General features: G+C 62.4%; 50 protein-coding genes and 1 tRNA gene (2 of these 51 running past the window's edge). 21 read left to right on the top strand and 30 right to left on the bottom strand.

Going from position 1 to position 56,447, the window contains the following annotated elements; all coding sequences use genetic code 11:
• The 4 genes from ACSFDB_RS07390 to ACSFDB_RS07375 form a co-directional block, all read right to left on the bottom strand.
• On the bottom strand, nt 1–640 hold the 5' portion of the coding sequence (locus tag ACSFDB_RS07390) for a hypothetical protein (protein WP_440771089.1). It extends 65 nt beyond the left edge of the window; 640 of the gene's 705 nt are visible here — the first part of the coding sequence; it begins with the start codon at nt 638–640; the stop codon falls past the left edge of the window.
• A 181-nt stretch (nt 641–821) separates the two neighbouring features.
• Entirely contained in the window at nt 822–1,634 is an 813-nt protein-coding gene (gene dph5, locus ACSFDB_RS07385) for a diphthine synthase (protein ID WP_440770375.1), read from the bottom strand.
• Nucleotides 1,635–1,868: 234 nt separating this feature from the next.
• On the bottom strand, nt 1,869–2,264 hold the full coding sequence (locus ACSFDB_RS07380; protein WP_440770374.1) for a RidA family protein: 396 nt from the start codon (nt 2,262–2,264) through the stop codon (nt 1,869–1,871).
• 50 nt (nt 2,265–2,314) lie between these two features.
• Entirely contained in the window at nt 2,315–2,719 is a 405-nt protein-coding gene (locus ACSFDB_RS07375) for a Rieske (2Fe-2S) protein (RefSeq protein ID WP_440770373.1), read from the bottom strand.
• Nucleotides 2,720–2,810: 91 nt separating this feature from the next.
• Here ACSFDB_RS07375 and ACSFDB_RS07370 point away from each other — a divergent pair, with 91 nt between their 5' ends.
• Together ACSFDB_RS07370 and ACSFDB_RS07365 are read left to right on the top strand one after the other, a co-directional pair.
• Nucleotides 2,811–3,791, top strand: coding sequence for a class I SAM-dependent methyltransferase (locus ACSFDB_RS07370; RefSeq protein ID WP_440770372.1), 981 nt, complete (start codon nt 2,811–2,813; stop codon nt 3,789–3,791).
• Nucleotides 3,792–3,935: 144 nt separating this feature from the next.
• A tRNA-Thr gene (locus ACSFDB_RS07365) sits at nt 3,936–4,009 on the top strand.
• A gap of 508 nt (nt 4,010–4,517) precedes the next feature.
• Here ACSFDB_RS07365 and ACSFDB_RS07360 read toward each other — a convergent pair.
• The 3 genes from ACSFDB_RS07360 to ACSFDB_RS07350 all read right to left on the bottom strand — a co-directional run bounded on the left by ACSFDB_RS07360 (nt 4,518) and on the right by ACSFDB_RS07350 (nt 9,398).
• Nucleotides 4,518–5,165, bottom strand: a complete 648-nt coding sequence (locus tag ACSFDB_RS07360) for a helix-turn-helix domain-containing protein (protein WP_440770371.1) — start codon at nt 5,163–5,165, stop codon at nt 4,518–4,520.
• 273 nt (nt 5,166–5,438) lie between these two features.
• The gene (locus ACSFDB_RS07355; protein ID WP_440770370.1) at nt 5,439–8,336 is read right to left on the bottom strand and encodes a DUF1508 domain-containing protein; all 2,898 of its coding nucleotides are present in this window, start codon (nt 8,334–8,336) and stop codon (nt 5,439–5,441) included.
• A gap of 228 nt (nt 8,337–8,564) precedes the next feature.
• Nucleotides 8,565–9,398, bottom strand: coding sequence for a pantoate kinase (locus tag ACSFDB_RS07350; protein ID WP_440770369.1), 834 nt, complete (start codon nt 9,396–9,398; stop codon nt 8,565–8,567).
• Nucleotides 9,399–9,769: 371 nt separating this feature from the next.
• Here ACSFDB_RS07350 and ACSFDB_RS07345 point away from each other — a divergent pair, with 371 nt between their 5' ends.
• Both ACSFDB_RS07345 and ACSFDB_RS07340 read left to right on the top strand, forming a co-directional pair.
• A complete protein-coding gene (locus ACSFDB_RS07345; RefSeq protein ID WP_440770368.1) occupies nt 9,770–10,636 on the top strand; it encodes a lipase family protein in 867 nt (288 codons plus the stop codon).
• A gap of 292 nt (nt 10,637–10,928) precedes the next feature.
• A complete protein-coding gene (locus ACSFDB_RS07340; RefSeq protein ID WP_440770367.1) occupies nt 10,929–11,807 on the top strand; it encodes a lipase/acyltransferase domain-containing protein in 879 nt (292 codons plus the stop codon).
• Between the two features lie 281 nt (nt 11,808–12,088).
• Here ACSFDB_RS07340 and aspS read toward each other — a convergent pair whose 3' ends face one another.
• Both aspS and ACSFDB_RS07330 read right to left on the bottom strand, forming a co-directional pair.
• Complete coding sequence (gene aspS, locus ACSFDB_RS07335; protein WP_440770366.1) at nt 12,089–13,393, bottom strand: aspartate--tRNA(Asn) ligase; 1,305 nt, start codon at nt 13,391–13,393, stop codon at nt 12,089–12,091.
• A gap of 116 nt (nt 13,394–13,509) precedes the next feature.
• Nucleotides 13,510–13,647 (bottom strand): hypothetical protein, encoded by a 138-nt coding sequence (locus tag ACSFDB_RS07330; protein WP_440770365.1) that lies wholly within the window; start codon nt 13,645–13,647, stop codon nt 13,510–13,512.
• 88 nt (nt 13,648–13,735) lie between these two features.
• On the opposite strand from ACSFDB_RS07330, the gene ACSFDB_RS07325 reads away from it, so the two are divergent.
• The gene (locus ACSFDB_RS07325) at nt 13,736–14,521 is read left to right on the top strand and encodes an SIR2 family NAD-dependent protein deacylase (RefSeq protein ID WP_440770364.1); all 786 of its coding nucleotides are present in this window, start codon (nt 13,736–13,738) and stop codon (nt 14,519–14,521) included.
• Between the two features lie 9 nt (nt 14,522–14,530).
• Here ACSFDB_RS07325 and ACSFDB_RS07320 read toward each other — a convergent pair whose 3' ends face one another.
• Both ACSFDB_RS07320 and ACSFDB_RS07315 read right to left on the bottom strand, forming a co-directional pair.
• Nucleotides 14,531–15,235 (bottom strand): phosphoglycerol geranylgeranyltransferase, encoded by a 705-nt coding sequence (locus ACSFDB_RS07320; RefSeq protein WP_440770363.1) that lies wholly within the window; start codon nt 15,233–15,235, stop codon nt 14,531–14,533.
• Between the two features lie 435 nt (nt 15,236–15,670).
• Entirely contained in the window at nt 15,671–16,600 is a 930-nt protein-coding gene (locus tag ACSFDB_RS07315) for a branched-chain amino acid transaminase (protein ID WP_090303191.1), read from the bottom strand.
• A gap of 232 nt (nt 16,601–16,832) precedes the next feature.
• On the opposite strand from ACSFDB_RS07315, the gene ACSFDB_RS07310 reads away from it, so the two are divergent.
• Together ACSFDB_RS07310 and ACSFDB_RS07305 are read left to right on the top strand one after the other, a co-directional pair.
• Nucleotides 16,833–18,065 carry a beta-propeller fold lactonase family protein gene (locus ACSFDB_RS07310; RefSeq protein WP_440770362.1) on the top strand — a complete coding sequence of 411 codons (1,233 nt, stop codon included), beginning with the start codon at nt 16,833–16,835 and terminating at the stop codon, nt 18,063–18,065.
• 3 nt (nt 18,066–18,068) lie between these two features.
• On the top strand, nt 18,069–20,162 hold the full coding sequence (locus tag ACSFDB_RS07305) for a copper resistance CopC/CopD family protein (RefSeq protein WP_440770361.1): 2,094 nt from the start codon (nt 18,069–18,071) through the stop codon (nt 20,160–20,162).
• Nucleotides 20,163–20,268: 106 nt separating this feature from the next.
• Here the strand turns inward: ACSFDB_RS07305 and ACSFDB_RS07300 are convergent, their stop codons facing one another.
• Nucleotides 20,269–20,802, bottom strand: a complete 534-nt coding sequence (locus ACSFDB_RS07300) for a winged helix-turn-helix transcriptional regulator (RefSeq protein WP_440770360.1) — start codon at nt 20,800–20,802, stop codon at nt 20,269–20,271.
• Nucleotides 20,803–21,003: 201 nt separating this feature from the next.
• Between ACSFDB_RS07300 and ACSFDB_RS07295 the strand changes: the two genes are divergently transcribed.
• Nucleotides 21,004–21,372: a DUF7471 family protein gene (locus ACSFDB_RS07295; RefSeq protein ID WP_440770359.1), complete on the top strand. Its 369-nt coding sequence runs from the start codon at nt 21,004–21,006 to the stop codon at nt 21,370–21,372.
• 32 nt (nt 21,373–21,404) lie between these two features.
• Here the strand turns inward: ACSFDB_RS07295 and ribB are convergent, their stop codons facing one another.
• From ribB to ACSFDB_RS07250, 9 genes are all read right to left on the bottom strand, one after another.
• Nucleotides 21,405–22,118: a 3,4-dihydroxy-2-butanone-4-phosphate synthase gene (gene ribB / locus ACSFDB_RS07290; protein ID WP_440770358.1), complete on the bottom strand. Its 714-nt coding sequence runs from the start codon at nt 22,116–22,118 to the stop codon at nt 21,405–21,407.
• Complete coding sequence (locus ACSFDB_RS07285) at nt 22,115–22,822, bottom strand: DUF120 domain-containing protein (RefSeq protein WP_440770357.1); 708 nt, start codon at nt 22,820–22,822, stop codon at nt 22,115–22,117. The genes ribB and ACSFDB_RS07285 overlap by 4 nt, the downstream gene beginning before the upstream one ends.
• 192 nt (nt 22,823–23,014) lie before the next feature.
• On the bottom strand, nt 23,015–24,046 hold the full coding sequence (gene twy1 / locus ACSFDB_RS07280; protein ID WP_440770356.1) for a 4-demethylwyosine synthase TYW1: 1,032 nt from the start codon (nt 24,044–24,046) through the stop codon (nt 23,015–23,017).
• A 94-nt stretch (nt 24,047–24,140) separates the two neighbouring features.
• On the bottom strand, nt 24,141–25,370 hold the full coding sequence (locus ACSFDB_RS07275) for an RNA-guided endonuclease InsQ/TnpB family protein (RefSeq protein WP_440770355.1): 1,230 nt from the start codon (nt 25,368–25,370) through the stop codon (nt 24,141–24,143).
• Between the two features lie 288 nt (nt 25,371–25,658).
• A complete protein-coding gene (locus tag ACSFDB_RS07270) occupies nt 25,659–26,882 on the bottom strand; it encodes an outer membrane protein assembly factor BamB family protein (protein WP_440770354.1) in 1,224 nt (407 codons plus the stop codon).
• Nucleotides 26,883–27,018: 136 nt separating this feature from the next.
• Nucleotides 27,019–27,306 carry a hypothetical protein gene (locus tag ACSFDB_RS07265; protein ID WP_440770353.1) on the bottom strand — a complete coding sequence of 96 codons (288 nt, stop codon included), beginning with the start codon at nt 27,304–27,306 and terminating at the stop codon, nt 27,019–27,021.
• 101 nt (nt 27,307–27,407) lie between these two features.
• Nucleotides 27,408–28,088, bottom strand: coding sequence for an HAD-IIB family hydrolase (locus ACSFDB_RS07260; RefSeq protein WP_440770352.1), 681 nt, complete (start codon nt 28,086–28,088; stop codon nt 27,408–27,410).
• Nucleotides 28,089–28,207: 119 nt separating this feature from the next.
• Nucleotides 28,208–28,408, bottom strand: a complete 201-nt coding sequence (locus tag ACSFDB_RS07255) for a hypothetical protein (protein ID WP_440770351.1) — start codon at nt 28,406–28,408, stop codon at nt 28,208–28,210.
• 176 nt (nt 28,409–28,584) lie between these two features.
• Nucleotides 28,585–29,010: a hypothetical protein gene (locus tag ACSFDB_RS07250; protein ID WP_440770350.1), complete on the bottom strand. Its 426-nt coding sequence runs from the start codon at nt 29,008–29,010 to the stop codon at nt 28,585–28,587.
• Between the two features lie 179 nt (nt 29,011–29,189).
• Here ACSFDB_RS07250 and ACSFDB_RS07245 point away from each other — a divergent pair, with 179 nt between their 5' ends.
• Nucleotides 29,190–29,750 (top strand): universal stress protein, encoded by a 561-nt coding sequence (locus ACSFDB_RS07245; RefSeq protein WP_440770349.1) that lies wholly within the window; start codon nt 29,190–29,192, stop codon nt 29,748–29,750.
• 128 nt (nt 29,751–29,878) lie between these two features.
• On the opposite strand, the gene ACSFDB_RS07240 is transcribed toward ACSFDB_RS07245, so the two are convergent.
• Nucleotides 29,879–30,841 carry a DUF7973 family transport facilitator gene (locus ACSFDB_RS07240; protein ID WP_440770348.1) on the bottom strand — a complete coding sequence of 321 codons (963 nt, stop codon included), beginning with the start codon at nt 30,839–30,841 and terminating at the stop codon, nt 29,879–29,881.
• Complete coding sequence (gene glpK / locus ACSFDB_RS07235) at nt 30,842–32,386, bottom strand: glycerol kinase GlpK (protein ID WP_440770347.1); 1,545 nt, start codon at nt 32,384–32,386, stop codon at nt 30,842–30,844.
• 306 nt (nt 32,387–32,692) lie between these two features.
• Here glpK and glpA point away from each other — a divergent pair, with 306 nt between their 5' ends.
• The 4 genes from glpA (at nt 32,693) to ACSFDB_RS07215 (ending at nt 38,435) form a co-directional block, all read left to right on the top strand.
• On the top strand, nt 32,693–34,441 hold the full coding sequence (gene glpA / locus ACSFDB_RS07230; RefSeq protein WP_440770346.1) for an anaerobic glycerol-3-phosphate dehydrogenase subunit GlpA: 1,749 nt from the start codon (nt 32,693–32,695) through the stop codon (nt 34,439–34,441).
• 1 nt (nt 34,442) lies between these two features.
• On the top strand, nt 34,443–35,741 hold the full coding sequence (gene glpB / locus ACSFDB_RS07225; RefSeq protein ID WP_440770345.1) for a glycerol-3-phosphate dehydrogenase subunit GlpB: 1,299 nt from the start codon (nt 34,443–34,445) through the stop codon (nt 35,739–35,741).
• 136 nt (nt 35,742–35,877) lie between these two features.
• Nucleotides 35,878–37,218, top strand: a complete 1,341-nt coding sequence (locus tag ACSFDB_RS07220; RefSeq protein ID WP_440770344.1) for an anaerobic glycerol-3-phosphate dehydrogenase subunit C — start codon at nt 35,878–35,880, stop codon at nt 37,216–37,218.
• Between the two features lie 2 nt (nt 37,219–37,220).
• Nucleotides 37,221–38,435 carry a Cdc6/Cdc18 family protein gene (locus ACSFDB_RS07215; protein ID WP_440770343.1) on the top strand — a complete coding sequence of 405 codons (1,215 nt, stop codon included), beginning with the start codon at nt 37,221–37,223 and terminating at the stop codon, nt 38,433–38,435.
• Between the two features lie 457 nt (nt 38,436–38,892).
• On the opposite strand, the gene ACSFDB_RS07210 is transcribed toward ACSFDB_RS07215, so the two are convergent.
• On the bottom strand, nt 38,893–41,907 hold the full coding sequence (locus ACSFDB_RS07210) for an oligosaccharyl transferase, archaeosortase A system-associated (protein WP_440770342.1): 3,015 nt from the start codon (nt 41,905–41,907) through the stop codon (nt 38,893–38,895).
• Between the two features lie 183 nt (nt 41,908–42,090).
• Between ACSFDB_RS07210 and aglG the strand changes: the two genes are divergently transcribed.
• Entirely contained in the window at nt 42,091–43,032 is a 942-nt protein-coding gene (gene aglG, locus ACSFDB_RS07205) for a glucosyl-dolichyl phosphate glucuronosyltransferase (RefSeq protein ID WP_440770341.1), read from the top strand.
• A gap of 5 nt (nt 43,033–43,037) precedes the next feature.
• On the top strand, nt 43,038–43,985 hold the full coding sequence (locus ACSFDB_RS07200) for a glycosyltransferase (RefSeq protein ID WP_440770340.1): 948 nt from the start codon (nt 43,038–43,040) through the stop codon (nt 43,983–43,985).
• An 11-nt stretch (nt 43,986–43,996) separates the two neighbouring features.
• Here ACSFDB_RS07200 and ACSFDB_RS07195 read toward each other — a convergent pair whose 3' ends face one another.
• The 3 genes from ACSFDB_RS07195 to ACSFDB_RS07185 form a co-directional block, all read right to left on the bottom strand.
• Nucleotides 43,997–45,115 carry a glycosyltransferase family 4 protein gene (locus tag ACSFDB_RS07195; RefSeq protein ID WP_440770339.1) on the bottom strand — a complete coding sequence of 373 codons (1,119 nt, stop codon included), beginning with the start codon at nt 45,113–45,115 and terminating at the stop codon, nt 43,997–43,999.
• A 45-nt stretch (nt 45,116–45,160) separates the two neighbouring features.
• Nucleotides 45,161–46,090 carry a hypothetical protein gene (locus tag ACSFDB_RS07190; protein WP_440770338.1) on the bottom strand — a complete coding sequence of 310 codons (930 nt, stop codon included), beginning with the start codon at nt 46,088–46,090 and terminating at the stop codon, nt 45,161–45,163.
• A gap of 321 nt (nt 46,091–46,411) precedes the next feature.
• Nucleotides 46,412–47,167, bottom strand: a complete 756-nt coding sequence (locus ACSFDB_RS07185) for a hypothetical protein (RefSeq protein WP_440770337.1) — start codon at nt 47,165–47,167, stop codon at nt 46,412–46,414.
• Nucleotides 47,168–47,507: 340 nt separating this feature from the next.
• Here ACSFDB_RS07185 and ACSFDB_RS07180 point away from each other — a divergent pair, with 340 nt between their 5' ends.
• The 4 genes from ACSFDB_RS07180 to ACSFDB_RS07165 all read left to right on the top strand — a co-directional run bounded on the left by ACSFDB_RS07180 (nt 47,508) and on the right by ACSFDB_RS07165 (nt 52,041).
• On the top strand, nt 47,508–48,635 hold the full coding sequence (locus tag ACSFDB_RS07180; RefSeq protein WP_440770336.1) for an alkaline phosphatase family protein: 1,128 nt from the start codon (nt 47,508–47,510) through the stop codon (nt 48,633–48,635).
• Between the two features lie 116 nt (nt 48,636–48,751).
• A complete protein-coding gene (locus ACSFDB_RS07175) occupies nt 48,752–50,194 on the top strand; it encodes a flippase (RefSeq protein WP_440770335.1) in 1,443 nt (480 codons plus the stop codon).
• Between the two features lie 67 nt (nt 50,195–50,261).
• On the top strand, nt 50,262–50,996 hold the full coding sequence (gene aglF / locus ACSFDB_RS07170; RefSeq protein WP_440770334.1) for a UTP--glucose-1-phosphate uridylyltransferase AglF: 735 nt from the start codon (nt 50,262–50,264) through the stop codon (nt 50,994–50,996).
• Nucleotides 50,997–51,057: 61 nt separating this feature from the next.
• A complete protein-coding gene (locus ACSFDB_RS07165) occupies nt 51,058–52,041 on the top strand; it encodes a GDP-mannose 4,6-dehydratase (RefSeq protein ID WP_440770333.1) in 984 nt (327 codons plus the stop codon).
• A gap of 42 nt (nt 52,042–52,083) precedes the next feature.
• On the opposite strand, the gene ACSFDB_RS07160 is transcribed toward ACSFDB_RS07165, so the two are convergent.
• On the bottom strand, nt 52,084–52,629 hold the full coding sequence (locus ACSFDB_RS07160; protein WP_440770332.1) for a CDP-2,3-bis-(O-geranylgeranyl)-sn-glycerol synthase: 546 nt from the start codon (nt 52,627–52,629) through the stop codon (nt 52,084–52,086).
• Between the two features lie 270 nt (nt 52,630–52,899).
• Here ACSFDB_RS07160 and ACSFDB_RS07155 point away from each other — a divergent pair, with 270 nt between their 5' ends.
• Both ACSFDB_RS07155 and gdhB read left to right on the top strand, forming a co-directional pair.
• Nucleotides 52,900–54,078: a M24 family metallopeptidase gene (locus ACSFDB_RS07155; RefSeq protein WP_440770331.1), complete on the top strand. Its 1,179-nt coding sequence runs from the start codon at nt 52,900–52,902 to the stop codon at nt 54,076–54,078.
• A gap of 29 nt (nt 54,079–54,107) precedes the next feature.
• Nucleotides 54,108–55,394: a glutamate dehydrogenase GdhB gene (gene gdhB, locus ACSFDB_RS07150; protein WP_440770330.1), complete on the top strand. Its 1,287-nt coding sequence runs from the start codon at nt 54,108–54,110 to the stop codon at nt 55,392–55,394.
• A 54-nt stretch (nt 55,395–55,448) separates the two neighbouring features.
• Here gdhB and ACSFDB_RS07145 read toward each other — a convergent pair whose 3' ends face one another.
• Nucleotides 55,449–55,802 (bottom strand): TrmB family transcriptional regulator, encoded by a 354-nt coding sequence (locus ACSFDB_RS07145; RefSeq protein ID WP_440770329.1) that lies wholly within the window; start codon nt 55,800–55,802, stop codon nt 55,449–55,451.
• A gap of 551 nt (nt 55,803–56,353) precedes the next feature.
• Nucleotides 56,354–56,447 carry the end of an FAD-binding and (Fe-S)-binding domain-containing protein gene (locus ACSFDB_RS07140; RefSeq protein ID WP_440770328.1) on the bottom strand. It continues 3,143 nt past the right edge of the window, so 94 of the gene's 3,237 nt are visible here — the last part of the coding sequence; its start codon lies off the right edge, out of view; it ends in the stop codon at nt 56,354–56,356.

The following is a 56,447-nucleotide window of genomic DNA, read 5'->3' as shown; positions in this document are numbered from 1 at the left end:
GCTTTCGGGTCACTCCCTTCGAAATTCTGACGCCGTCGAACGTTCCCGTTCCGTAGGCGACGCTCGCACCGAGGTGATCCATGAAGTAGGCGAAGCTCGCGAGCCACAGCAGTATCCCCGTGAGGGCGACGAAGGCGAGTCCCGTGACGAGCAACGACGGGCCGAGCGCGCCCGCCGCGATCCCGGCGACGACGTAGACGAACGCGACGATCACCATGAGGACGGTAATCGTCGCGAACATGTCGTTGACGGCCGTCACCCGCGCGTTGTACTCGATCCACCGGCCGTAGCTCCGGAGGAGTCTGACCTCGAACCGGTCTCCCTCGCGGTCCGAACCGCCTCGAGTCGACTCGAGTGCGACCTCGACGGCGTCGGCGTCGATACCGCCCCGAAGGTTCGACGCCGTGTACGTCACCCCAGCGAGCCCCGTCGAGACCAGTAAGAGCAGCCCGCCGGCGATCGTAAAGAGATTGACGAACGGCACGATATTCAGATCGGTCTGGACGATGATCGAGCCGCCGGTGACGACGAGCCCGATCAACAGCAGGTTCGCTTTCAGGATCTCGATGGCCTTGGCGTCGATCTCCTGGAGTCGTTCGACCTGGTAGTCGAACGTCATCCGAAGCTCGTCGCGGAGCATCTCGAACCGCTCCTCGTCCAGTTCGATCTCCCCGGTCGCCGCGTCGGTCTCGAGCGCCACGTCCGCATCGACCGGTTCGTCGCTCCGGTTCCGCCTCATGTGTCCGCCTCCCGCCCGGACCGTAAATAGGCAGGCGGTCTCGAGCGCCGGGCTCGAGAGTCGCGGACGGCTGCCGTCGTCGTCAGCTGATATCGAGGTCGTCCCGGTCCGCGCCCGCGAGTTCGACCAGCGCGTCGGCCTCGAGCAGGTGACAGTCGCCGGGGACGACGAGCAGGTGGAGTGGGTCGCCGAACTCCCGCTCCGCGAGGTCGGTCATCGTTCCGGCCTCGACAAGCGGGTCGGGACTCCCCGCACGGGCGACGACGACGCCCACGAGGTCGGGATACGCCTCGGCGAGGAGTTCGGCCCCGACGTCCGCGGTCATGTACTCCTCGAACGTCTCGTCCGTCTCGAGGCGGTTCGTCGCGGCCTCGTTGTCCACCTTGATGTCGAGGTAGACGACCGTGTGGAGCCCGTCCGCGCGATTGTCGTCGATCGTTCTCGTCACGCTCTCGGGGAGTCCCTCCGCGCCGTGAGCGTAGGGAAACGGGAGCGTCGTCGCCTTGCCGAACCGGTAGTTCTGGAGTCCGGTGAGCGCGCTCGTAGCCGTCTGGGCCGTCACCCCGTGGATAACCCGCGTTTCGATGTCGCGCTCGTGGGCTCGCAGACGGAGGTCGACGTGGGTTGTCGAGATCATCGTATCCCCCGCGGTCAGAAAGGCGACGTCCTCGGTCTCGGCGGCCTCGAGAATGTCCTCCGGATGCTGTTCGACGCCCGCTCGGTCTCGCACCTCGATCTCGACGTCGTGGTGGGACTCGAGATCGTCGACGGACGTGCCGATCAGCTTGCTGGTGTAGAACTCGGCGTAGGCGCGGTCGGCGTTTCGGAGCGCCGCCCGGCCCTCGACGGTGATCGAGCGCTCGTCGTAGAGCCCGAGCCCGATGAAAGTGAGCATGACCGCTCGTAGTGGGAGCGGTGGGAATACGTTTTCGAGACGGTCGCCGCGTTCCGGACCGCGAGGAACACTGGCCGAGGAGGATTCGACCCCGGACCGTTCGGTACGGGACCGAACGCTCTGTCCGATCTGAGCTACCGGCCACCGTTCGATATTACGGGCGGCTCAGTAACGCTCGTCCCTTGTACTGCCGAGACGGGCTGTATGGGGTCTCCTCTCGGCCGGAACGGGGCACTACTCGTCGTCGCTCACGACTGCTACCGCCTCGATTTCGACGAGATGCTCGGAATCGATCAGTCGCTCGACCTCGACCATGCTGGCTGCGGGGCGAATCTCCCCGAAGACTTTGCCGTGGGCCCGCCCGACAGCCTCCCAGTCGTCGATGTCGGTCACGTAGAGTCTGGTCCGAACGACGTCCTCGAGCGACCCTCCGACTTCTTCGAGTGCGCCCGCGACGATCTCGAGTGCGCGCTTCGTCTGTTCGTACGGCTCGCCGGGTGCGACGACCGCACCGTCCTCGTCGGTCGCCGTTGTCCCCGCAACGTGGATCTGCGAGCCGGTTCGGACGGCTCGAGAGTAGCCGACCCTCGATTCCCACTCGGTGTCACTCGAGACGCGTTGTCGGTCCATGCAGTGAGCAGACGGCCCACCCTCAAAAGTGCCTCTCAGTCCGTGGCGCCTCAGAGCGAGATGTGTGACGTCGAGTCGGGACCGCCGTCGTCGTCGATCCCGCCCTCGTGGACGAACGTCGCGTCGTCGTCGGTGAGAAACACCGTGCCGTCGTTGTGGACCGTGATCGAGACGGAGGGGAGCGTCGTGTCGGCGGCCTCGCCGTTGTCGCAGTGGCCCGAACAGGAGTCGAACAGCGAGCCGTGGCGCGGGCAGATGAGCTGGCCGTCGCGCATCGGGACGCCCCGACCCGTATCGAACCGCTGGGCCTCGTGCGTACAGCGGTTGATCCAGGCTTCGACCTCGTCTTCGCAAGGAACGAGGATCACCTCCTCTCGTTCGCCGTGGCGATCCTGAACCGTGAACAGCCACGATCCCTCCTCGTGGACCGTCTCCACGGTCGTGAGTTTGTGCATAGGCACAGATTGGCTCGAGGCTTGAAAACTGTTCACGGCCGCTGGCTCGGAAAACGTCACCGTTACGGCGACCCGTCGGCTTGTGACGAGTATGGAAGTGCCGTGCGTCCGCGTCCCCCGCGAGGAGGGCGAAGCCACGCGCCGCGAGCTCGCGGACGCGGACCTGATCGACGACGAGTACGAGATTTCGGTGGCCGACGGCAGCCTCTACGTGCCGATCACGGACCCCGACGCGGTTTCGGACGCCCTCGAGGTCGTCGCCCGTCCCGTCGAGGAGCGCGAGACGCAGACGACGCCGGCCGATCTGCTGGGATTCGAGCCGTCCTACGAGCGACTCGGGCGCGCTGCCCTGCTCGACGAGGACGACGACGAGCGCGCCCGCGAAATCGCCGACGCCGTCCTCGAGTCCGATCTCCCCCTCGAGACGGTCCTCAACAAGGCGTCGAAGGTCAAAGGCGAGACGCGGATCCGCGACTGGGATCTCCTCGCCGGCGAGGACACGGCGGTCGTCCACCGCGAGTACGGTTGCGAGTTCGCGCTCGACCTCGCCGCCGTCTACTTCTCGCCGCGGCTCGCGACCGAACGCCATCGGGTCACGGAGCAGGTCGTCGACGGCGAGCGGGCGCTCGACATGTTCGCCGGCGTCGGCCCGTTCGTGATTCCGTTCGCGAAACGCGGCGCGGAGTGTGTCGGCGTCGACGTCAACGAAGACGCGATCGAGTACCTGCGCGAGAACGCGCGCCGGAACGGCGTCGCGGATCGCGTGACGGCGATCTGTGAGGACGTGCGCGAGGTGGCTGGCGAGTACGCGAACTGGGCCGATCGGCTCGTGATGAACCTTCCCCACAGCGCCGACGAGTTCCTCGAGAGCGCCGTTACCCTCGCGGGCGACGACTGCGTGATCCACTACTACGACATCCAACACGAGGACGATCCGTTCGGGCCGGGCGAGCGGGCGATTCGGGATGCGGCCGAACCGGAGTACGAGGTTTCCGTCGAGACGCGGCGGACGGTTCGTTCCTACGCGCCACACGAGTTGAACGTCTGTCTGGACGTTCGACTCGAGCGATAAGCCGAGCCACGCGAGTGTCCCACACGACCGTATCGATTCGCAATCCTTATGGCTGGTATCGGTCTTACGAGTAAGTGGACACGGAGCGCCGGTGTCTTGCCGAGGGAACCGAGGCAAGGCTCGGGACGCGAGTGTGACGAGCGTGCCGGTGTAGCTCAGACTGGCAGAGCGAATCCTTCGTAAGGATTAGGTCGAGGGTTCAAATCCCTCCACCGGCTCTTTTTGCGACGAACGGACGTGAAGAGTGACAGAGCAACTGGAGGGATTTGAATCAGGGAGGAGTTTGCTCCGACCGTGGTTCACAATCCCCTCCACCGGCTCTCGCTGTACCCTCAACCGGTTTGTTTTCTGTGACGGATATCCGTGAGAGCGAAGCGAACCGTGGAAGATTCGAATCGGAGAGTAGTTTCGCTGCAACTGTCGCCCACAACCCACCTATTCCACAACGTACATACGGGGAGTACAGACGGTGAACTGCGGCTCGAATGTGCGCGAGGTTGTCACGAGTGAAACGAGCGACTGCTTGGAAGACGGAAGACGTCTTCCAGTGGATGAGCAAGCAAGTCAGTGGGGGATGACGTGGTAATCACCGCTGGCAGCCACAGCAAGACACTCGCTTGCAGTCTCTACCGCCCATCCTCGAGCGTTCAATACCCATCTGCCGTATGCGTGTATTTCACGCGACAGAGCTCTGAATACGAGGATCAACGGAACCACCGAACCGTCCTACGGGCCGCTGTCGAGAACTCGCTCCACGGCGGTCGCTTCGCCGCGACGGACGAGTTCCGACGCCGTCGAGACGGCACACTCGAGTTCCGCCGCAACGGCTTCGATGCCGCCCTTGCGCGGGATTTCGTAGAAGCCGACGTCCCAGGCGGCCTGCAGTGCGGCCGCCTGTCGATCGGACACCGCCGCGCCGGCGACTGCGATCTCCTGGCTGACCCAGCGGACGTCCAGTCCAATTCCGTCGGGCACCTCCTCGACGACGGCGGTCAGCGCCGACGAATGGCCGACGACGGTCAGTCGGATCGTCCTGTCCGAGCGAATCTCGATGGGCGGGACGACCACGACGGTCTCCTGTGCGAGCGCGTCCAAGAGTGACAGCCCGTCCGGCCCGAGTTCTCGACGAAGATAGAGGAAGAAGCCGTCGTCGGAGGGGGTGATATCGTACTCGAGAACGGTCCCGAGAGCACACAACAGCGCCTCATAAGCCTCGGGTTGGCCGTAAACGAACGACGTGATCGTCTCGACGCCGTCGACAGCCTGTCCGCCGACGATGACCTCTCTATCGATATCGGGCGATTCGCAGATCCCCTCGTGGAGCGGCGCCAGCGCCTCCGGGGCGTACGCCAGTCGGATTCCCATCGACTTCATGGCTCGAGTGTCTCGCGGGCGCAACATAAAATCACGATAGCTATCGGGGCCACGCCGACGGCGGTGCCGGCGAGAGATGCGGTATGGATCGACCTCGGCGGCCGGAAGACTGCCCGAACGAAAGTCGTGAAAACGAGCGTTAGTCATACTGTCGGGCAGAAGTCAATACGAAGTCAGTCGCGAATTCGCGACCGATCTTCACGTAGTCCAGTCAGACAGTATCAGAGCGGTTCGAGCCGGCACGCACCGTGGCCGTTGGAGTCGCTGTGGCGGTTACTCCGTGAAGGTGATCCAGCCGTCGGGAGCGTGGGCCTTCACGTCGTTCATCGCCTTGCGGGCGTCGGTACGGCTCTCGTAGGTCTGGGTGCTCTCGGCCATCGTCGAGCCGTACTCGTCGACCAGCCGCCAGACCCAGCCCTCGCCCTCCTCGTCGGTGTGCAGTTCGAAGGAGACGCTATCGATCTCGAGGATGCTCGCCTCTTCGATCAGTTCGCGGACGTTCTCGAGGGCCGCGCGTGCGGCCTCGGTCGAGTCGTGGCTCTCGGAGCCGGTTGCAATCGTCCGCCCGTCCTCGTCGATGAGCCGCCACTGCCAGCGTTCGTCCTCGTCGGCGACGAGTTCGAAGGAGGCGACGTCGAAGTCGACGCGACCCGCCATCGGCGCGAGCTGGCGAACGTCCTCGATGGCTCCCATCGCAGCGGCCTTGGTGGAGACGGCACCGACCGCACTCGCACTGACCTCGCGCTCGCGATCGATGAGCTCCCACGTCCACCCATCGCTGCCGTCCAGCCGAATCGCGACGTCCTCGATCGCGAAAATCGGCGCGTCGACGGCGTGTGCCTTCAGGCTCTCGGCGCCGGCCATCGCCTCGTCACGGGTGTCGTAGCTGACGGTCGAGTCGGCGACCTCCTCGCGGTCGCGGTCGAGCAGTCGCCAGTGCCAGCCGCCGCTGTCGTACAGCTGGACCGCAACGTCACCGATCGTGTGCTGGTGGGCCGCCGCGGCCGAGTGGCGGATGTCGTCCAGTTCGTCGACGAGTTCGTCCCGGGTCGGGTGAGCCTCGCCGGCTTCCGCGACGGTCTCGCCCGAGGGCAGCACGAACCGCCACTGCCAGTCCTCGGCCGCGTAGGTCTGGAAGATCGCCGTATCCATCGTCCGAATGTCGGAGTCTAAGTGCTCGAGCAGTCGGTTCATCGCCTGCCGTGCGGCACCGCGAGTCGGGTGTGTGGCTGGGTCCTCTGCGACGAGCTTCCCGGCCTCGTCGATGAGCCGCCAGCCCCACTCGTCGTCCTCGTTGACGAACAGCTCGAACGCGGCGGTCTCGATTTCCAGTAACTCGGCATCGGGGGCCTGCTTTTTCAGCGTCATCATCGCCTCGGCGGCCTCGCCCCGCGAGGTGTGTTCCTGGCCGCTGTCGGCGAGCACGTTGCCGTCTTCGTCGATGAGCCGCCAGCGCCACTCGCCGGAGTCGGCCTCGTAGACTTGGAACGCCGCGTGTTCGAACTCGATGAGGTCGGCCTCGCTGGCCTGTTCGCGAACCCGCTGGATCGCCTCGGACGCCGTCTCGGCGTTCGAGTGGGGCTCGTTGCTCGCGGCGACGATCTCGCGGTCGTCGGTGACGAGCCGCCAGTTCCAGTCGGGCCCCGTCTGGTCGTCGTACTCGAGCGTCGTGCCGCCGTCGGTCTGGGCGACTGCGTCGTCCACCGTCGCCGGGAGGTCGTCGTCCGGACCGGCCGAAGGCGACGCGCTGGCCGTCGGGTATACCTCGTACTCTGCCTCGTCGATCTCGACGACGTCAGCCTCGAGAGCTCCGTCACTGAACTGGTTGGCGCCCGATTCGACGTCGGCCTGTTCGGTGACGTCGGTCGGACTTCGGGCGACGATGTGCTCGGTCTCGTCGACGAGCCGCCAGCGCCAGTCACTGCCCGACTCGTACAGTTCGTAGGTCGGTTCGCCGGCCACGGTGACCGACGCGGACTCGAGTGCGGGGAGCAGTGCTTCGGCGGCCGACTCGGCGTCGCGACGGGAGTCGAACGTGTCCGAGGCGCTCGCGACGACGTCGTCGGCGTCGTCGACGAAGCGCCAGGTCCAGCCACCCGGGCGCTCGACGAGTTCGACGCCGACGTGCTCGATGTCGAGCAGGCGCGCGCGGTCGAACCGTTCGGCAAACGTCTGTGCGGCCTCCTCGGCCCGTTCCTGGGTTCGGAAGCCGGAGTCGCTCGAGGCTAACGGATTCCGCTCGTCGTCGACGAGTTGCCAGAACCACTGGTCGCGTTTCTCCTCGTAGGTGAACGCCGCGCCCTCGATCTCGATGACGTCCGCGTCGGGGCCGCGGTCCTTGAGGAAGCTCACGGAGTTCTCGGCGCCGTCGCGCTGGTCGAACTCGCCGGTGCTCGAGCCGACGACGCTGCCGTCGTCGCGTGCGAGCGTCCACTGCCAGGTGCCGTCCCGGTCCTCGTAGAGCCGGAACGCGGAGGTTGTCAACTCCATCAGGCCCGCGGAACTGATCTGGGACTGGACCCGCTCGATGCCATCGGTTGCGTCGGGTCGCGTGACGGCGCTCTCGTTGCTCGTCGCGAGCGCCTCGAGGTGGAGGACGTTCCACTGCCAGTCGCCGTTCTCGTCGCGGAAGACGGCGAACTGCGCGCCTTCCATCGCGTCGCCGGTCAGAATGTCCGGATCGTCGGTTGCCCCCTCCTCCTCGACGAACATCCCTTTCTGCCCCGTGAGGATGGGGACGAGGGCTGTGACGCCGGCGATCAGGCCGATTCCGAGGGTGTAAACGGAGATGACCTGGACGCTGTAGTCGGTCCCGAGCTCTCGCCAGTTGTAGGGGTAGGCCCACCCGAAGAAGACGACGCCGCCGAGTGCGATGAGGAGTCCGAGCACGCTCGCGTAGATCCCGATCCGCCGGACCGGGAGCATGAGTACGATCCCGAACAGACAGAGCGCAAGCCCCGCCGCCGCCGTGACGCCGGAGATCCGAATGAGCGTGTAGGAATCCGCGCTCCCGGCGTAGCCGACGACGAACGTGAATATTCCTGCTGCGCCGAGGAGATAGCCGGCGATGAATATCCAGTAGCCGTAGACGTCCTTGCTCGAGTCGGGTTCACCGACGTAGTGTTCGTACAGTCGAAACAGCTTTTGATGAATTTCAGTCGTTGAAGACATTCGTAAACTTGACCGGATAACTGAAACCCATCATAATAAAGCTCCGGCCACAATATCGAGTTCTGATATGTTCGTCTCGGGCTCCAAGATAGCGGAACCGCTCCGGAGATTCGATATATGGGGCCTATTGAGCGTATACAGACCTCTCAGAACGTGGGGTCGACCTGCCTAATCGAAGTGTACAGAATCGATCGCCGAGCGAGACAAACTGCCTCGACACGCACCCCGTTATTTCAGCATCGCACCCGCCGGGTGCGTCGCACAGACGGCCGGCTCGTAGCCGGCATCAGAGAGCCCCGTACCGAGCGCGAAGACGGTCTCGCCGAGCATGGCCATCGAGGCCTGTCCGTCCGCTTCCGTCACGTCGCCGATCGTCCGCGCGACCTGCTCGGTCAACAGCTCCGCTTCGCGAGCGAACAGCCGAGAGGCGTACATAAAGGAGAGCAGCGTCGGTTCCTCGACGACCCGCGAGAGCGCCTGTTTTCCGGCGGCCGAAAGCCTCTCGGTCTCGCCCGAAAGCACGTCCGCCGTCGAGAGTTCGCCGAACGAAACGTACTCTACGCGCGCTCGAGACGGAATCGCGTCGAGCGTGTTCACCTGCGGTGCACCCGGTTCCAGACGGATCGGGACGCCTCCGTGGGCCTGCGCAACCACGTCTCCCAGTCCGGTTCCTGCCTGTACTTCGGCCCCGTGTGCGATGGTCACGAGTTCGTTCCACGAGAGCTTGCGCTCGAATACCTGGTTCGCCGCGAGGGCGGTTCCGAGCGCCATCGCGCCCGAAACCCCGAAGCCGGAGCCGATCGGGAGCTCCGATTCGGCCTCGACGCGGGCGCTTACCGCGAGCGTCTCGAGAACCGTCTCGACGGGATCCACCTCGCACTCCTCGCCGTCGAGGACGACCGTCGACGTGTCGTCAGTGGCGGGTTCGACCGTCACCTCGACGCCGTCGGTAAGCGTCACTCCCGCGCCGCGGGAGCCCGCTTTCGTCGGATCGTCGTCTGGATGAGCGCTGAAAAAGCCCGTAATGTGCCCCGGTACGAACGCCGTCGACTCCTCGCGCATTGGGCGGTATTTCGGCTCGGACGATATAACAGTGAAGATTCGGTACGGATCGACTCGAGCGTCTCGTCGCGAACGCAGGAAGCCTCTCGGCGGAGACAGCGGCCGTCGTCCGCACACGACGTCGGCGAAACCCAACGTACGTGATCTGTGAGTCACAATCGCATGGACCACGCTCTCGAGGGGCGTGAGAGATTCCAGAAAAAACTAAAGTCGGACAATTGAGAACCATCTGTAGGTTTGGGGCCGACTACTTCCAATCCCGTATAGTGTACTCTCTAATTAGCTAACGCCTGAAAAAGGTGGGCATATAAAGGAGTTCACATCAGAGCGAATAAAATGAAATCCGTTAGCAAATACTGTTTGAACGGATCATGGCAGATAACAACAAGCAACGGAGCCTGCCGGGGGAATCGACGCGCACGAACCGACGAGCCGTACTCAAAGCCACGGGAGCGACGGTCGTCGGGGCGACGGGGCTGGCTGCGGTGTCCGGATCGGCATCGGCCTACAGTCACGAGATCGAAACTATCGAGATAGACGAGGGCGGCTGGTTCAGCGGCTGGAGCGCGGACGGCAGCCTTCCGGTCGCGGACGAAGTGTTCGTCTTCATCCACGGCTGGTTCGGCGACTCGACCGTCTCGAGTCAGGCCGACGATGTTCTGGGGTCGCTAGAGGACGGCGGGTACGACGCCGACGAAGCCGTCGCCCTCGAGTGGCCCGCGTCGACGATCAACTTCTTCGGCGCCGAGAGCGACACCGAAGACGTCGGCGAAGTCGCCGCCGAACTCGCCGAGGAGTTCTACGACGATGGCGGAGGCAACATCCGCCTCGTCGGTCACTCCCTCGGCGGCCGCTGTGTCCTCTGGGCCGCGACGAAACTGAGTTCGGGCTACGAAATCGACACCGTCGCGCCTCTCGGCGCGGCCGCCGACGGTTCGGAACTCTGTGAGGACCTCTGGATCGACGGCATCGACAACGCCGGCGAGGTCCGTAACTACCACTCCGAGAACGACTCGACGGTCGGCGCGGCCTACGGCGGTTGGGGCGACACTGCGCTCGGCAACGAGGGCGCCGGCTGTGACCCAGACGGCTACACGGACGTCGACGTCACCGACAGCGTCAGCAGCCACATGGGCTTCCTGGGCGATGAAGCGGTCGGTGCCGACCTCGCCGCTGCGATCGACGGCGACCCCGACGACGGTGACGACGATGACGACGACGGCTGGGGCTGGTGGTAACGCGACGACCGATCGCTGTTCCAAAATCGAGGCTCTGTTCGACGACCGTTTTTTTCGAGACGATCAGCATCGAGGGCACGCGTGTAATTCTGCTTCCTCACGCTATCGCTACCGTTACTGAAATTGATTTTCACTGGGGGTTGCTGAACAACTGGTCCTTATATTGGTTATTTACCTACCGTTGAAAATGGTATGGGCATTTCATATTACCGTCGTCATCTACTAGCATATGAATGGATTCGTTACTGAGCAAGTAAAATGAATATTCTCGCAGAGGTACGATATGTTGTCGATGACAAACAACGACTCACCGTGTGAAACGGACGAATCAGCGACGCCGAGCCGACGAACGATGCTGAAAGGAACCGGTGCGGCCATCGTCGGCACAGCGGGTCTGGCCGCGTCGTCCAGCTCGGCCACTGCCGTCTCGAGTTGGGATATCGAAGTTCTCGAGGTCGGCGACAGCGTCTTCGGAATCGGCTCGACGCCATCGATCCCCGTCGGCGACGAAGTGTTCGTCTACGTCCACGGCTGGTTCGGCGACTCGAGCGTCTCGAGTCAGGCTGCAGACGTCGCGACCTCGATGGAGGACGTCGGCTACGAGGCCGACGAGTACGTCGGCATCGAGTGGGACGCGACGACGATCAACTTCCCGGCCGCCGAGAGCGAGACCGAAGACGTCGGCGAGGAACTCGCCGAGATGGTCGAGGAGTTCTACGACGACGGCGGCGGCGACCTCCGCCTTATCGGTCACTCGCTGGGTGGCCGCGTCGTCCTCGAGACTGTCAATCACATGGACGACGACTACGAAATCGAAACCGTCGCCCCACTCGGAGCCGCAGCCGACGGCGACATGGTCTGCGAGGGGAGCGACGGACTGTTCAGCGACAACTGGTACGACGGTATCGCGGCGAACGCGGACGAAGTTCGCAACTACCACTCGGAGAACGATTCGACGGTCGGCGTAGCCTACGGTGGCTTCTTCGGTGCCGCACTGGGAACCGACGGCTCGGGCTGTCCGGACGACACGCCGGACACCTACACGGACGTCGACGTGACCGACAGCGTCTCGAGCCACCTAAGCTTCCTGGGCGACGAGGCGGTCGGTGCCGATCTCGCCGAAGCGGCCGGCGTCGACGTCGACGATGACGACGGCTGGGGCTGGTGGTAACGGCCCCGCCGCTTCCTCGAGCACCGTCCACATCGCTCGTACGCAGCGTCTTCGATAGGCCGTAGACGCGAACGCGCTCGAAAAATCGAATTTTTTCGCTCGAGTTGCACCCACTCTTGGTCTGTCGCCGCTCGCGTGTCGCTACGCTCCCGCTCACTGTTTCGAGGACGCTCCCACCGGTCGCGTCCTCGCCTACGGCGACAAACGCTGGCGATCTCTCGGGAACACGGTCAGAGCAAAGCTCCTCCCTGCTCCCGATCGGCGAACAGCGACGAGCCCGATTACGGGCTCAGCCGCTGCCGGTCTCTCGGGAAGAGAACAGCCTCTCGAATGTTGTCCAGTCCGAGAATCGTCATGACCAGACGCTCGCCGCCCAGCCCGAAGCCGGCGTGCGGTGGCATCCCGTACTTGAACATCTTCGTGTAGTACTCGAACTGGTCGGGGTCGAGACCCTGCTGTTCGAAGCCTTCGATGAGCTTCTCGTAGCGGTGTTCGCGCTGACCGCCGGAGACGAGTTCCATGCGGGGATGCATCAGGTCGAAGCCGGTCGAGAGCTGCTCGTCGTCGTCGTGATCCTTGATGTAGAACGGCTTGATCTCGCTCGGCCAGTCGGTGATGAAGTAGTGGCCGCCGACGTCGTCGCCGAGCGCTTTCTCGCCCTCGGTCGGCAGATCGTCGCCCCAGACGAGTTGTTCGTCGAGTTTGCCCGTCGCGTTGATGCGCTCGATGGCCTCCTCGTAGCTGAGCCGCGGGAACGCCTCGTCGGGGACCTCGAACTCGTCTTCGAGGCCGAGCGCCTCGAGTTCGTCGCTACAGTTCTCCTGAATGGCCTCGTACGCGGCCGTGACGACGCCCTCGACGACGTCCATCGCGTCGTTCTGGTCGCAGAAGGCGCCCTCGAAGTCGATCGAGGTCGCCTCGTTCAGGTGCCGCGGCGTGTTGTGCTCTTCGGCGCGGAAGATCGGCCCGATCTCGAAGACGCGCTCGACGTTCGAGCCCGCGATCAGCTGCTTGAACAGCTGCGGCGACTGGTTCATGAACGCCTCCTCGCCGAAGTAGGTGATCGGGAAGAGCTCGGTGCCGCCTTCGGTCCCCGTGGCGACGATCTTCGGCGTGTTGATCTCCGTACAGTCGAACGCGCGGAACTGCTCGCGGACGGCGCGCAAGATTTCGGCGCGGATCTCGAAGACGGCCTGCACCTCCTCCTTGCGGAGGTCGAGGGTGCGGTTGTCCAGACGCGTGGAGAGTTCGGCGTCGACCTTTCCGGAGGGGTCGAGCGGCAGTTCGGGGTCGGCCGGTGCGACGACCTCGACTTCCTCGGGCGTGATCTCGACGCCCGTCGGCGCGCGCGGCTCCTCTTCGACCGCGCCGGTGACTTTGACGACGCTCTCTCGAGAGACGCCTAGCCCCGTCTCGACGAGCTCCTCGTCCATGTCGTCTTTCTCGAACTTGACCTGGATCTTCCCGGAGCTGTCCCGGAGAATCAGGAAGGCAATCCCGCCAAGGTCTCGAATCTCGTGAACCCAGCCGGCGACGGTCGCGTCGTCGCCCGGCTCGGCGTCGGCAGTGTAAATTCTGTCCTGCATACCATCCGATTCCGGTCGCCGGAACTTAAGCGCAATCGTTCGAGTCCACGACTTGTGCTCACCGTTCGGTGGTACCGAAGCACTCACCGACCGTGAACGAAGCCAGGGTACTGATCTCAGTCCGCCCGCTCGAGGGTACCGAACCGTCCGTTCACGTCCGCTCGAAATTCGGCGGATCGGCGCCGGAGCTGCTCGAGTTCGGAGTCGTCGACGAACCCTGCGAGTTCTCGAAGCGGATCCGTGTCGCTCGCCATCGCTGTTTGCAGTTCTTTCGCAGGACATGTCAGTTTTCCGCCCATAGATGTCACGACGAGTTTTGAGTCTGCGGACCGACGATTCGATATGGACGACCTCGAGCGACTCGCCGACGATATCCACGGTGCAGAGACTGTCGTCGCATTCACGGGCGCGGGGATCTCCCAACCCTCCGGTGTCCCGACGTTCCGCGGCGACGACGGCGTCTGGGACAAGTTCGACGAAGGGCAGTTTACCTACGGCCGGTTCCAGCGCGATCCGGAGGGGTTCTGGGCGGACCGCGTCGAACTTCAACAGGTGATGTTCGATGAGGAGTACGAGCCCAATGCGGCCCACGAGGCGCTGGCTGCGATGGGACGAGCCGGCTCTCTCGAGGCAATTCTCACGCAGAACACGGACGGATTACACGGTGAAGCTGCGGAATCGGTGAGCGACGAGTCCGTGTCCGGGGAGACGGACGAAACGACCATCCTTGAACTCCACGGCAACTCCCAGCGAGTTCGGTGTATCGACTGTGGAAAACGCACGGATGGCGACCCGATTTTCGAGCGCGCAGCCGACGGGGAACTGCCGCCGACCTGCGACTGCGGCGGCATCTACAAGCCCGATGTCGTCCTCTTCGGTGAGCAACTGCCCGGCGCGGTCATCCAACGCGCCCGCTCGCTCGCCCGCGAGAGCGATGTCTTCCTTGCCATCGGCTCCTCACTGGTCGTCGAACCCGCCGCGTCGCTCCCCCGACTCGCCGCGTCGTCGGGCGCGACCGTCGGCATCGTCAACCTCGAGTCGACGCCGGTCGACGGATCGGCGGACGTGATCGTCCGCGAGGACGTAACGGACGTACTGCCGGCAATACGGGACCTCGTCGAGAAGTAGCGCCCCTCTTCAGGCGTCGTTCGCCGCCGCGACCGTCTCGCGGACGGCCTCGACGCCCTCGTCGTGCGCGAGGTCGCCGACGACGATCACGTCGGCGTGTTGGGCCATCGTCGCGGCCGAGTCGTAGTCGTGGATGCCGCCGCCGTAGAACAGCGTCGCCTTCTCGGTCGCATCGCCCGCCGCCTCGACGATAGCTTCGTCGCCAAACATTCCGGAGTACTCGACGTAAACGATCTCCTGTCCGAACATCCGTTCGGCGATCTGGGCGTAGGCCGCGACGTCGTCGGCGTCGAGATCGCAGTCGGCCTCGGTGTACGTCGCGACGTCGGCGTCGGGGTTCATCACGATGTAGGCCTCGGTCCAGGTTCGATCCCAGTCGAGACCGTTATCGAGTCGGACCCACTCCTTGTGTGCGCCCGTGATCCAGAACGGCGAGCCGGCGTTGAAGACGGTCGGGATGAGATACCCCTCGAGCGCCCGGTTGTCGATGACGACGTCGGGACTCGAGGGTTCCTGATAGAGCGGCACGTCGTGTTCGGCGCAGGCGTCGACGACGGCCTCCATGTTCTCCTCGGTGATGCCCATCGTGCCGCCGACTTCGATCGCGTCGGTACCGGTCGCACAGAGATCGCCGTACGTGACGCCCTCGGGAAGCTCTTTGTCGGGATCGATCTTGAGAATGTGGTTCCAATCGTCCCAGGGGCAGGTAGTCATACCCGTCGTTTCCCGACAACCGGCAAAAACGCTACGAAAGCGACGGGTCGCTGGAATCGTGCTCAAGGATGGAATTAGGTGCGACTCGAGAGTGCGACAATGAGATTATCAGCGGAAAGTAGTGATGCAGAACTCTGCGGCAGCTCCTGCTAAAATATACTGAAAACATCCAATATTCTATCAATGTATTTGTCATACTTCCCTTCTTTCTCCTCCTCTTCGTCGGGCGGTTTTGTATCCTTCCTGTCGCCAACCATAGATAAACTATTGACATGAAAAGAAATAATCCTTCTGATCATAATAGATATTCACTTTGCGTAGCGAGTGAGCAACGCGTTCGCCGAGCACAGCCGCCGACGGAAAGCAGTTCGAGACCGACTCGAGAATCATCGTCAAGAAAGTCGAGACACCGATACCAACGATCGAACCGTCAGTTCAGACGTACTCGAACCACTCGTCGTAGGCGTCGGTCCGCCGTTCGACGACGTCGAAGAACCGCTGCTGGATGTCCTCGGTGACGGGGCCGCGGGAGCCGTCGCCGATGACGACGTTGTCGACCTTTCGGATGGGCGTGACCTCGGCCGCCGAGCCGGTGAAGAACAGCTCGTCGGCCGTGTTGAGTTCGCCGCGGGAGATCGAGACGCTGTCGTGGACGGTGTAGCCGAGATCCTCCGCGATCTCGATCACGGTGTCGCGGGTGATGCCGTCGAGGATGGACTCCGAGAGCCCGGGCGTGTGGATTTCGCCGTCGCGCACGAGGAAGATGTTCTCGCCGGGGCCTTCCGCGACGTTTCCCTCCTTGTTCAGGACGATGGCCTCTGCGTAACCGTTGCGGCGGGCTTCCTCGCCCGCGAGCATGCTGTTGACGTAGAGTCCCGTCGTCTTCGCGTTCGTCGGGATCTGGCTCGAGGCGTGTTTTCGCCACGAGGAGATCATCACGTCGATCCCTTCCTCGAGCGCCTCCTCGCCGAGATACGCGCCCCACGGCCAGACCGCAATGGCGGTGCGAGTGGGACAGTCTTTCGGACTGACGCCGAGTGAGTTGTAGCCGTAGAAGGCGACGGGACGGATGTAACAGGACTCGAGATCCTGACTCGTGATGAGTTCCTTCGTCGCCTCGGTGAGTTCCTCGACGGTGTAGTCGATGTCCATCTCGTAGGGCTTTGCCGACTGGAAGAGCCGTTCTAAGTGCTCCTCCCAGCGGAAGATCGCTGGCCCCTCCTCGGTGTCGTAACACCGGGCACCCTCGAAGACGCCGCTGCCGTAGTGAAGTCCGTGGGTCAACACGTGGACCTGGGCGTCGTCCCAGTCGACGAACTCGCCGTCCATCCAGATCGTGTCGACATCCATCTCATCGAATCCCATGGTCGAGAGTGTTGAACACCACCGTACTAAGTGTTCGCGATTTTCGAAACGGAAATCGACCGGTGAGATCGAAGCGGGACGTTCTCCGTCTGAACTGATCGCTCGGCACCCGTCGACCGGCGTAGTATCCGGTCGGACAGTGCGAGGAATAGCGGATCTCTACGTCCCTCAGTGACACGGTTTCGGCTGCCGTACCAAAATGGGCTATACGATCGCGGCCATTCGATCGCGTATGGACGGTTTACTCGATCGACGACGCTTCGTACAGGTAGCTGCCGGAAGTTCCGTGATCGCTCTCGCCGGCTGCGTCGGGGGGGATGATGACGGCGGTGACGACGGTACCGGCGATGACGAGTCGAACGGGGACGAATCGAACGGTGAGGGAAGCGAGGGGTTCATTTACGCGTTCGCACCGAACACGATCGCGATCATCGATCCCGAGGAGGGAGAGGTCGTCGACGAGATCACCGACGGACTCGACGACGAAGGCTGGGGCGACCCGCGGATCACGGCCGACTACAGCGAGATCTACGTCATTCGAGAGTCTCCCTCGCAGGTGCTCGTCATCGACACCGAAATCCGCGAGATCGTCGACGAGATCGACGTCGGACCGGATCCGACCCACATGTACCACCCGAACGACGACGAGATGTGGGCCCACAGCGACGACGAGGGGACGTTCTACGTCATCGACACCGACTCCCACGAAGTCACGGAGATCGTCGAGTCGGGCCTCGAGAACGAGGGCCACGGCAAACTGCTGTACCACGAGGACCTCGGCTCGATGGGGTACGCGACGAACGTCAACGACCCTGCGGCGCTGATCATCGACCTCGAGGCGTACGAACGGACGGACTACGTCGAACTCGAGAACGAGGACGAGGGAACGCACTACAAGGCATACGCGCCCGAGACGGGCCTCGCGTACTTCGAGCACGGTGACGAGACCGCCGTCGTCGACACCGAGACCGACGAGGTCGTCGAGTACCTCGACTTCGCGGGCGGCATGTACCTCTCCCCCGACGAGACGGTGCTCGGCGTCCTCGACGGCAACAGCATTCGGTTCCTCGACGCGACGAGCGACGAGAGCGACGAACTCGGTGTCGTCGACGTCGACGAGGGGCCGGACGCCCTCCGCTATCACGAGGCCGAAGACGGCACGCTCTACGCGTTTACCGCCCACACGCAGACCGATCAGGCGTCGATCATCGACGTCGACGCACTCGAGATCGTCGAGACGGTCGACATCGGGGACATCGTTCGTCCCGAGGGCGCGCCGTTCCTCCACCGCAGCGGCGTGGCCGGCGGCGGCTACTTCATCTCGCCCGCGGACGACGACGGCATCGTCGCGATCGTCGACATGGAGGCTCAGGAACTCGTCGATCACGTCGAGGTCGAGGAGGGCGTCGACACGGTGCAGTTCGTCGGCGACTCCGGCGGCGGATACTCCGGTACCCTCCGCTAACCGATGGACTCGACACCGTTGGTCGACGGCGGCGGCCCGCTCTCTCGGACGTCGCTACTCGCGTCGGTGCTCGTCGTGCTCGTCGTGATGGCGCTCGCGATCGGACTCGTCGCGACCCCGGTCGCGGCCCACGCCTACCTGAGCGACTCCGACCCCGGAAACGGCGAACAGCTCGACGACGTCCCCGAGGAGGTCACCCTCTACTTTTCGGGAGACGGCGTCGTCAACGCCGATATCGTCGTCGAGGGCCCGGACGGTGAGCCGGTTTCGAGCGAGTCCGAAATCGACGACGAGGACAACCAGATCGTCCGCGTGCCGATCGACGACGCCGACGGCGAGGACGGAATGTACACCGTCGACTGGGAGATACTCGCCGACGACGGCCACACCACCGCCGGCTCGTTCTTCTTCGCCGTCGGCGACGAACCGCTCGACCGCGACGCCGTTCTCGAGGCCTACGAAGAGGGAGGCGAGGGCGACGAAGACGAGTCGGTTCCGCCGTTCGAGGCGGGGGCGAAGGCGCTGTTGCTCGTCGGCGTCGCCGGCCTGATCGGGATTCCGGCGGTCGCAACCGTCGCGGTCGGTCCGGCGTTCGCTCGAGCGGACGCGGCGCAGCGAGAACGGATCGACGGACGGATCGGCACGCTCCTCGCCGGCGCCGCCGGGCTCACGGTTCTGGGATCGATCGCGCTCGGACTCGCTCGGAGCACGGCACTCGGGCCGCTCTCGACCGAGACGATCGTCCAGTTCACGGAGACGCCGCTCGGGGAGGTCTGGCTCGTGCAAGTGGCTCTCGCCATCGGTGTCGCCGGGATCGTGGGGGCGCTAGCTCGCGGGCGCCTCCCGCGACGCGGAGCGCTGGCCGGAACGCTCGTCGGGGCGCTGGCCGTCGCGGGAACGATCGCGTGGACGAGTCACTCAGCAACCGCGATCGATCGGCTGAGCGGCACAGTCGTCGATTTCGTCCACGTCGTCGGCGCCGGCCTCTGGGTCGGCGGGCTGGCCGTCCTCGCGTTCGTCGTCGTGCCGACGGTTCGGAACGCACACCCCGAGGACCGTCCCGTCTTGCTCGCGGGGACGATCCGCCGGTTCTCGATCCTCGCGCTCGTCGGCGTCACGTTCGTCGTCGGGACGGGGTTCGTCCTGGCGTCGTGGCACGTCCCGACCGCCAGCGGTCTCACGGACACGTTCTACGGCCTCGTTCTGGCTGCGAAACTGATCCTCGTTGCCGCCGCGCTCGCGCTCGGCGGCCTCACCCGATACGTTCTCCTGAGTCGACTCGAGTCACCCCTGCCGACGGACGCGGTCGACGGTTCGCGCCCGGCAAGCACGGACGGCGGAAGCGACGGAAGCGGCCGGCAGCCGACGGTCGCGCGGATCGCTCGAGCCGTCCGGCTCGAGGTCACGCTGCTGGTCGTCGTCCTGTTGCTCTCGGGACTGCTCACGTCCGCCCCGACGGCCGCGGTCGCGGGTGCGGACGGCGACGAACCGATCGAAGCGACCATCGAGTACGAGTACGACGACGTGCTCGTCGAAGTGTCGGCGCTCCCGGCCGCCAACGAGTCGACCGACGAGTCGTTCGAGCTTCGAGCGAACGAGCCGATCGTCTTCGAGGTCGCTTTCCTCGAGAACGGCTCCCCGGTCGACTCCGAACAGCCAGTTCGGCTGCTGGCAAGCGGCGGGGATGGTACGGAGATCGAAGTCGAACTCGAGGAGACCGACGACGGCACGTACGCGACGGTCCAGCCGCTTCCCGACGCGGGCGAGTGGGAGCTTCGCGTCACCGGTTCGCCCGGCGGCTCCTACGTCAGCGAGTGGATCGATGCGACCGCCCATCCTGCAGACGAACACGCAGAACACGACGACGGTGCGGAGGAACACGACCACGCGGACCACGATCACGATGGAGACGGTCACGATCACGAAGCGGACGAACACGATCACGAAGCGGACGATCACGCAGACCACGACCACGGCTCCGCCGACGAGGCGTCGCCGTTTCAAACGCTGCTCGAGTTCGGTGCCGTCGCAACCGTGGTCGCCGGTTCGCTCGCGGTCGCCGTCGAAGGGCTCCAACTTCGGCGTCGAAACAGTTGAAACAGCGGCGGTCCGTTCACTTCACTCGAGGACTACAGTTCGCCGCTCCTTCCGATTCGAATCGTTAGGACCGCTCGATTCGAATCGTCGATGTCGAGTCCGACGGCTACGTCTGCCCCGAGCTCGACGTCCCCTCGAGCAACCCGTCGACGAGTCGGGTGAATCGATCGACGAGTCGGTCGGGAACCGTCGGGGTCACGTCCGAGAGCAGCGGCGCGGTTCGCTCCGGATTCGCGAGCGAGAGCGTGACGCGGTTGCGCTCGTCGTAGGTCTTGTCGACGATCTCGCGTTCGACCAGGTGATCGAGGTGGTACTCGAGCGTGCTCCGGGCGATCTCGAGGTCCTCGGCGACCGTGGCGGGCCGACACGGCTCGTGCTCGATCAGGTAGACGACGACTTCCCGGACGGTTTCGCGGCGGAACAGCGCGAGCGCACCGCGCTCCCACGCGTCGTACGCTGGCGGATAGTAGTGAGTCTGGCCGTAGCATTCCTCGCGGACGAGGTCACCAGCGTCGATCAATCGACGGATGTGATACTGAATCTGTCCTGGCGCGTACGCCGACTCCCGGACGAGTTCGTTGAAGTGGATGCCGGCGTTCGATCGGACGTGGGCCCTGATTTGGTCTCGAGTATCGCTCATGGGAATCGATCTGTCTCCGTATTCACCGCTCGTGTGACCGAGAGATGGCTGCTATCACCGACTAGCGCTGGGAACTTGATAACGGCTTTTGATCGTTCCCAACAGATAAGAACCGTCATATGACCCGTCCCGTCGGTTCGAGCGGGAGACGGAGCCGACCGAAGCACATAGGTAGCTCACATGCCATGTAGCGTCGTGTAGATGGATCACACGAGTCCCTTCGACATCCCGTGGCTGGATCCGCAGCTGGCTCCGGTGTTACTCGCCGTGCTCGTTCTCGCCGTCGTCGGGACGACGATCCTCTTTTGCTGTGGCGTCGTCGCCTACTCGCGGCGGCGGTCGATGCGCTATCTGCTGATCACGGTCGTGCTCGGACTCCTCGCGCTCCGATCGGTCGTCGGACTCGGAACTGCCTTCGGACTCGTCCCGATGACGATTCACCACCTCGTCGAACACGGTCTCGACTTTACGATTGCCGTGCTCATCCTGTACGCGGTGTATCGAAGCGGCCCGACGAACGGCACTGAGACGGAGACTGAACGGACGACGTCCGAACTGGACGGCGATTGAGCCGTAGTTCGGCAGTTCGATCCACAGCACCTCTAGCCGAGTCGCTCGAGGACGTCGCTGCCCTCGAGATAGCGAAAGTCGTGGCGATCCGCGTAGGCGCGGGCGTCGACGGGGGTCAGCGCCTCGCCGGTTTCGTCGTCCAACATCTCGCAGACGACGACGGCGGGCGAGAGGTCGGCGGCCTCGGCGAGGGCGACGCCGAGTTCGGTGTGCCCCTCGCGCTGGGCGACGAGATCGGGCGCGGCCTTGAGCAGGTGGACGTGCCCGGGCACGCGGAACTCCGCCGCGAAGTCGGTCTCCGCGGGTGCGCCTGCAGCCGCACCCAACGCCCGGATCGTCAGCGACCGATCGTTATCCGTGATCCCTGTGTAGGTGTCGCGGTGGTTGACCGTCAGCGAGAACGACGAGCGCTCGTCGTAGCCGAGTTCGTGATCGCCGCTCGCGGGGTGGTCGACCTCGTCGGTGTAGAAGGGGAGGTCGAACGCCTCCGCGAGGTCGTGGCCGAGGGCGACGCAGACGAGACCGCCAGCGTCGTTTCGCAGGCGAGCGACGGCCTCGGGTGTGACCGCGTCGGCGTGGTAGATCAGGTCCGTCTCCCCCTCGCGGTCGGCCGCGTCGTGGACGAGCACGGGTTCGCCGGCTCGGAGCGCGTCGAGGGCGTCTTCGACCGAGTCGGCCGTCGCCGTCGAACCGGTTCCGTCACCCCCGCCCGCGTTCGATCGCGTTCCGGCGTGGTGGCCGGTCATCGTCGATCACCCACGTAGACGGTGACGTGATCGTCGTCCTCGAGATCGAGCGTCTCGCGCAGTTTCTCCGGCGCGATGACCTCGAGTTGGTCCTCGTCGTGGTGGGTTCGCTCGGGCGCGATGATGTGAGCGTCCTCGTAGCGCTCCCCCTCGGCTGTCTCGATCGTCGCCCGGTGACAGACCGCCGGCCCGTAGGTCCGCTCGTCGTCCTCCCAGCCGTCGATCGGGACCGGTTCGAGCGAGGCGAGAGCGCTGCGTCGGCGGACGCTGTCCTCCCGCAGGTCGACGTTCAGGGTGCCGGGGAACGGCTCGTAACCGAGACGCTCCTCGAACTGCCGCATATAGCCCGACAGGGAGATGTAGTGACGGCCCTCACCCATCCCGCTAGTGACGGTGCCGTCGAGTTCGATCTCCGAGTCCGTCTCGAAGATGCGACGGTAGTCCTCGTACTCGGCGTGGAGCGCGCGCTCGCCCTCGTCGGTGATCGCCACCCACTGGCCGTCGCTGACGGTATCGCGCTCGAGCAGGTCGGCGCTCTCGAGTCGCTGAAGCCGTCGCGAGGCGGTCTGGTTCGACGCATTCAGTCGTTCTGCGAGGTGAGAACAGGAGATCTTGACGTCGCCCTCGAGGCCGCCCTCGAGCGCGAGCAGTTTGAGCACGGCGAGTTCGTCGTGCCCGACGGCAGACTCGGCTGACACTGACATACCGAACGCTATGGGACAGCTACCTAAAAGCATACCGAATGTGGTATGCGTAACAGAACTGTGATGGAGTTGGCGAGCGTTTATCGCCGGTACCAGACCGTTGGGGAGTCGATGCAAAAAGCCACCGGTGGTTCTCGGCGAACTGGTACAGTACTCGAGCAGTCGGGATTTAGGGGCTAGCCGAGGCTCGTCTCAGTCGCCGGTGACCGGGTCGCGCTCCCAGAACTCGCTGTCTTTCTTCAGTTTCGGCACCCAGGTGTCTTTGGTCTTCGAGAGCAAGGCGACGCGGGAGGCCGGCACGTCCTTTACCTCCGTGAACTCGGGCATGTACTCCCCGATCCGTTCCGTAAACTCGACGACCTCCTCGTGGTCGGGCATCGCCGAGCGGTCGAGTCGACCCCGCGAGTGGCCGACGTGCATGTACGCTTTCATCTCGATAAAGTCCGGATCGGCCTGCTGGTAGAAGCCGGCGTACCAATCGGGGTGGTGCATGTTCTCGCCCTTGACGAGCGTCGTCCGGAGCACGGTACGGGTTTCGTCCTTCTCGGCGAGGACGTCCATCGTCTCGAGGAGCTTCTCCCAGGCGTCGTCTTCCATCGCGCCGACGACGTTGTCGAAGGTGTGGCGTTCGGGGGCGTCGACGCTGACGTACAGCTGTGTAGGATCGCACTCCCGCAGCACCTCGGGCCGGGTGCCGTTGGAGACGAGGAAGGTCGTGATGTCGCGGTCGTGGAACGCGTCGATGAGTTCCGGCAGGTAGGGGTAGAGCGACGGTTCGCCGTCGAGCGAGATCGCGACGTGGCGCGGCTCCATCGACTGTTCGAACACCTCGCGGGGCACCTCGTCGTTGCCGCCGAAGCCGGAGAGGAGTCGCTTCTGGAGTTTCAGCGAGGCGTCGACGACCGCCTCTGGGTCGTCCCACTCGACGTCGTCCATCTCGTAGGAGTGACCCTGGTGGTCGCGCCAGCAGAAGACGCAGCGTTCGTTACACCGAACGACCGGCGTCATCTGGATGCAGCGGTGGGACTCGATCCCGTAGTAGATGTTCTTGTAACACTTCCCCTCGCCGCGTAAGGCGTTGGCCGTCCAGCCGCAGGTCTGGGCGGCCGTGTGGTTCTCGCTGTGGTAGTCCGGACTCGAGACCTGCATCGGGCCGCCGTCGTCGCCCTCGTCGGTGTCGGCGTCGGTCCCGGGGTCGACGCCTGCATCGGCGGAATCGCTCATGTTGCCCTCGCTTGAACGGGGGCGGACAAAAGGCGTGTGGTATCAACTTCCCTGGCCTGAAGGCGGGCGTTTGTCGGTGAACTCCCGGTCTGGCCTATGAAGAGGCAGGCGTAAATTCGCCGTTCCCGTTCAGCGTTCCCGACTTCAGGGCGAGTTGATTAGTCGCCCCTCCGGACGGAGACTTCTGCCCCGACCGGAGTAGTTTCGTTGCAACGTTTTTCGCGGCGTTGTAGTCCGCGTGAACCTCGTAGCCACACTTCTGACAACAGAACTCGGCTTGTGACGTTCGGTTCTCGCGGAGCGTCGTCCCACACTTCGAGCAGCGTTGGGACGTGTACGCCGGATCGACTTGTGTAGTCGAGATGCCGAACTCGGCGGCTTTGTACTCGACGTACTCGTACAGTTGACGGAACGCCCATCCGTGAAACTTCTTTTCGCCGGGCATTCGGTCACGAATATCGGTGAGGTCCTCGAAGGCGATGTGAGAACAGTCGTGCGCTATCGCCTCTTGGACGATGGCCTTCGAGATTCGGTGCAGTACGTCGTTGTTCCACCGCCGTTCGCGGTCTCCCATCTGGTCGATGGTTCGGTGTGCCGACTCCGTGCCAGTCTGTTGCAACGATCCACGGATTCGCTCGTACTCGTCTCGGCGGTGATTGAACAGCCCGCCGGAGTAGAACGTCCCCGTGCTCATGACAGCGATATTCTCCACGCCTAAATCTACGCCGAGAACCGTTCCGTTCTCGGCCTCTCCCAACTCCGTTTCCGGTTCGTCGTGTTCTACCGTAACGTGGAGGTAGTACTCGCCGTCGTCGCGGTCGTAGTGCAGTGTCGCGCCCTTTGACCTCCACTCGTCGGTGTCGAGATACCGCGCTTGCGGGCAGTCTTCGCCGGGTGGATAGACGAACTCGGCACGAACCCGGCCGCCGTAGGCCGCGAGCGTGCAGTAACCCGGCTCGTCGCCGTCCGTGAAGTACGACACCGCGTTGGTGTTGTACTCTACAGTTGGCGCAGTAAACGTCGGTTTGCCGGCGTTCTTGCCGGCCTTCATCCGTTCGACCGCACTCCGAAGACTGTCGGCCGCGAGGTTGACCGCACCGATGCACAAGTCCGAGTGCAGACCAGTGTCCTCGCGAACTTGTTTGTAGACGAGTGACTGCAGGCGCGTTCTGGATGTGATAACGTAGCCGTCCTCGTCGCGTTCCCAGCCCCGATCTGCGAACCGCTGGGCGACCTCTCGGAACGTCAGCATCGTCCGTTTGAGGTCGTCCCGCCGGTCGTCCGGGATGGCGAGTTTGACGCAGGCGGTACGCTTCAATGTCACATACCACGTGTGGTGTAGTATTATAAGGATTGGGGGAGTTGGCCAGCCGTAATACGCCGGTTACGTAACAAAGCGTACGCGATTCCCGCCCGTTGAGCAAACCGAAGGTTTGCGAGGCCCATCAGAAATCAGAGATTTCTGAGGACGTCCCCAGAACGCTCCGCGTTCTGGTGTGCGAACGAGACGCTCCGCGTCTCGTCAACGCCGTAAACGGCGGGGACTCTCTCGCTGTTGAAAGGTGGGCTGCCAGCGAAAACCCGTGTGCGGGCCGGCAGTGAGACTCGCCGGCTACTCGAGGACGACCACGCCCGCTCTCGTTCCGAGAACGACGACGTCGTCGACGAGCGCGAGCGGATGCCCGGCGGAGGCGCCGTCGGTTTCGATGTCCCAGCGGACGTCGCCCGTTTCGACATCGAGTGCGAACAGGTGTCCGGTCTCGGTCGCCGACTTGTTCGGGTGGCCCCCGCCCGTGTAGATTACTCCGTTAGCGACGGCGGGCGGGCCGACCGGTTCGGGAACGGCCGTCTCCCAGTGGGGATCACCGGTCTCGAGGTCGAACGATGCGACGGTACTTTCGTCGAGTCCGCCGTTCGACCTGTTGTCGTAGCCGGTGGCGAGCAGACGACTCCCGACCATCGCGGGAGTCGGAACGTACGGTTCGAACGGACGGCTCCAGATCGTCCCCCGTGACGAGAGTGATCTCACGGGAGCCCCGTGCCGGAAGTCTTCGTCGAACCCGCCCAGAGCGATCGTTCCGTCGACGACCGCAGGCTCCAAGGGACGGATGCGCGAATCGTACCCGTCGAGGGGGATCGTCGATCGCTCGCTCGGTCGAGAGGCGCCTTCCGGTTCGAGCAGCCGATGTGTCTGCATTGTCGTCCAGTGAAGCGTGCCGTCAGCGAGTGCGAGCGTCCCGTCCCGGCCCTTACCGTCGACGGTCCATCGGCGGTCACCGGTGTCAGCGTGCAGGCCGTGTAGATCTCCGTCGGCCGTGTAGTAGACCGTTCCCTCGACCTCGAGAAACGACCGAATCCGGCTGTTGTCGGCCAATTCGTGCCGCCACACCACGTCGCCCGTTTCGGCATCCAGAGCCACGAGTGCCTCGCTGTTGGCGACGTAACACCGACCGTCGATCGCGGCGAGAAAAACGACGCTCTCGTCGTCGTCCCAGCGAAGGTCGCCGTCCTCGAGCCGTCGGGCTTCGAGACCGGTCCGTCCACCAGCGAAGACGACGCCGTCGGCGACGACGATACTGGTGGTGGCGCTGTCCCCTGCGGCCCACCGTTCGCTCGGCTCGTCCCGCGGCGGTTGCGCCGTGGTGGAAACCAGATCGTTGGCGAACGAGCGACTCGCGCGGATCCACTCGCCGGCGTCCGGTTCGTACGATGCAGCAACGCGGCGGTCAGCCGGCGACATGTCGTCGGACTCGTCGCTGAAAAGCCGATCCGTACACCCGGCGACGCCGCCCGCTGCGGCGATGGCAACCAGTGCTCGACGGCGTGTGACGGGCATACGCTCGTCGAGTCGAGGGTGAAAAATAGTTCTTTCGTTGTCACGTGCCCTACAAGCGAGATTCGATCTGGGCGGTACGGACGATCGGTCGGCGTCTCGAGTCCGTCTCGGAGGAGACGTGGCTCGTCTCGATCCGCTACTCGAGCAGTTCACCCGGCTCGGCCGGCTCCTCGTCCTCGGTCGAGACTTCCCGCTCGAAGCCGTAGAGGACGAGTCCGGTGTTGGCGGTCATAATGACGCCGGTCATCGGGGCCGTCGGCACGAAGAGATAGAGTCCAATCCCGACCGCGAAGGGAGCCGCCACGATGGCGGCCCACAGTCGCGGTCTCGAGAACTCGACGCGGCTCGCGTCCCAGTGGGCCACGGCGAAGAGCGCGACCGTCGTCACGACACCGAAGACGGCGACGAGCGTGTCTGTGACCATACCTAACGGTTCGGCGGCCGGAAGAAAAGCGTTCTGAGTCCCCATCGAACGGCGCTTCGGTCGGTGAGCGCGGTCGCGATGACCCCGCTATTTGTACCGGATTACGCGGACCCGCGAACCCGCTCGAGCACGCTCAACGTCCCGTCGGCGTGACTCTCCTCGAGCACTTCGTCGGCTGCGGCCTTCGCCGTCTCGTCGGCGTTCGCCACGGCGAAACTCCGGCCGACGGCCTGGAACGTCGAAACGTCGTTGACCGAGTCGCCGACGGCGACGCACGCCTCGAGGTCGAAACCGACGTGGTCGGCGATCGTCCCGAGCCCGTCGCCCTTGTTCGGCGTCGTGTCCTTGACGTGGTAGGCGTAGCCGGTGTCGATCACCTCGAGGCCGTGCTCGGCGGCGATCTCGCGCAGCGGGCCGACGGGCTGGTCCAAGTTGACTGCGACTTCCGTCTCGCGCCAGCGGTTGACGGTGTTTTCGGCCCCCCAGCCGGGGGAGTAGCCGGCGGCGCGGTAGTCCTCGACGACGGCTTGGGCGGCCTCGCGGTCGGCGGTGAAGAAGACGTCGTCGCCGGTGTAGACCACGCCGCCGTTCTCGGCGACGACGAGTTCCGGAATCCCGATAAAGTGACAGAGGGCGACGGGGTAGGGGAACGCCTTCCCGGTGGCGATCACGACGGGGGCGTCCCAGTCGCGGAGCGGATCGAAGACGCGCGGGTCGATCCCCCACCCGTCGGGACGGGTGAGCGTGCCGTCGATGTCGAGGGCGAGCGGTGGGATGGTCATAGCTGGCTGTTGGCGAGTGAGAATAAAGATGCTGTGACCGACGGCGGCCGGATCTCCGCCAGCGTCTGTTCCTCCCTCGGTCAGGCTCGATCAGCGACGTTTCGTCTCGCGTTCGGCGCTCAATAGTCCGGTCCGAACCGGTTGATCGCGATCGTCACCGCGAGAAACGTCACCGCCGTGAGGACGCCACCGAGGACGGCCGCGACGACTCGAGCCTCTAGCGCTCCGTCGGCGACGAAAAACAGGACGGGAATCATGATCGCGAGAACGAGCAGGAGGTTTCGGCCGTCGCGTCTCGCGAGCTCGAGCTGGCTAAACATATGATTCAAAGGCAATCGCACTCGTAAATCAGTTGTGGTCGATTCAGTACCGACGGAGCGGGGAGGTATGCCGACGGAGACGTTTGCAGAGGAGGATAGACGCCAACGTACGAGTTCGAATGCGGTATCCACACGCCAAAACGAATCCAGCAGCGCACTCGAGTCCAGCGAAACCGTCAGGCGCTGGGGAACGCCTTCGAGAACGCGACGTAGGCGACGACCAGTCCGACTCCGCCCGCCACCAGCCCCGTGGTCGACTCCCCGCTGGCGACCGTCACGACGGCCGCGGCGACGGAACTGAGTATCAGGGCGCCGCCGGCCGCACCGTGGTGAAACTGCACGGCCCTTTGGTCTGCGACGAGTGGCTCGCGTTCGTCGGGAGGACGGGAGATAGTGACCCGGTAGGGGATGACGAATCGTACCCCGATACCCATGGCCGCCGCGACGACCGCACTGAATTCGACGTTGGTCGTGAGCAGCAGCGTCACGAAAAAGAACCCAGACGTCAGCGCTATCGCGATCCACTTGCTCCACCGATCCGCCCGTTGCATTCGTTCGGTGAACTCCAGTTCGGACGGGGACGGCGACTCGGACTCGGGCATGTGCCAGAGAAAGTGAGTCTATCCACATAATTGTTCTCGACCGGGGTCGGAGTTCCGGTCGAACGCTCGAGTTCCGACTCGAGAGTCGATCTTCCTAACGGCGCTTGCAATACACCCCCCAAGCTCTATTGCGGTGGTGCTGGTAGGGATCGGCCCAAGAGTTCGCTTTGGGTCGAATCATGTACACCGATATCCTCTTTCCGACAGACGGGAGCAGTGGCGCTAGCGCGGCGATCGAGCACGCGAGGGACCTGGCGGAGCGGTACGACGCGACCGTCCACGTACTGCACGTCGTCAACTCGTCGTACGTCGGCTATAGGGGCGACGGTGACGCCGAACGGTCGCCGTCCGGAATGCTCGGTGGACACTCCGACGAGACGCGGTCGGGAATGCTCGGCGGCGACTCCGACGAGACGCGGTCGGGAATGCTCGGCGGCGATCACGAAGAGCTCCACGACGAAGTCCGAGAGCGGGCGATCGAGATCGTCGAGGTGGTAGAGGGACAGTTCGAAGGAGTCGAAACGGAAGGGGTCATTCACGTCGGTGACCCGTATCAGGTTATCCTCGCGTACACCGACCACGCGGATATCGATCTCGTCGTCATGGGAACGCACGGCAGGCGCGGCGTCGACCGATACCTGCTCGGGAGCGTGACGGAGAAAGTCGTCCGAATGTCCGACGTCCCCGTCGTTACGGTCCGAGACGATGCCGAGTCGCCGAAGGGCGAAGAGGCTACCTGACGGGGTCAATCGAACCGTCGTCCGCCCGAAAAATAGCCGGTAGCGCGATCACGTCTGCGACCGCCAACGCGGGGTCGCACGTACGGAAATCGAAAAAGAGCGAGCCGCCGGTATGGGCGGTGTCGCTATCAGATGCCGAACGTTGGCCAGATGGAGGCGTCGAAGACGCCGATTGCGACCATCAGTGTCGCGAGCAGCCCCGACGCGGCGATGCCGAACGCCGGCGGGTCGACGTGTGTCTTGCCGTGTGCGTAGAAAACACGGTTACAGACTTCGCCCATGAGCGCCCCAAAGACGCCGAAGCCGAGCGCGAAGAGCATCACGATGGGCTCGCCCATCCCGGCCGAGAGCGCGCCGAACGCACCGAGGGCGCCGGGAAGCGTGATGTGATGCGTTACCGGGAAGTTGTCGACGCCGCAGTTGAGGAACACCAGACTGGCCGCACTGATACCGAACACCAGTACGACACTGTCCGTGACGAGGAAGACGAAGCCGCCGATGAGACCGCCGATGATCCCGATCGACGCGACGCCGCTCCACTTGTACTGCCACGGCAGCCAGATCCCGGGCGCGTTCTCCTCGTCGCGCTCGGCCGGGCTCATGTCAAAGATGTTGTCCCCGTAGACTTCGCCGATGATGTCGTAGCCGAAGACGACGCGGTGGACGAGCGCCGAGACGAACACTATCAGCGCGATGTTGTCGGTTCCGAACCCGACGTAATTGAGTAGTTCGGTGGCCGCAAACCCGAAAATGCCGAAAATCGCACCGACTGCCAGCACGTCGATACGGTGTGTGCCAAGCGCACTGGCGATATCTTTTCCGTCGTCGAGCTCCGGATACCCTTGCTTTGCCGCGTACGCCGCTGCGGCCGCACCGCCCGCGAAGGCGATGTGCGGGCCGAAGATCGGCCCGAAGCCGATCGCTCCGGTGATCTCTTCTCCGCCACCGGCGAACGCTGCCGCCTCACCGGCGATGACCATGAAACCGGTGAAGACGAACGCCGGCAGGGCACCGATCGCCGCACCGAAGGCCCCGCCGGCCAGGGCGGCCATCCAGAACACCGGATCGCCTAACGCTGTCTCGAGTACCATCTATTCGCTCCCTCCGTCGCGAGCCCAGTCGAGCGATCGGTCGACCGCGGTCTGCCAGCGGGCGTACTGCTCGTCTGCCTGGTCGCTGTCCATCTTCGGATCGAACTCGCGGTCGATCTGCCAGTTGTCGCGCAGGCTGTCGACGTCGTCCCAGTAGCCGACGGCCAGCCCGGCTGCGTACGCCGAGCCGAGCGCCGTCGTCTCGTCGACGACCGGACGGACGATCTCCGAGCCGATGATGTCGGACTGGAGCTGACAGAGGTAGTTGTTCTTGACCGCGCCGCCGTCGACCTTCAGACTCGTCATGTCGATCCCCGAGTCGGCCTCCATCGCTTCGGCGACGTCGCGGGTCTGGTAGGCGATCGACTCGAGGGTCGCCCGGACGATGTGCTCTTTGCGCGTGCCGCGAGTCATCCCGACGATGGTCCCGCGTGCGCGCTGGTCCCAGTGGGGCGCGCCGAGTCCCGTGAACGCGGGGACGACGTAGACGCCGTCGGTCGAGTCGACGCTCCGGGCGAGTTCAGCCGTCTCCGCCGGGTCGTCGATCAGCGTCAGATCCTCGAGCCACTCGATCGCGGCCCCCGTGATGAAGATCGATCCTTCGAGGGCGTACTGGACGTCCTCGCCGGAGCGCTGGAAGCCGATCGTCGTTAGCAGCCCGTGGTCGCTCTCGACGGCCTCGTTGCCGGTGTTCATCAGGAAGAACGAACCCGTGCCGTAGGTGTTCTTCGCGTCGCCGGCGTCGAAACAGGTCTGGCCGAACAGGGCCGCCTGCTGGTCGCCGAGCGCACCCGCGACGGGAATCTCGGCCTCGAGGAAGCCCTCAGGATCGGTCGTGCCGTAGGTCTCGTCGTCGCTCGAGGGGCGAACCTCCGGGAGCATCGCTTCGGGAACGTTGAACTCGTCGAGGAGTTCGTCGTCCCACTCGAGGTCGTGGATGTTGTACAACATCGTGCGCGAGGCGTTCGTGACCTCGGTGATGTGGTTGCCCGTGAGGTTGTAGATGAGCCACGTATCGATCGTTCCGAAGAGCACCTCGCCCTTCTCGGCGCGGTCCTGGATATCCTCGGGCCGCGAGCGCTCGAGTTTGATCGGATCGGCGTTGTCGAGCAGCCACTCCGCTTTCGTCGCGGAGAAGTAGGCGTCTGCCTCGAGACCGGTCTTCTCGCGGATGGTGCCGACCAGTCCGTCTTCCTCGAGCTCCTCGACGCGGTCGGTCGTTCGTCGATCCTGCCAGACGATGGCGTTGTGGACCGGGCGTCCGGAGTCGGCGTCCCACAGCAGCGTCGTTTCGCGCTGGTTGGTTACGCCGATGGCCTCGAGTTGGTCGGGGCTGATGCCCGCCTGCCCGAGCGCCTGCGTGATGACGCTTTTCGTATTCTCCCAGATCTCCATCGGGTCGTGTTCGACCCATCCGGGTTCCGGGTAAATCTGTTCGTGTTTTTCGTATGCGTTCGCGACGACCTGCCCACCGTGATCGAACACGATGAAGCGCGTCCCAGTCGTCCCTTGATCTACCGCACCGACGTAGGTATTATCTGTCACTGGTAGTCACCCCTTGTGCTGTCCACGCGAGTTTACTGGTGGTCGCGTGATAGTGGTAAACAATATCCACTATCATTATAAATGTTACTGCAAGCATAATATTGTATTCATAATAATATCATCATACCCCCGGTTTCATTGTTCGTACGAGATACTACGAGCCAGCAATAAGCGGCTAAACGCGGTTTCCGATCGTAGCCACTCCATAACCTATGATAACATTCACCAATCGCTGACAGTTGTTACGGGCGTTAGCCGACCGTCGATAAAATAAAGAGTAGGGGGGCCTAGTGTACGAACGAAGGGATGGCAGACCACACCGAGGTTCTCGTTCTCGGGGGCGGTTCGACGGGCTGTGGTATCGCCAGGGATCTGGCGATGCGCGGGCTCGACGTAACCCTCGTCGAACGAGGAAACCTAACAGACGGGACGACTGGCCGCATGCACGGTCTCTTACACAGCGGCGGCCGATACGCCGTGTCGGATCAGGCCAGTGCGACCGAGTGTATCGAAGAGAACGAAATCCTCCGGGATATCGCGGGCCACTGCGTCGAGATGACCGGCGGCCTGTTCGTCCAGCGTCCGGAGGACTCGGACGACTACTTCCGGGAGAAACTCGAGGGCTGTCGGGACTGTGGAATCCCCGCGCGCGTCCTCTCGGGTCGGGAAGCCCGCGAGGTCGAACCTTATCTCGCGAAAGACGTCAAACGCGCGATCGAGGTCCCCGACGGCGCGGTCGATCCGTTCCGACTCTGCGTCGCGAACGCGCTCGATGCGGAGAACCACGGCGCGCGCGTCGAGACCCACGCCGAAGTGGTGGACCTCCTGCGCGACGGCGACGACATCTACGGCGTCGAGGTGCGCCACGAGTCGGGTCCGGGCAAACGAACGCACAACGCCGCCGGAACGACCGAGGAGATCACCGCCGAGTACGTCGTCAACGCGACGGGCGCGTGGGCCGGCCAGATCGGCGCGATGGCGGATCTCGAGGTCGAGGTTCGCCCCTCCAAGGGCGTCATGACGATCATGAACGTCCGACAGGTCGATACCGTGATCAACCGCTGCAAACCGAAGGGTGACGCCGACATCGTCGTCCCCCACGAGACGACGGCGATCCTCGGCACGACGGACGAGGAGGTCTCCGATCCGGACGACTACCCCGAAGAGCGGTGGGAGGTCGACCAGATGATCGACACGCTCTCGGAACTCGTCCCGATCCTCGAGGAAGCGAGAACGATCCGCTCGTTCTGGGGCGTCCGCCCGCTGTACGAACCGCCGGGAACCGGTACGCAGGACCCGACGGACATCACGCGGGATTTCTTCCTGCTCGATCACGACGACCGCGACGGCGTCTCGGGGATGTCCAGCATCGTCGGCGGGAAGTTCACGACCTATCGGGCGATGGCCGAGGAGATTTCGAACCACGTCTGCGAGAAGCTGGGCGTGAACGCCTCCTGTGCGACGGCCGACGAGCCGTTGCCCGGCAGCGAGAACATCGAGACGCTCGAGGCCGGCATGGACGACTTCGGCCTCCGCTCGCCGGTCGCTCGCCGGAGCAAACAGCGACTCGGCAGTCGGGCGAGCGACGTCCTGAACACGAACGAAGCGAACCCCGTCATCTGTCAATGTGAGGGCGTGACGCGCGCAGAAGTCCAGGACGCGATCTGCCAGTCGGGATCGGACCTGAACGCGGTCCGCATCCGAACCCGAGCCTCGATGGGCAACTGTCAAGGGGGCTTTTGCTGTGCGAACATGGCCAACGAGCTCCACCCCGAGTACGACGAGGCGACGGTCCGCGCGTCGCTCGACGAACTCTTTCAGGAGCGCTGGAAGGGCGAGCGACACGCCCTCTGGGGCGAACAGCTCTCGCAGGCGATGCTCAACTACGCCCTCCACGCGACGACGATGAACCGGGACCGGGATCCGGCGAACGAAGACGATCCGGGCGCACTGGAGTACGACGCGTTCGACGCCGGTCAACCGACAGCGGAGCCGCGCACCGACGGCGGCCGCGACGGGTCTCGAGAGCGAGGCAGTGGCCGAGGTGACCGCTGAGATGGCGATCGAAGACGACGTGCTCGTCATCGGCGGCGGACTCGCCGGCGCCACGGCCGCGCTCGCGGCTGCAGAACAGGACGTCCGGGTTCGACTCGTCACGTACAAACAGAGCACGCTGCGCCACGCCAGCGGACTGATCGACATTCTCGGATACACGCCGGAAGGGGAGGGCCCGATCGTCGATCCCTACGAGACACTCGAGGATCTTCCCGAGGGCCACCCCTACGAGCGCGTCGGCAGCGAGGCCGTCCGCGAGGCGCTCGCCTTCTTCGACGAGATCGCTGGCGACGCCTACGCGGGGTCGCACACGGACGCAAACGCGCTCGTCCCGACCCACGGCGGCACCGTCAAGCCGACTGCGCGATACCCGGTTTCGACGGCCGACGGACTGGCGAGCGACGTTCGAGACACCTTGCTCGTCGGCTTCGAGACGCTGACGGACTTCGAAGCGCCGCTGGCCGCCGAGCATCTCGCAGCCGCCGGCGCGCCGTTTGCGGCCCGCGGCGTCACCGTCTCGTTCCCCGGCATCGTTCGGGACGACGCGAAGGTGACCCGGTACGCCCACCTGCTCGATCACGACGAGACGGTGACGACGGGCGACGGCGAGACCGGCGCGCGCGAGGCGCTCGCGACGACGGTCCGCGAGCACCTCGAAGGCGAAACTCGCGTCGGGTTCCCCGCAATTTTGGGCGACGAGCACGCCGACGAGGTACGAGCCGACCTCGCGGACGCACTCGGCGTCGACGTCTTCGAAGTCCCGATGGGACCGCCGAGCCTGCCGGGGATGCGACTCGAGGATCTGCTGTACGACGCACTCGAGGACGCGGGCGTCCGAACGGCGTCCGGCGTACCGGTGATCGGATACGAGACCGGGGGCGAGTCGGGCGAGGAGGCCCGTATCGACCACGTCGTCGTCGACCGCCACGGCGCCGAAATCCCCTATCGCGCCGACCAGTACGTCCTCGCGACGGGTGGACTGGTCGGCAAGGGCGTCCGTTCCGAACGCGAGCGGGTGTTCGAACCGATCTTCGAGTGTCACGTCCCCCACGCCGAGGAGCGCTACGACTGGTTCGTCGACGACGTCTTCGGAGCGCAGCCGTACGCGCGTTTCGGCCTTCCAGCTGACCGCGAACTCCGACCGCTGGACGCAAACGACGAACCGGAGTTTTCGAACTTACGAGCGGCCGGTGCCGTACTGGGCGGGTACGACTTCGCGGCCGAGAAGTCCGGTGCCGGCGTCTCGCTCGCGACGGGCTACGTCGCGGGAACGCGGGCCGGCGAGGAGGGCGACAAATGACCGACTCGAGACCGGTGCGTCGATCGACCGATTCGAGCGCGAGCAGGCGACCGACCGATTTGAGTACGACCGGGCGACCGACCGGCTCGAGCGACCGTTCCGACAGCAACCAACGGACTGTGGTGATCTCGACTTCATGAGCGACGCAGAACAACCGACCGACGACCACGTACCGGGCGACGACGAGTTCGAACCGATCCAGGTGTTCCCCGAGGCCGAAGACATGGACCTCCGTCCGGGCGCGGACAACTGCTACAAGTGCTCGACCTGCGACACTAACTGTCCCGTCGCGGAGGTCGACGACGAGTTCCCCGGCCCGAAGTTCCAGGGGCCCGAGCAGTGGCGACTCAAACGCCAGGACGACCACGACATCGACGACTCGGTGATGAAGTGTTCGAACTGCATGCGCTGTGACAGCGCCTGCCCCTCCGAGGTTCCCCTCTCGCAGATGCACAACACCGCACGCGGGGAGTACGTCGAGGAGAACATGGACAAACTCTCCCGCGAGTACATCCGAAACCGAATCCTCGCGAACTACCGCCGTCTCGCCCCGATCGCGGCGACGTTCCCGCGAACGGCGAACTTCGTGATGGGACTCTCCGTGACGAAGTGGTTAGGCGAGAAGACGCTCGGAATCACGAGCGAGCGGGAGTTCCCCGAGTTCGCCACGGAGACGTTCCGCGAGTGGTGGACGAAACGCGGTGGCGCAAACGTCGACAACCCCGACAAGCGCATCGCCTACTTCCACGGCTGCTACTCGAACTACAACACCCCCGAAGTCGGGAAGGCGCTGGTCCGCGTCTACGAACACTTCGGCTACGAGGTCATGGTCCCCGATCAGTCCTGTTCGGGGACGCCGATGTTCGCCAACGGCATGTTAGACGATGCCCGCAGGGCCGCCGAGACGAACGTCCGCGAACTCGGGGCCGCACTCGCAGACGGCGCGGATATCATCGCCTCCTGCAGTTCCTGTTCGATGTCGCTTCGCCAGGAGTACCCCGAACTGTTCGACTTCGAGGGAACGGAGGACGTTGCCGAGAACACCTGGGACGCCATCGAGTATCTGCGGGTCCACGAGGATCTCGAGGGCGAACTCGAGGGCACCTCCGTCGAGGGCGAGGACTTCGCCTACCACGCACCGTGTCATTCACGTAACCAGGGCCTCGATGGCCAGACGATAGAAGTGGTAGACGCAATCGACGGCATCGACGCACACGACGTCGGCGACTCCTGTTCGGGGATCTCCGGCACCTACGGCTGGAAAGAAGAGAACTACGAGACGTCGATGAAGATCGGCGAGGAGATGTTCGACCACATGGAGGAGGCGGAAGCCGAGACCGGGCTCACGGAGTGTCCGACCTGCTCGATGCAGATGGGCCACGGCACCGGCTACGAAATCAAACACACGCTCCAAGTGCTCGAGTCGGCGCTCCTCGGCACGGCGCTCGAATCGGCCCAGGGATCACGGGAGCCATAGGGATGGATCTGGAGGAACGCATCGCTCGACGACGATCAGCGAGACAGGGACGATCGGTCGTCGTCGACCGAACCGACCTCAGCCCGGTCGTCCACCGGTCGGATCCGGTGGGCCGCGGTCCCGTTCTGGAGCAGTTACTCGACGTGCTGGAGCCGGTGTTCGACGGCGAGTTGCCGTCGCCGATCGCGGTGGTCGGACCGGCGGGGTCGGGAACCTCGGCCATCGTCACCGCGCTGTTCGACGCGCTGAACGAACGGCTCAGCGAGTCGACGAGAGCGATCGGCACGACGACGCGCGCGGGCAGCACCGAACCGGTGACGTGGTTCGTCTACGTCGACGGACGACGCGTCGAGAGCGCCTTCGCCTTCTACCGGGCTGTCCTGTCGGTGATTTCGACGGAGCCGGTTCCCGAGAGCGGCGTCGGCACCGACGAGTTACGCGAACGACTTGGGGACCGAGTCGCCCGACCGGACCGCTGTGCAGTCGTCGCGATCGATCACCACGACGAGCCCGAGACGCTCTCCTACGACCGCGTTTGCGAACTGCTCGAGCCGGTATCCGACAGCGTGTCGACCGTCGCAGTCGGACAACGTGTCCCCGACGACTGGTCGGACGCCAACCCCACCGTTCCCGTGCCGGCGTACCGCCACCACGAACTCGTCGACGTGATCACCGACCGCGCCTCGACGGGTCTCGCCGCTGGGGTGCTCGATCACGAACCGATTCGTGAGGTGGCGATGTGGGCCGACGGCAACGCCCACGACGCGCTCGCTGCGCTGTTCGGGGCCGCCGTTCTCGCGACCGAGGACGGCAGCGAACGCATCGAGACCGAACACCTCGAGACGGCTCGAGCCGACGTCCCCGACGACGGCGTTCACCTTGATCGCGCGCTCGCTCTGTCGGAAACCCGACAGCGGGTCCTGCTGGACCTCGTCGCCGTCGACTCGGCCGACCGTCCCATCCGCGAGGTCGCGGCGGAGATCGCGGACCGGTCCTCGCTGACCGCGGGGACGGTCAAACGGTTCCTCTACGAACTCGCGGATCGAGGCGTCATCGAACGAGTTCCCCTCCCTGCAAACGGGAGCGGGCGGCGCCCCAGCTCCGTCGTCCCGCGATTTCCGACGATCGCGTTCCGGGCCCTCGGTCCGGTGAGAGACGATGACGACGAGACCGGCGACGGGAGTGTGGCCACCGACTCCGGTGGCGAAACGCGCTGACTCGAGTCCGTACTCGAGATCGACGGAGTAACCGACGAGCGAGACGACACCCGCACCGGCGCCGAAGCTGGTGCCGACGTCGAAGTTGACGACGACGGTGTCCGCGTCGAGCACGGGCAAGAGCGCCTCGCCGGTGAGCAGTTCAACCAGTCCGTCGACGATCTCGGTCACCACGCCGATCACGTACTCTTATTGGCCGAGAATGTGGTGGGAGAAGCTCCGAGACGTCCGGGACGACGTCGGTCACATCCATTGAGAAGCGCTCGAGAGAAACGACGAGAAGCCCCCGCATCGATCGAGGGTATTCCGTACGGATCGAAAAGCCTTCGTGCTCCGTAGGCACCTGCACCGAGCCAGTGGCTCCGGCCGACCGACGCCGCGGCTCTTGGTGAGTAAGTTGTAGAGAAAACCACCCGAGCGTCTCCGAACGAACCGTCGTTAGCGGGACGGGAGACGATTATTCGTTTTCAGTCTCGGCGCCGTCCGCGTCTCCCTCAGCTTCGTCTTCGTCACCGTCTCCGTCGTCAGCACTCTCTTCATCGTTGTCGGCGTCACCGTTCCCGTCACCGGCGTCACCGTTTCCGTCATCGGCATCGTCGTTCTCGTCGGCGTCACCGTTTTCATCGTCGGCGTCGCCGTTCTCGTCCTCGTCACCTTCGTCGGGGTCCTCGAGTTCGACCTGCTCGAGGTCGACGGTGACCGTGTCGCCCTGGACCACTGCGGTCTCGGGAACATCGGTCTGTCCCTCGAAGCCGTCCTCGCCCGGTTCGCCGATGGTCACGGTGTACTCGCCGTCGATCGCTTCGACGCTACTGTCCGTGTAGCCGTCGTCGACTCCGAGTTCGTCGTTGGTAGCGTACGGGACGGTCAGTTCGAACGTGCCGTCGTCCGCGACGTCGGCCGTCTGTTCGTAGGTGAACGTTCGGCCGGGCTCGGTCTCGAGTTCGACCTCGGCCGTCACCGTCGCGTTGTCCGCGAGCACGTTCTCCTCGTCGTCGACTTCGCCGGTGATCGTCGCACCCTCGACGCGCTCGTACGTTTTGACCGTCGAGAGGAGGTCAGCATCCCACATCGGGATGCCGATCGACTGGTCAACCATGTTGTTCTCGCGGGTCTGCGCTAAGCTCGCGGCGATCTGTTCCGTCTGCTCGCCCCAGCCCGTCTCGAATTCGTCACCAGCACCATCGCTGGCGGCGACGAGGTCGTTGTACTCCGAGATCGACATCGAGTAGTGCGGACTGAGACGGTCGCCCGTTTGCATCGAGCCGACGAACGCGTAGTCGTCGTTCTCGTGAACCAGCCGGTAGTGTTCCATCCCGTCCGCATCGTCGTGATACAGCGAGGCCATCGTGGTGTCGTAGTAGTTCTCGTTCGGCGCCGGGAGGTTCTGCTCCTCGCCACCGACCTGGTACTCGCTCGTCTCGTAGTAGTGGTTGTAGTCGGGACCGCTCCACTGGGTGATGGCGCTGAATTTCGCGCCGGCCATCTGATGATCGATCATCACGTAGCGCATCTCCTCGTGGGTTGCGTCTTCGGCCATGGTCTCGAGTTCCGCGTTCGAGTGGTCCTCGGGCGATTCGCCCGCGGCGATCGAATCGAGGATCAGTTCGGCGCGTTCCTCGGAGTCGGCGGTCAGATACGCCGAGGACGAACGGGCGTTCTGCTGGAACGGGTTCGAGTGGGGGATCCGCTCGGCCTGGGTCGTTATTAGGTGGCCGTAGTCCCACCACGACATCACGCCGTAGGTCCCTTCGGGGTAGTCGTAATCCCCGCCGTCGGGGTATTCGTACGTCCCGAAGTAGTCGAGTTGGTCGGCGTGCTCCGCGTCACCCCAGTTACCGGGTTCGGGGGTGTTGTTGGCCATCCAGTGGTTCGCTTCCTCCCAAGTCATCGCTTCGTCGGACGGGCCGACGTGTGCGCCGCGCTCCCACGTCGTCGAGTTGTCGGCCGCCATCGGCGGCAACAGTGGCGCGAACAGCAGCAAAACGACCATGATGAGGACGATCACCTGATAGGTTTCGATTCCCCGAAGCGTGTCAACGCCGCCTCTGATATCGAGGTCGAAGATACGGATCACGTCGGCGACGAAGACCGCGTTGACGACGGCGACCGCCAGCACGAGGTAGTATGCGAACCGGATCTGCGTCGCGGCCATGCTGATCAGGAACAGCGACCAGACGACGATCAGCGTGTACTCGGTGCGGTACTCGCGCCCGAGGAACGGTCGAGCGATCAGAAGTGCCAGTCCCGCGAGCATCGTGTAGAACGCGGCGCCGAACTCGTTGAAGACGTGGCTGGTGAAGTCGGCCGGTTGGCGGGCTTCGGAGATTGTTTGATCAGTAGCACCGCCACCGAACGGCAGAACACGACGTGATGCGTTGTCAACGATAGTCGAGAATAAATCGGGCAGGATGAGCCACATCACAGCGAACGCGACAGCGATGAGACCCGCAATTGCTCCCGGATAATAACGGCGATCGAGCTCGTATGCGTTCCACTGTCGGGCGAGCCACGCCATAAATACACACCCACCGGCGACGAGTGCGGCACTGACCGGTTGGAGGTAACCGAAACTCGTTGTACTCGTTCCGGGTTCCTCGATCAATAACGTCGCACCGATAGCAGTCACACTGAGACTGATTGCGCCTACAAACGCGATATGATCTGGTGAAACGTTGCGAACGTAGTCGAGACACAGCTGAACGGTGAAGAAGATTGCTAATATACCGATCAGTACGACGGCTGGTGGCCACACCCAGATGTACAGGGTCAGTGCGACGCCAGCGAGAACACTGTACAACGTGGGCTCTCGGAGTCCGTCCCAATCTCGGTCAGCGACGAGTTCGTAAATCGGTTGCTCGCGTTCGGCGACTCGCAGGGCAAGCATCATCGCAAGGACAGCAAATGCCATAAGCAGCACCTCGGCAACGTGGTGTTGAAGCTGGCCGGCCGTCGTCCGCGAAAAGAACTGCCCGGGAGCGAGCGCGAGCAGGAGTATTGCGACGATACCGCCGATCGTACCCCCCAGTCGGCGACCGATGAAAAAGACCGGAATAGCCACGAGCGCAGCCATCGCCGGGACGGTCAAGAGCGCGACGAGATAGAGAGTTTCCGTCGACGGATCGCCGAGCCCGACGATCATCGCGATGGTGACGATAATCTGGTCGAACAGCGTTCCGAACTGGCCGACGTATCGGCCGGTAGGAAATCCGGTAAATATCTCGAACGGCATCGTGTTTGGATAGTTCTCCGATGTCCACTCGACCGTTCGCCAATGGTACCACGAGTCGACGGCCGCCAGTGCAGGCGTTCCGTCGTCGGTGATAAAATTCTCGTAGGACTGCGCCCGCGCCCAGAACATAAACAGCATCACGGCCCCGATGACGGGGATGTGATACCAGTCGGTCCACGTCTCGAGGAAGGATGGTGACGTCTCGACTTCCTCCTCAACGTGTTCGGTATCTGTACTCATTAGGTTCCACCAGACACAAGTCAAGAATAAGCCTTGCCATCTACGGCCCGGGTTTTGATATCCGGGGCCGTAACGGCCACGTAGGTGAGAATTTCGCCAATAATGAACAGAGGCTACATACAGAGAACCTGTGAGTCACCCGAAGGAAAAGGCTTATTCGCCATTCACGGCAATCGAATCCCGATGAAGGTCTCCGTCGTCATCTGCACCTACGCGATGGAACGCTACGACGTGTTCTCCGAGTGTGTCGACAGCGTCCTCGAGCAAACGTACGACCCACTCGAGGTCGTCATCGTTGTCGACGGAAACGAGCCCGTCTTCGAACGCGTCTGTGAAGACTACGGAGACCTCAAGGGTGTCGTCCTCCACTGTAACGATGAGAACCAGGGAATCTCGTACAGTCGGACTCGAGGCGCCGAGATCGCGACTGGGGATGTCGTGGCGTTCATCGACGACGACGCAGTGGCTGAGCCGGATTGGGTAGCGGAGCTGGCTCGAGTGTACGAGGAAAGCGACGCGATCGCCGTCGGCGGTCATGCGAAGCCGGACTGGGTCACCGAGAAGCCCGACTTCTTCCCCGAAGAATTCTACTGGCTGGTCGGCTGCGATGAACGTGGAATGGGCGAACATATGGAGGAGTTGCGGAATACGTACGGCTCGAATATCTCGTTTCGTCGAGATGTCTTCCTGAACGTCGGCGGCTACGACGAGAATACTGGTCGAAAGGGTGATCGGCACATTCAGGCCCACGAAGCGCCCGTCTGTATTCGAATGGCCAACAAGTACGGCAAGGGTGTGATCTACAACACTGATGCAGTAGTGAACCACAAGCTGTTCGACTACCGTGGCGACTTTCGGTGGTTGGTCTTTCGGTCGTTCTGGCAAGGCTACTCAAAGCGGATCATGGACCTGCTGTTGCCCGAGGCCTCAGGGGACAAGAACGACTATTTGAAGCAGCTGATGCTCGAGTTCGTTCCGGAGCGGCTGAAAAATCTGATCCGGCAGCCGTCGATGTCGAAAGCGAAACAACTGGTAGCGATCTTCGTGTTCACAGCTGCCGTCGGGTTTGGCTATCTGTACGGATTTGTGCAGCCGAACGAATCATTGATTGGCGAGGATTCCTAACCGAGATGAGCCGCAATCGACCGCTCCGAGTCCTCCATCTGACAACCTCGAGAGAGGTCTTTTTCGACCAGCAGATTGAGACGCTCGAGGCCAAGGGGGTCGACACGACGGTGGTCGTCGTTCCGAATGAAGATCAGATCGACGGCGACATGGGAACCGGCCGGGGGGTCTGGGAGTATCTGGAGTTCTTCCCGCGCGTTCGACGAGCGCTTCGAGACGGCGACTTCGACGTAATTCACGCGAACTACGGGCTGACTGCCCCCTATGCGGTTACACAACTATCGCTTCCCGTCGTCCTCACGCTGTGGGGATCTGACGTCGTCGGTTTCGACGGCCGGGTGACGAAGGCCTGCGCGTGGCGCTGTGACGCGATTACCGTTCGCAGCGAGGAGATGCGCAAACTGCTCGGCCGCGACGCGCATATCCTCCCGAGCGGCATCGACCTCGAGCGATTCCGACCGATCGATCAGCGGACGGCTCGAGAGAACGTCGGATGGGACACGGAGGGTACTCACGTGCTGTTTCCGTACTCGCCGGAGTACGAACGGAAGAACTTCCCGCTGGCCGAGCGGGTCGTCGAGCGAGCCGAAACCGAACTCGGTCAGCAGATTTCACTGCAGACGATTTCTGGGGTCCCACACGAAGCAGTCGTCTATTATATGAACGCGGCAGACGTACTGATGTTGACTTCCGATCACGAGGGGTCACCAAACACCGTCAAGGAGGCGATGGCATGTAACCTGCCCGTGGTCTCGACTGCGGTCGGGGACGTTCGCGAACGCTTAGATGGCGTCTCGCCGTCACGTATTGGGACGTCTGAGAAGCAACTCGTCGACGGACTGATCGAGGTTATTCGCGCGGATAATCGGTCGAACGGACGTGACGCCGTCCGCGAGGTGAGTTGGGATCGAATCGGAGATCGAATTCTCGAGCTCTATCGAAGCGTTCTCTAGTCCGCTCACTACTATTTCCGTCGAGACACATCCGTGAGAACTCGTTCGTATCGATCCAGAAGTCGGTCGAAGGCATAGTGATCAATCATGTGGCGTCGACCACCGAAACCGAGTCGCTCACACACTGATGTATCCACCGCAAGCTGTTCGACGGCCTCGACGAGCGCGTTCATCGACCCGGCGTGGATACCCACCGGCTCGTCGATCAGGATCCCATCCAACGTATGGTGTAACGAGACGACGGGCGTTGCATAGCGCCACGCTTCGAGGAACACGTTCGGAAACCCCTCATAATCGGACGTGTTGACGAGTGCGATCGCATCACGATAGTGGTCGTGAATCTCGTCGGGGTCGACGAACCCGAGGAAGTCGAGATTCGAGAGCGTTCGAGCGTCGGCCGCGATCTTCTTGGAGTAGTCCGGATGATCATTATCGGGGGGGCCAATCATCCGAAACTGGATCTCTGGGAGTTGGCGCGCAAGCGCAAGAAACCGTTCAGGGCGTTTCTGATCGGGATCCATCGATCCCACCCAGAGAACATACTCCCGATCGGCGTGTGCAATAAGTTCGGACTCGGGAGGGACATCGTACCCATTCGGGATGATAGGTGCATCGATACCGTGCTCCTCGGACAGCAGTTGCTGTTGATGGCTCGTCTGCGCGACGACCGTGTCCGCCGACCGCATCGCCCTGATGTACGGATATCTGAGTATCCCCCGACTCTCGAGGAGCGCTGGATCGACGTTTGAATCGTTGGCAACCGCGTAGACGAACCCACCCCGCGACATGCACGCGTAAAAAGCAGTCGCCATACAGAGGAAGTCGTTTCCGCGGACGTAATAGACATCCGCGTCAATCGATCTAAGCCCGCGAACCGTCTGAATCAACTTGAACGGGGCACGGGAAACACCACGAACGTCTGGAATCGCACGGAAAACATCGATACCGTCGACCGTCTTACGCTGGGTTGAACCATACTCGAGTGTGAGAACCGATACGTCGTGTCCTCGGTCTCGAAGTGCGGTTGCGAGCATGTACTGCTGACGTTCTGCTCCACCAACGCCGGATTCGATACGTGAATTGAAATACGAATGGATTGTATCAGATACGAAGCAAATTCGCCCACTCATTTTGTCGTTGTTGTAGTGTTCGACAGCTAGTGGTTCGTTCGAGCGCTATTTGTAACCGAGTGCCTGAAGACGTTCATCCATGTCGATCTCGTCCATTGGTTTCCTATCCGGAGTCGGTGGGGAGTAGGTTTCCTTATCAATCGAGGTCGTCTGATACCACGGGACGACGCGAAGACAGTCGAGTGGGACATTTGGGTGGGCATAAACCCCCCACTCTCCGAACGCGTTTGCGTGGTCTGCAGAGATCATGACCGTTTCCGCCTCGAAATTCTCGAGAAGGAGTTCAAGGTCATCAAGCACATATCTGAGGTTCTCGATGTAAGCGTCCCAGAGACGGTCTGTATCGAGAGAACCGTTTCTAGCTTTTTTCCAGAGTAATTTTTGAACGTCAAATGGCTCATCCGCCGTCTGCTCCGGGTCGACAACCGGATCCGGGATGCTAGGGAAGTGTGGCTGCATATAATGGACGATACAACGGTCGAACTCGCCGCGGTGCTCTCTCCCGACCCTAATTGCAGCATCCGTAACTAGTCGCGGCGGAATTGTGTGTTTCATCTCGTCCCAGCCATACTGCCAGACAGAATCAAGGCAGAAAAGGTCTGTCTCTTCAAGAAAATCATCAGCAAAATGGTTTGCTGTCACATACGTAGTGGCATCCATTTCATCAGCATACTGTTCAGTAAACGTTCGTTCCATCCACTGGTACGATGCAGAGCCAACAGAACGAAGCGTCTCCGGTTGATCCAGAAACGAATATTCCGCTTCTACCTCTTGCATCGCGTCAACACGGGCAGAATCTAAAACAACGAGGAGGTCCCACTCTTTTTCAAAGATATTCTCACCGTCAGGTTTCAGCGGCTCCAGTCGGCGGAGCATCCCGATATAAAACTCATAGCCGCTCTCCCGTAGCCCGGTTGTTACCCCATCATGCCTGATCCGCGTTTTCGAGTGAGACAGCCATTCGAGGAGAGACATCGTATAGATCTCAGGCGAAGCAACATTATATATTTTGTTTCGAGCGTGATCGCTGGGTCCCTGTTACGGGACAAATATTACCATGGTCCTACCATATGTAAAAAATTAGTTGTGAACACGTTAGAACTGGCACCACTCAAAAATGCTGACGAAGAGCTGGAAATGCTTCAAGCTAAAATGCCGAAAGTAGAGTTGATGGACGTTGAACAGTTAGAGATCAATGAGTTACTCGAGGACCTTGGATACCGCTGATTGACTGCTCTCTTTTCTCAAACCCTCTCGGCACAGATCACGAGCCATTGTCCAATTATCGAAGCCTCGTTATGTACTGGCTGGCTCGAGCGTCAATATATCTGGATGAGTCGCAAGTTCATCGTTTGGAAGTTGTCCGGTTTCGACGTACCGATCACGTATTAGTTGCCAATGTTCATGTCGAGATTTCACCCTTACTGGGATTTGATTTATTTTTTGAACCTGAGCAATTGTGAATCGGTGTCGCCCATCATGAAGAATTAATTCACCCTCTCTACCGATATCTATTGAAACTTCATGAAGTGACGGTGGCCAATACCGGTGAATCGTTCGTATCGTCGGATCCTCTTCGTGTTGGGTTCGCAACTCAGCTTGCGTTCGATACCCGTGAGCGGCTATCTGATCGTACAGTTGTTCTAGTTGAACGAGTCGTGCCTCAAAATCAGCGACGTTCTCACAGCCCCACTTATACTCTCCGCGTCGCAAATCCCTTTCAACTCTCCTATAAAAATCAGTATTCTTCCATTCTATGCCTTCGACGAAGTGGTCAACAAAGGCCGTATAGAGATCATATTCGGCTAACGGTTGAACATGCTTGTCCCATGGGCCAGAAACAATTTCTGAGATGGCGTTTGAGTAATTAAAATATTCTCGGCCAGAAGTTGTCAATTTAGTGGTTATTTTCTGAGGATTAATGGCAAGAAGATGAAACGGATCAATTCGAGCGGCGTGATGACGATCGCTCACATACCACGTCATCGCTCGAGCATAGAGTCGAACTATCGGTGGGGAAACATCAAACAGCACCCGATCTGGAACTACCATCTTTACAGTAGATTTAATTAATGAAGACATCTCGAAGAGGCTATACAAGATGATGCAAGCGGGGCGAATATATCTATCGAACCCGCGCTAATAATCGATCAAACGTTCTCAACAACCGCATTGTATTACCAAAATTTGTGGTGGGAAAACGCTCACAGTAGATGGTGCTGTTATGCACGTAGATGCATAGATGATCACAAAGCATGATCGACGCCGATAGCGGGCCGGATAGTTATCTGGAAGCAAGGTAATATCAGCTTTTATTTGTGAGCGAAAAAGACACAGTAACCCGCGACCACAATCGAAAGTGGAATTATATACCGTTGAAACTAGATCAGTAATGAATTTGGGATACTATGGGGACATATTCACGAAAGCTGCAAAGGATCCGATTGCAGCAGTAAACTTTGCAAAACGGGTGGTGAAAAACGGGTATTACGACCGCAAGTACGAGCGGTATCGTCGTCGAGAGGGGATTCCACTTCAGTATGATACCGTTCACGAGCTGGTGAAGAACGAGGAGTTTGTCCTGGTGATTCTCGACTCGTGTCGGTACGACTATTTCCGTGATGAGTACCCCGCGTATCTCTCCGGCGATCTTTCTCGAGTGTGGAGTGCCGGTAACCGGACCCCGAAATGGACACCCAACCTGTGGACTGAGTCGTACGACCTGACGTATCTGAGTACAATGTCGTACCCGACAACGAAAGCAGCGTACCGGAAGAAACGGATCACGTTCGATCCATACGAGACGTTCGAGAACGTGATCCGGATCGACGGCCACGATGATCCGTTGCTCTCGAACACTCCCCCAGAGATCGTCACGGATATTGCGTTGCAGTACTTTGCCAGTGTCGATCCCGATCCGATTAGAGCCGTTCTTCACTACTCGTTGCCACACCGACCGTACGTTGGGGCCACCAAAATTCTCCCCTGGCGAGTAGACGTCGCTTCGGTTCTGTCCGTCTTCGAAGAACATCGGAGTGACGATGACGTGCCCTCCGAGGAACTCTCGAGTCGAGAGACAGTGTTCGGCGAAGAGCTACTGGAGTATAACGTAACCGAAGCGGAGTTCAAAGAGATGGATGCAGAACGATACGAGGTGCGTCGACGAATCGACGATGGCCATCTCTCGGACGACGAGTTACGTGTTGCATACCGTGATAATCTTCGAGCGGTTTTAGCGGAAGTAACAAGACTGGTCGGATATCTGGACTGCCCAGTCGTGATTTCGGCAGACCACGGTGAGCATCTCGGCGAACACAGTGACGAGCTCCCACGATACAATCATCCAAACAGGACCCATCCGGTTCTCCGCGAAGTACCGTGGTTTGAGGTCGGTCCAGAGTCGAAAGGTAACAAAGCGCTATCCTCACTCGAGAAATTGCCAGAACTCGTTCCGGACAGGAACCGGGAGCCAACAGCCGAAGCTGTAGACCAACGGTTGCGAGCGTTGGGGTATCGTTGAGCAGCAGACATTACCCGTCGATCTGGGTTATGAGAACGAAATTGATGAGATGGTCTGTCGCACCACCAACCGGAACGCCTAACTGAGAGACGAGCGCCATTTGTGCGTAACACACGATGCGAATCGGACAAACCTCCATAATTTTCTTCCTTTCGAAGCTTGGCGTCTCTGCACTCGGGTTTGTCGCCACGATTGTGTTCATTCGTCTTCTCGGTGAGGACATCTACGGCTTCTTTGCGGTGACACTTGCGCTGGTTTCCTGGCTCGGGATCGTAAAAAGCGTCGGGTTCGGTGAAGCGATCGTCAAGCGCATGAGCGAGGATGAAGAACCCGATGCGTACCTCGCTGCCGGGACAACAATCAAAGTGGTTCTGACAACGATCGTTGTAATCGGTGTGTTCGTGCTTCGTGACTACGTAAACGAGTACATCGGTCAACCGGTGGCTGAGTTGGTTATTCTCCTGGTGATCGTCACTATCTTCAGCGATCTCGTCGACTCTGCACTGAAAGGAACACACAGGGTCCACGTGTATGCACCACTCAAAACGGTAATGGAAGGGATACGAAGCGTTGCAATGATCGCGTTTGTGCTCCTTGGGTGGGGCCTCACCGGAATGCTCCTCGGGTATGCAGTTGGAACAGCGGTGGTCGCGGCGATCGGCCTCGTGATCGTACAACCCAACGTCGTCATTCCACGGCGACACCACATCGTTCGGCTGTTCGACTTCGCGAAGTACTCCTGGCTCGGAAATATGCAAAAGAAGACATTTAGTGACATGGATCTTCTCATTCTCGCGCTGTTCGTCCCGGCCAATCTCACGGGTATCTATGCCGTTGCGTACTCGCTGTCGAAGTTTCTCGAGGTGTTCGGCAGTGCGATAAGCACGACGCTCTTTCCGGAGATGAGCAAGCTTTCGACGGAGGATGATACGAAGCTGATAAACACCCTTACCAACGACGCGCTTACGTTCGCTGGACTGTTTCTGATCCCAGGAATCGTCGGTGCAACGCTGCTCGGTGATCGATTGTTACTCGTTTACGGACCCGGGTTGGACATCGGTGCGCACGTGCTCGTCATTCTGCTCATCGCCGTCCTCGTGTACACATATGCGAGACAGCTGCTCACAACGCTCAACGCAATCGATCGGCCTGATCTCGCCTTTCGGGCGAACGGGGCGTTCATCGTCGCAAACGTCGTTCTGAATTTCACACTGATCTATTCGATTGGATGGGTTGGCGCAGCAATTGCGACGACCCTGTCGGCCACTGTGGGGTTCAGCCTCGGGTTGTACTACGCCGATCAGCTCCTCGACATTCGACTCCCATACAACGAGGTTGGCCGTCAGTGGATCGCTGCCGTACTCATGGGAATCGTCGTGTACGCCGCTCGAGAACTCGGCGAAGCAAATCCGATCGCGGCGTACAACGAGGTGTTTGTAGTTCTGCTCGTCGGCCTCGGAGCGATAGTATACTTTGCGGTATTACTCACGATTTCGAGTCGACTCCGCACAGCAGTGTCAGACAACCTCCCCTTCGATGTTCCGCTCGTCTACAATTGACGAAAGGTCACCGCCGGTCGTGGGCGACTACCAACATATATACTTGATCGGAATAATGGCTCTAGCCATGCAAGCAGTCGTCCTAGCAGCCGGAAAAGGCACCCGCCTCCGGCCGCTCACGGAAGACAAACCCAAGGCGCTCGTCGAGGTCGACGACAAACCACTGATCGAGGACGTCTTCGATAATCTCCTCGAGATCGGCGTCACCGAACTGGTCGTCGTCGTTGGCTACATGAAAGAAAAGATCATCGAGCGCTACGGCGACGAGTACGAGGGTGTGCCGATCACCTACGCCCACCAGCGCGAACAACTCGGACTCGCCCACGCCATCCTCCAGGCCGAGCCGCACATCGAGGACGATTTCGTGCTCATGCTCGGGGACAACGTCTTCCGGGGGAACCTCGGCGACGTGATCAACCGTCAGCGAGAGGACCGCGCGGACGCCGCGTTCCTCGTCGAGGAAGTGCCCTACGAGGAGGCCTCGCGATACGGCGTCCTCGACACGAACGAGTACGGCGAGATCGTCGAGGTCGTCGAGAAACCCGACGAGCCGCCGTCGAATCTCGTGATGACGGGCTTCTACACGTTTACGCCCGCCATTTTCCACGCCTGTCACCTCGTGCAGCCCTCGGACCGCGGCGAGTACGAACTGCCCGACGCGATCGACCTACTGATCCAGTCCGGCCGCACCATCGACGCGATTCGGATGGACGGCTGGCGGATCGACGTGGGCTATCCGGACGATCGCGAGACCGCAGAGGAACGCATTCAGGACCAGCCGGAAGCGACAGCCGAGCAGTAGCGATCGGTTCGGTCTGAGAGACTCCGAAACGCACTAACGAATCCCGACCGTTTGAGCGGGTATGAACGTCCTCGTAACGGGTGGTGCAGGGTTCATCGGCTCTCACATCGCCGAGGGACTCCTCGAGACGGGCCACGACGTGGTTGCACTCGATGTCCTCGATCCGTACTACGATCTCGGAATCAAAGAGCGAAACATCGAGCGGTGTCGCGAACTCGGTGGTGAGCGCTACGAGTTTATCGAGGGATCCATCACGGACGAGGAACTGGTTCGCGAGGTCGTCGCGGGTCACGATATCGAGTTCGTCTACCACCAGGCCGCACAGGCAGGTGTCCGAACCAGCGTCGAGAATCCCAAGAAGCCACACGAAATCAACACGACCGGGCTCTTGAACCTCCTGCTCGCGGCTGACGATTACGGCGTCGAGCGGGTCGTCAACGCATCGTCCTCGTCCGTCTACGGGGCGGTCGAGTACTTGCCGTACGACGAGGACCACCAGAACGTCCCGCAGAGCCCCTACGGCGTGACGAAACTCACGGCCGAACACTACTGTCGGGTCTGGGACGACGTCTACGACCTCCCGACCGTCAGTCTTCGGTACTTCACCGTCTACGGCCCCCGAATGCGACCGAACATGGCGATAACGAACTTTACTTCGCGCTGTCTGAACGGCGAACCGCCCGTGATATACGGCGACGGCCAGCAGACTCGCGATTTCACCTACATCGACGATATCGTCGAAGCGAACCTCGCACTCCTCGAGACCGACGCGGCCGACGGAGCGGTCATGAACGTCGGCTCGACGGGAACCATTACGATCGAAGAACTCGCCGAGTACATAATCGAGGAGACAGGCGCTGACGTCGGAATCGAGTATTCCGACCCTAAAGAAGCCGACGCACGCCATACGCACGCCGATGTCTCGAAAGCCCGAGAACTGATCGACTACGAACCATCGAGAGATATCCGGGAAGGCGTCTCCCAGTTCGTCGACTGGTACCAAGAGAACCGCGATTGGTACGAACCGCTCGTCCTGAATTCCTAATTACGGCTCAAGGACAACCTGCCAACGGAAACTCGAACTCCCTCACCAGGGCTCGTTCTTCAGTCCCAATTTGTAGGCGATCATGTTCGTCGTCACGTGCAAAATCGGCGTCAGCACCACGACGACGGCGATGACCTCCCACGTGAACACGTCGAAGAACCATTCACTTGCCAGTAACGCGGTCAGGGGTAGCGAGACCACGACGAAATCGAGCTGGTCGAGTCCGGGGAACATCGCGCCGCGTTGGCGCCCCGTCCGCCGTTTCAGGAACGAGGCGAGAATGTCGCCGAGCATCGCTCCGGCCGCGAGGCCGAGCGCCGCGAGCGGGGTGAACTCGGGAACCTCGATACCGGTCGCGGAACTCACGTCGCCGGCGAAGAGACTCAGAAAGCCCGCGAGCGCGAGTCCGGCGACGATCCCGGCGGCGGTGCCGCGCCACGTCTTGCCGTCGCCCAGCATACGTTTGTCGCCCCACGTTCGGCCGCCGTCGATCGGCCGCCCGCCGCCCGCCAGCACCGCGGCGTTGTTGGGCACGTACGCAGGTAACATCGCCCAGAACGCGATCACGATCGTCTCGAGTAGTGCCATAGCCGCGGCAACGAACCCCCGTGTCTTAATCGCCGGTGGTTCGGCGCGAAGAGCCGACGACTGCAAACTCGGAGTGCAGGTCGCCGCTCGATGCCGCCCTCGTCGACGTCGATGCGGGTCGCCGCGCGCTCGAGTCGTCGCCTCACGCCGTTGTCCCCGATTACTCGGCCACTCGAGCACCTCTCCAACCTGTAAACAGTATCTGTATCTGCTATACACGAAAAACTTTTAGCACTCCTGATCGATCCTCCTCGTAGAGACCCTGTTATCATGTCACGAGAAGTCTTCGAGGAGGCGGAGTACGAACGCCGGGTCGATCGGGCGAAAGAGCGGTTACACGAGGCTGATCTCGACGCGATCGTCGTCTCCGATCCGGCCAACATGAACTACCTCACGGGGTACGACGGTTGGTCGTTCTACGTCCATCAGGCCGTCGTGGTCACGACCGATCGGGACGAACCGGTCTGGGTCGGTCGCGAGATGGACGCGGGCGGCGCGCGGGCGACGACGCACCTCTCCGAGGAGAGCATCCTGTCGTACAGCGACGACCACGTCCACTCGCCGTACGATCTCCACCCGATGGACTACGTCGCGGGCGTCCTGGAAGATCTCGAGGTCGCCGACGGCCGAATCGGTCTCGAGATGGACGCCGCTTACTTCACCGCGAAGTCCTACACTCGCCTCCAGCAGAACCTCCCCGACGCCGAGTTCGAGGACGCGACCTTACTGGTCGGCTGGGTTCGGATCAAGAAGTCCGAGGCGGAACTCGAGTACATGCGTCAGGCCGCCCGCATCTCGGAGAACGCGATGCAGGCCGGTATCGACGCGATCGGCGAGGGCGTGCCGGAGTACGAGGCCGCGGCCGCGATCTACGACGCACTCATCAACGGCACCGACGAGTACGGCGGCGACTACCCCTCGATCGTCCCGCTGATGCCCTCCGGCGACCACACGGACACGCCTCACCTCACCTGGACCGACCGCCCGTTCGAGGACGGCGATCCGGTCATCATCGAACTCTCGGGCTGTCGCCACCGCTATCACTCGCCGCTGGCGCGGACGACGTTCGTCGGCGACCCGCCCGACGTACTCGAGGAGACCGCCGATATCGTCGTCGAAGGCATCGAAGCCGCGCTCGACGTCGTCGAACCGGGTGTCACCTGCGAGTCCGTCGAGAAGGCCTGGCGCGACACTATCGCTCAGTACGGCCTCGAGAAAGAGGACCGAATCGGCTACTCGATGGGACTCGGCTACCCGCCGGACTGGGGCGAGCACACGGCGAGCATCCGGCCCGGTGACGAGACCGTCCTCGAGGAGAACATGACGTTCCACATGATCCCCGGCATCTGGACCGAAGCCGTCGGGATGGAGATCAGCGAGACGTTCCACGTGACGAGCAGCGGCGCGGAGACGCTGGCCGACTTTCCCCGGAAGCTGTTTACGGCGTAACGACGATTCACGTCCACACCCAATTGACAATGTCTACGACACCAACGCAGCAGGAAGCCGAACCCGAAGAACAGTACGACTCAGCGCTCGTCACCGCTCGACGCCAACTCGAGCGCGCGGCGACCCACATCGACGTCGACGAGGGCGTCATCGAGCGGCTGAAACATCCGACGAAGGTCCAGCAGGTCTCGGTTCCGCTCGAGCGGGACAACGGCGAGGTCGAGGTGTTCACGGGCTACCGCGCCCAGCACGACGACGTACGCGGACCGTACAAGGGTGGCCTGCGCTATCACCCCGAAGTCACCGCCGAGGAGTGTACCGGGCTCTCGATGTGGATGACCTGGAAGTGCGCCGTGATGGATCTCCCCTTCGGCGGCGGGAAAGGCGGCATCGCGATCGATCCCAAATCGCTCTCCGCCGACGAGACCGAGCGGCTCACCCGGCGGTTCGCCGAGGAGATCCGCGACGTCGTCGGCCCAACGAAGGACGTTCCCGCACCCGATATGGGCACCGACGCCCAGACGATGGCCTGGTTCATGGACGCCTACTCGATGCAACAGGGCGAGACCATCCCCGGCGTCGTCACGGGCAAACCGCCCGTCATCGGCGGCTCCTACGGTCGCGAGGAAGCTCCGGGTCGCTCGACCGCGATCGCCGCCCGCGAAGCGATTCAGTACGAGGGTCACGAGGTCTCCGAGACGACCGTCGCGGTCCAGGGCTTCGGCAGCGTCGGCGCGAACGCCGCGCGCCTGCTCGAGGATTGGGGCGCGACTATCGTCGCCGTCTCGGACGTCAACGGCGCGCTCTACGATCCCGACGGACTCTCGACCCACGAGATTCCGACCCACGACGAGGAGGCCGAAGCCGTCCTCGAGCAGGACGCCCCCCAGACGATCTCCAACGAGGACGTTCTCGAACTCGACGTCGACGTGCTGATCCCGGCCGCCGTCGGCAACGTCATCACCGCCGACAACGCGGACGCCGTCGAGGCCGATATCGTCGTCGAGGGTGCGAACGGCCCGACGACGTTCGCCGCGGACACGATCCTCGAGGAGCGTGACGTAACGGTCATCCCGGACATCCTCGCCAACGCCGGCGGGGTGACGGTGAGCTACTTCGAGTGGCTTCAGGACATCAACCGCCGCCAGTGGACCTTAGAGGAGGTCAACGAGGAACTCGAGGACAAGATGCTCTCGGCGTGGGCGGACGTCCGCGAGGAGGTCGAAGCGAAGGACCTGACCTGGCGCGATGCGGCTTACGTCGTCGCGCTCTCGCGAATCGCCGAGGCGAAGGCGACGAGAGGTCTCTGGCCGTAGAGTAGAGGGAGTTCTCAGTTTTGCGTTCAGTTCGTCGAACGTTCCCCGACTGAGTTACTCGTCGTCTGTATCGGAGTCCGCCGCTGCAGCCAGCCATTCTTCGCGATCTTCGTAGCCGTATTTCTCGTTGAAAAGCTCGACCGTTGAGTGGAAGACGAACGCATTCCGGACGCGCTCGAGAGTACCGATCCTCCAGTCTGAGTCCGCCTGCCGGACGAGATCAGACGATCGAAGTCGCTCGAGAATTGGTCGAACGGAATTCTCGTCGAGATCCGTTTTGGCGGCGATCTCAGTCGCTTCGAACGCCTGATCACGGTTCTCGGCGAGGAACAGGAGAATTCGTTCCGCATCCGTTTCGTGGTCCGTTGGTGTATTCCTGTGATCGGACTCGTCGTTGTCGGTCGGCATGGGGGACTCCTGATGACAGACAGTAACGATTGACGTCGGTATAATCCTTCACAACAATCAGTAGAGATGCAAATTGAGCAGTAAGTTCGAGACGAGTGTGGTGAACCGAAGCAAAGTGTCCTGCTCGCGTGGAACCAGGGAATTGCCACGCCCTCCCCAGCCGATTCGCTCGCTCCGCTCGCTCATCCCTCGCGTGAGTTCGTGCCGCGGTTCGCTCTGCGCTCACCTCGGCACAGCACGCGCCACCGTGCGCCGGATGCTCGGCCGAGCGGTAGGTAGATCGCCTATATTGATCATTTCGAAGTTCGTGCGAAGGCTTCTCTGACCCGCATCTACATGCGGTGGCGCGCGCTGTCGGCTGGCCGAACGAACGTGAGGTCAGCCGGCAACGCCGTGCGAGGGATGAGGACCACAACGACCGAAGGGAGTGAGGACCGCAATCGGTTGGGGAGGGCGTGGCAACTCCTAGTAGGCACGCGAGCAGGACACTCTCTTCGAATAGTCTGGCTCCGTAAATCGGAAGACCGTTTCACTCAACCGAGACTCGAGCCTTACTCCGACGAAAGCGCCGCAGAGACCTTCTCGATCGGGTGTGACGGCTCATCACAACCGTCGTGTTCCGAAAGCTGTGACCGGCAGGACGCA

This window comes from Natronorubrum amylolyticum (genome assembly GCF_052040145.1).
Taxonomy (GTDB): Archaea; Halobacteriota; Halobacteria; order Halobacteriales; family Natrialbaceae; genus Natronorubrum.
This window is presented reverse-complemented; position numbering and strand designations above follow the sequence as displayed.

What these genes read in the sequence shown, in the direction of transcription:
- dph5 (WP_440770375.1), bottom strand. Translation starts at nt 1,634, where the DNA reads ATGCTCACTTTCATCGGGCTCGGGCTCTACGACGAGCGCTCGATCACC.
- ACSFDB_RS07380 (WP_440770374.1), bottom strand. Translation starts at nt 2,264, where the DNA reads ATGGACCGACAACGCGTCTCGAGTGACACCGAGTGGGAATCGAGGGTC.
- ACSFDB_RS07375 (WP_440770373.1), bottom strand. Translation starts at nt 2,719, where the DNA reads ATGCACAAACTCACGACCGTGGAGACGGTCCACGAGGAGGGATCGTGG.
- ACSFDB_RS07370 (WP_440770372.1), top strand. Translation starts at nt 2,811, where the DNA reads ATGGAAGTGCCGTGCGTCCGCGTCCCCCGCGAGGAGGGCGAAGCCACG.
- ACSFDB_RS07360 (WP_440770371.1), bottom strand. Translation starts at nt 5,165, where the DNA reads ATGAAGTCGATGGGAATCCGACTGGCGTACGCCCCGGAGGCGCTGGCG.
- ACSFDB_RS07355 (WP_440770370.1), bottom strand. Translation starts at nt 8,336, where the DNA reads ATGTCTTCAACGACTGAAATTCATCAAAAGCTGTTTCGACTGTACGAA.
- ACSFDB_RS07350 (WP_440770369.1), bottom strand. Translation starts at nt 9,398, where the DNA reads ATGCGCGAGGAGTCGACGGCGTTCGTACCGGGGCACATTACGGGCTTT.
- ACSFDB_RS07345 (WP_440770368.1), top strand. Translation starts at nt 9,770, where the DNA reads ATGGCAGATAACAACAAGCAACGGAGCCTGCCGGGGGAATCGACGCGC.
- ACSFDB_RS07340 (WP_440770367.1), top strand. Translation starts at nt 10,929, where the DNA reads ATGACAAACAACGACTCACCGTGTGAAACGGACGAATCAGCGACGCCG.
- aspS (WP_440770366.1), bottom strand. Translation starts at nt 13,393, where the DNA reads ATGCAGGACAGAATTTACACTGCCGACGCCGAGCCGGGCGACGACGCG.
- ACSFDB_RS07330 (WP_440770365.1), bottom strand. Translation starts at nt 13,647, where the DNA reads ATGGCGAGCGACACGGATCCGCTTCGAGAACTCGCAGGGTTCGTCGAC.
- ACSFDB_RS07325 (WP_440770364.1), top strand. Translation starts at nt 13,736, where the DNA reads ATGGACGACCTCGAGCGACTCGCCGACGATATCCACGGTGCAGAGACT.
- ACSFDB_RS07320 (WP_440770363.1), bottom strand. Translation starts at nt 15,235, where the DNA reads ATGACTACCTGCCCCTGGGACGATTGGAACCACATTCTCAAGATCGAT.
- ACSFDB_RS07315 (WP_090303191.1), bottom strand. Translation starts at nt 16,600, where the DNA reads ATGGGATTCGATGAGATGGATGTCGACACGATCTGGATGGACGGCGAG.
- ACSFDB_RS07310 (WP_440770362.1), top strand. Translation starts at nt 16,833, where the DNA reads ATGGACGGTTTACTCGATCGACGACGCTTCGTACAGGTAGCTGCCGGA.
- ACSFDB_RS07305 (WP_440770361.1), top strand. Translation starts at nt 18,069, where the DNA reads ATGGACTCGACACCGTTGGTCGACGGCGGCGGCCCGCTCTCTCGGACG.
- ACSFDB_RS07300 (WP_440770360.1), bottom strand. Translation starts at nt 20,802, where the DNA reads ATGAGCGATACTCGAGACCAAATCAGGGCCCACGTCCGATCGAACGCC.
- ACSFDB_RS07295 (WP_440770359.1), top strand. Translation starts at nt 21,004, where the DNA reads ATGGATCACACGAGTCCCTTCGACATCCCGTGGCTGGATCCGCAGCTG.
- ribB (WP_440770358.1), bottom strand. Translation starts at nt 22,118, where the DNA reads ATGACCGGCCACCACGCCGGAACGCGATCGAACGCGGGCGGGGGTGAC.
- ACSFDB_RS07285 (WP_440770357.1), bottom strand. Translation starts at nt 22,822, where the DNA reads ATGTCAGTGTCAGCCGAGTCTGCCGTCGGGCACGACGAACTCGCCGTG.
- twy1 (WP_440770356.1), bottom strand. Translation starts at nt 24,046, where the DNA reads ATGAGCGATTCCGCCGATGCAGGCGTCGACCCCGGGACCGACGCCGAC.
- ACSFDB_RS07270 (WP_440770354.1), bottom strand. Translation starts at nt 26,882, where the DNA reads ATGCCCGTCACACGCCGTCGAGCACTGGTTGCCATCGCCGCAGCGGGC.
- ACSFDB_RS07265 (WP_440770353.1), bottom strand. Translation starts at nt 27,306, where the DNA reads ATGGTCACAGACACGCTCGTCGCCGTCTTCGGTGTCGTGACGACGGTC.
- ACSFDB_RS07260 (WP_440770352.1), bottom strand. Translation starts at nt 28,088, where the DNA reads ATGACCATCCCACCGCTCGCCCTCGACATCGACGGCACGCTCACCCGT.
- ACSFDB_RS07255 (WP_440770351.1), bottom strand. Translation starts at nt 28,408, where the DNA reads ATGTTTAGCCAGCTCGAGCTCGCGAGACGCGACGGCCGAAACCTCCTG.
- ACSFDB_RS07250 (WP_440770350.1), bottom strand. Translation starts at nt 29,010, where the DNA reads ATGCCCGAGTCCGAGTCGCCGTCCCCGTCCGAACTGGAGTTCACCGAA.
- ACSFDB_RS07245 (WP_440770349.1), top strand. Translation starts at nt 29,190, where the DNA reads ATGTACACCGATATCCTCTTTCCGACAGACGGGAGCAGTGGCGCTAGC.
- ACSFDB_RS07240 (WP_440770348.1), bottom strand. Translation starts at nt 30,841, where the DNA reads ATGGTACTCGAGACAGCGTTAGGCGATCCGGTGTTCTGGATGGCCGCC.
- glpA (WP_440770346.1), top strand. Translation starts at nt 32,693, where the DNA reads ATGGCAGACCACACCGAGGTTCTCGTTCTCGGGGGCGGTTCGACGGGC.
- glpB (WP_440770345.1), top strand. Translation starts at nt 34,443, where the DNA reads ATGGCGATCGAAGACGACGTGCTCGTCATCGGCGGCGGACTCGCCGGC.
- ACSFDB_RS07220 (WP_440770344.1), top strand. Translation starts at nt 35,878, where the DNA reads ATGAGCGACGCAGAACAACCGACCGACGACCACGTACCGGGCGACGAC.
- ACSFDB_RS07215 (WP_440770343.1), top strand. Translation starts at nt 37,221, where the DNA reads ATGGATCTGGAGGAACGCATCGCTCGACGACGATCAGCGAGACAGGGA.
- ACSFDB_RS07210 (WP_440770342.1), bottom strand. Translation starts at nt 41,907, where the DNA reads ATGAGTACAGATACCGAACACGTTGAGGAGGAAGTCGAGACGTCACCA.
- aglG (WP_440770341.1), top strand. Translation starts at nt 42,091, where the DNA reads ATGAAGGTCTCCGTCGTCATCTGCACCTACGCGATGGAACGCTACGAC.
- ACSFDB_RS07200 (WP_440770340.1), top strand. Translation starts at nt 43,038, where the DNA reads ATGAGCCGCAATCGACCGCTCCGAGTCCTCCATCTGACAACCTCGAGA.
- ACSFDB_RS07195 (WP_440770339.1), bottom strand. Translation starts at nt 45,115, where the DNA reads ATGAGTGGGCGAATTTGCTTCGTATCTGATACAATCCATTCGTATTTC.
- ACSFDB_RS07190 (WP_440770338.1), bottom strand. Translation starts at nt 46,090, where the DNA reads ATGTCTCTCCTCGAATGGCTGTCTCACTCGAAAACGCGGATCAGGCAT.
- ACSFDB_RS07185 (WP_440770337.1), bottom strand. Translation starts at nt 47,167, where the DNA reads ATGGTAGTTCCAGATCGGGTGCTGTTTGATGTTTCCCCACCGATAGTT.
- ACSFDB_RS07180 (WP_440770336.1), top strand. Translation starts at nt 47,508, where the DNA reads ATGAATTTGGGATACTATGGGGACATATTCACGAAAGCTGCAAAGGAT.
- ACSFDB_RS07175 (WP_440770335.1), top strand. Translation starts at nt 48,752, where the DNA reads ATGCGAATCGGACAAACCTCCATAATTTTCTTCCTTTCGAAGCTTGGC.
- aglF (WP_440770334.1), top strand. Translation starts at nt 50,262, where the DNA reads ATGCAAGCAGTCGTCCTAGCAGCCGGAAAAGGCACCCGCCTCCGGCCG.
- ACSFDB_RS07165 (WP_440770333.1), top strand. Translation starts at nt 51,058, where the DNA reads ATGAACGTCCTCGTAACGGGTGGTGCAGGGTTCATCGGCTCTCACATC.
- ACSFDB_RS07160 (WP_440770332.1), bottom strand. Translation starts at nt 52,629, where the DNA reads ATGGCACTACTCGAGACGATCGTGATCGCGTTCTGGGCGATGTTACCT.
- ACSFDB_RS07155 (WP_440770331.1), top strand. Translation starts at nt 52,900, where the DNA reads ATGTCACGAGAAGTCTTCGAGGAGGCGGAGTACGAACGCCGGGTCGAT.
- gdhB (WP_440770330.1), top strand. Translation starts at nt 54,108, where the DNA reads ATGTCTACGACACCAACGCAGCAGGAAGCCGAACCCGAAGAACAGTAC.
- ACSFDB_RS07145 (WP_440770329.1), bottom strand. Translation starts at nt 55,802, where the DNA reads ATGCCGACCGACAACGACGAGTCCGATCACAGGAATACACCAACGGAC.